The organism is Amycolatopsis pretoriensis, from assembly GCF_900107925.1.
GTDB classification, from domain to species: Bacteria; Actinomycetota; Actinomycetes; order Mycobacteriales; family Pseudonocardiaceae; genus Amycolatopsis; species Amycolatopsis pretoriensis.
The window spans coordinates 1-57,671 of sequence record NZ_FNUJ01000004.1; the positions used below are offsets into that span (position 1 = coordinate 1).

45 protein-coding genes and 1 pseudogene (1 of these 46 running past the window's edge) are annotated in these 57,671 nt (G+C 71.7%); 19 read left to right on the plus strand and 27 right to left on the minus strand.

Annotated elements, in window-relative coordinates; all coding sequences use genetic code 11:
* The 7 genes from BLV96_RS50710 to BLV96_RS17525 all read right to left on the minus strand — a co-directional run.
* Nucleotides 1–134: FAD-dependent oxidoreductase (locus tag BLV96_RS50710; protein ID WP_143050991.1), on the minus strand; the 134-nt coding region annotated here is incomplete at its 3' end.
* A 76-nt stretch (nucleotides 135–210) separates the two neighbouring features.
* Nucleotides 211–990: a hypothetical protein gene (locus BLV96_RS17495; protein ID WP_086679040.1), complete on the minus strand. Its 780-nt coding sequence runs from the start codon at nucleotides 988–990 to the stop codon at nucleotides 211–213.
* Entirely contained in the window at nucleotides 987–1,610 is a 624-nt protein-coding gene (sigM, locus tag BLV96_RS17500) for an RNA polymerase sigma factor SigM (RefSeq protein WP_086679039.1), read from the minus strand. The genes BLV96_RS17495 and sigM overlap by 4 nt, the downstream gene beginning before the upstream one ends.
* 31 nt (nucleotides 1,611–1,641) lie before the next feature.
* Nucleotides 1,642–3,231, minus strand: coding sequence for a protein kinase family protein (locus BLV96_RS17505; RefSeq protein ID WP_086679038.1), 1,590 nt, complete (start codon nucleotides 3,229–3,231; stop codon nucleotides 1,642–1,644).
* An 81-nt stretch (nucleotides 3,232–3,312) separates the two neighbouring features.
* Nucleotides 3,313–5,034: a murein biosynthesis integral membrane protein MurJ gene (murJ, locus tag BLV96_RS17510; protein WP_244180379.1), complete on the minus strand. Its 1,722-nt coding sequence runs from the start codon at nucleotides 5,032–5,034 to the stop codon at nucleotides 3,313–3,315.
* 1,000 nt (nucleotides 5,035–6,034) lie between these two features.
* A complete protein-coding gene (locus tag BLV96_RS17520) occupies nucleotides 6,035–8,188 on the minus strand; it encodes a DUF6049 family protein (RefSeq protein ID WP_091389278.1) in 2,154 nt (717 codons plus the stop codon).
* The gene (locus tag BLV96_RS17525) at nucleotides 8,185–8,739 is read right to left on the minus strand and encodes an NUDIX hydrolase (RefSeq protein ID WP_167379636.1); all 555 of its coding nucleotides are present in this window, start codon (nucleotides 8,737–8,739) and stop codon (nucleotides 8,185–8,187) included. Before BLV96_RS17525 ends, BLV96_RS17520 begins: the two co-directional genes overlap by 4 nt.
* Before the next feature lie 99 nt (nucleotides 8,740–8,838).
* Here BLV96_RS17525 and BLV96_RS17530 point away from each other — a divergent pair, with 99 nt between their 5' ends.
* The 3 genes from BLV96_RS17530 to BLV96_RS17540 all read left to right on the plus strand — a co-directional run bounded on the left by BLV96_RS17530 (nucleotide 8,839) and on the right by BLV96_RS17540 (nucleotide 12,567).
* On the plus strand, nucleotides 8,839–10,281 hold the full coding sequence (locus tag BLV96_RS17530; RefSeq protein WP_086681046.1) for a CCA tRNA nucleotidyltransferase: 1,443 nt from the start codon (nucleotides 8,839–8,841) through the stop codon (nucleotides 10,279–10,281).
* A 102-nt stretch (nucleotides 10,282–10,383) separates the two neighbouring features.
* The gene (locus tag BLV96_RS17535) at nucleotides 10,384–11,712 is read left to right on the plus strand and encodes a sensor histidine kinase (RefSeq protein ID WP_086681047.1); all 1,329 of its coding nucleotides are present in this window, start codon (nucleotides 10,384–10,386) and stop codon (nucleotides 11,710–11,712) included.
* Nucleotides 11,713–11,724: 12 nt separating this feature from the next.
* Complete coding sequence (locus BLV96_RS17540; protein WP_086681049.1) at nucleotides 11,725–12,567, plus strand: class I SAM-dependent methyltransferase; 843 nt, start codon at nucleotides 11,725–11,727, stop codon at nucleotides 12,565–12,567.
* Here BLV96_RS17540 and BLV96_RS17545 read toward each other — a convergent pair.
* The 10 genes and pseudogenes from BLV96_RS17545 to BLV96_RS17595 all read right to left on the minus strand — a co-directional run bounded on the left by BLV96_RS17545 (nucleotide 12,554) and on the right by BLV96_RS17595 (nucleotide 31,191).
* Entirely contained in the window at nucleotides 12,554–14,461 is a 1,908-nt protein-coding gene (locus tag BLV96_RS17545; RefSeq protein ID WP_086681051.1) for a TNT domain-containing protein, read from the minus strand. The genes BLV96_RS17540 and BLV96_RS17545 overlap by 14 nt on opposite strands.
* A gap of 36 nt (nucleotides 14,462–14,497) precedes the next feature.
* The gene (locus BLV96_RS50715; protein ID WP_086681053.1) at nucleotides 14,498–17,317 is read right to left on the minus strand and encodes an ADP-ribosylglycohydrolase family protein; all 2,820 of its coding nucleotides are present in this window, start codon (nucleotides 17,315–17,317) and stop codon (nucleotides 14,498–14,500) included.
* A 16-nt stretch (nucleotides 17,318–17,333) separates the two neighbouring features.
* On the minus strand, nucleotides 17,334–19,577 hold the full coding sequence (locus BLV96_RS17555; RefSeq protein ID WP_086681055.1) for an ADP-ribosylglycohydrolase family protein: 2,244 nt from the start codon (nucleotides 19,575–19,577) through the stop codon (nucleotides 17,334–17,336).
* On the minus strand, nucleotides 19,578–20,993 hold the full coding sequence (locus tag BLV96_RS17560; protein ID WP_091389282.1) for a glycohydrolase toxin TNT-related protein: 1,416 nt from the start codon (nucleotides 20,991–20,993) through the stop codon (nucleotides 19,578–19,580). It abuts the gene before it with no gap.
* Complete coding sequence (locus tag BLV96_RS17565; protein ID WP_086681760.1) at nucleotides 20,990–21,424, minus strand: hypothetical protein; 435 nt, start codon at nucleotides 21,422–21,424, stop codon at nucleotides 20,990–20,992. The genes BLV96_RS17560 and BLV96_RS17565 overlap by 4 nt, the downstream gene beginning before the upstream one ends.
* Entirely contained in the window at nucleotides 21,424–25,707 is a 4,284-nt protein-coding gene (locus BLV96_RS17570; protein ID WP_244180283.1) for a toxin glutamine deamidase domain-containing protein, read from the minus strand. Before BLV96_RS17570 ends, BLV96_RS17565 begins: the two co-directional genes overlap by 1 nt.
* Nucleotides 25,708–28,500: 2,793 nt before the next feature.
* Nucleotides 28,501–28,884: pseudogene (locus tag BLV96_RS51645) on the minus strand (WXG100 family type VII secretion target); the annotation flags it as partial.
* 9 nt (nucleotides 28,885–28,893) lie between these two features.
* Entirely contained in the window at nucleotides 28,894–29,217 is a 324-nt protein-coding gene (locus tag BLV96_RS17585) for a WXG100 family type VII secretion target (RefSeq protein WP_091389290.1), read from the minus strand.
* Nucleotides 29,217–29,756, minus strand: a complete 540-nt coding sequence (locus BLV96_RS17590) for a YbaB/EbfC family nucleoid-associated protein (RefSeq protein WP_091389410.1) — start codon at nucleotides 29,754–29,756, stop codon at nucleotides 29,217–29,219. The genes BLV96_RS17585 and BLV96_RS17590 overlap by 1 nt, the downstream gene beginning before the upstream one ends.
* A gap of 142 nt (nucleotides 29,757–29,898) precedes the next feature.
* Nucleotides 29,899–31,191: an MFS transporter gene (locus BLV96_RS17595; protein ID WP_167379638.1), complete on the minus strand. Its 1,293-nt coding sequence runs from the start codon at nucleotides 31,189–31,191 to the stop codon at nucleotides 29,899–29,901.
* A gap of 204 nt (nucleotides 31,192–31,395) precedes the next feature.
* Here BLV96_RS17595 and BLV96_RS17600 point away from each other — a divergent pair, with 204 nt between their 5' ends.
* A complete protein-coding gene (locus BLV96_RS17600; RefSeq protein WP_167379639.1) occupies nucleotides 31,396–31,977 on the plus strand; it encodes a YqgE/AlgH family protein in 582 nt (193 codons plus the stop codon).
* Here BLV96_RS17600 and BLV96_RS17605 read toward each other — a convergent pair.
* Nucleotides 31,974–32,393, minus strand: coding sequence for an SdpI family protein (locus BLV96_RS17605; RefSeq protein WP_086685294.1), 420 nt, complete (start codon nucleotides 32,391–32,393; stop codon nucleotides 31,974–31,976). The two genes, BLV96_RS17600 and BLV96_RS17605, sit on opposite strands and share 4 nt — an antisense overlap.
* A gap of 65 nt (nucleotides 32,394–32,458) precedes the next feature.
* Between BLV96_RS17605 and BLV96_RS17610 the strand changes: the two genes are divergently transcribed.
* From BLV96_RS17610 to BLV96_RS17620, 3 genes are all read left to right on the plus strand, one after another.
* Entirely contained in the window at nucleotides 32,459–33,619 is a 1,161-nt protein-coding gene (locus BLV96_RS17610; RefSeq protein WP_091389293.1) for an esterase-like activity of phytase family protein, read from the plus strand.
* Between the two features lie 157 nt (nucleotides 33,620–33,776).
* Nucleotides 33,777–36,617: a leucine--tRNA ligase gene (leuS, locus tag BLV96_RS17615; protein ID WP_091389296.1), complete on the plus strand. Its 2,841-nt coding sequence runs from the start codon at nucleotides 33,777–33,779 to the stop codon at nucleotides 36,615–36,617.
* Nucleotides 36,618–36,707: 90 nt separating this feature from the next.
* Nucleotides 36,708–37,445 carry an SDR family oxidoreductase gene (locus BLV96_RS17620; protein ID WP_091389299.1) on the plus strand — a complete coding sequence of 246 codons (738 nt, stop codon included), beginning with the start codon at nucleotides 36,708–36,710 and terminating at the stop codon, nucleotides 37,443–37,445.
* Here the strand turns inward: BLV96_RS17620 and BLV96_RS17625 are convergent.
* The 5 genes from BLV96_RS17625 to BLV96_RS17645 form a co-directional block, all read right to left on the minus strand.
* The gene (locus BLV96_RS17625) at nucleotides 37,442–38,179 is read right to left on the minus strand and encodes a TetR/AcrR family transcriptional regulator (protein ID WP_091389302.1); all 738 of its coding nucleotides are present in this window, start codon (nucleotides 38,177–38,179) and stop codon (nucleotides 37,442–37,444) included. The genes BLV96_RS17620 and BLV96_RS17625 overlap by 4 nt on opposite strands.
* Before the next feature lie 72 nt (nucleotides 38,180–38,251).
* The gene (locus tag BLV96_RS17630; protein ID WP_244180285.1) at nucleotides 38,252–38,860 is read right to left on the minus strand and encodes a DUF3558 domain-containing protein; all 609 of its coding nucleotides are present in this window, start codon (nucleotides 38,858–38,860) and stop codon (nucleotides 38,252–38,254) included.
* Nucleotides 38,857–39,255 (minus strand): hypothetical protein, encoded by a 399-nt coding sequence (locus tag BLV96_RS17635; RefSeq protein WP_086685169.1) that lies wholly within the window; start codon nucleotides 39,253–39,255, stop codon nucleotides 38,857–38,859. The genes BLV96_RS17630 and BLV96_RS17635 overlap by 4 nt, the downstream gene beginning before the upstream one ends.
* Nucleotides 39,252–39,995, minus strand: coding sequence for an ESX secretion-associated protein EspG (locus BLV96_RS17640; RefSeq protein ID WP_091389305.1), 744 nt, complete (start codon nucleotides 39,993–39,995; stop codon nucleotides 39,252–39,254). The genes BLV96_RS17635 and BLV96_RS17640 overlap by 4 nt, the downstream gene beginning before the upstream one ends.
* Complete coding sequence (locus tag BLV96_RS17645; protein WP_091389308.1) at nucleotides 39,992–41,380, minus strand: hypothetical protein; 1,389 nt, start codon at nucleotides 41,378–41,380, stop codon at nucleotides 39,992–39,994. The genes BLV96_RS17640 and BLV96_RS17645 overlap by 4 nt, the downstream gene beginning before the upstream one ends.
* 224 nt (nucleotides 41,381–41,604) lie before the next feature.
* Between BLV96_RS17645 and BLV96_RS17650 the strand changes: the two genes are divergently transcribed.
* The 9 genes from BLV96_RS17650 (at nucleotide 41,605) to BLV96_RS17690 (ending at nucleotide 50,468) form a co-directional block, all read left to right on the plus strand.
* Nucleotides 41,605–42,120 (plus strand): YbaB/EbfC family nucleoid-associated protein, encoded by a 516-nt coding sequence (locus BLV96_RS17650; protein ID WP_091389311.1) that lies wholly within the window; start codon nucleotides 41,605–41,607, stop codon nucleotides 42,118–42,120.
* 26 nt (nucleotides 42,121–42,146) lie between these two features.
* Complete coding sequence (locus tag BLV96_RS17655) at nucleotides 42,147–42,470, plus strand: hypothetical protein (protein ID WP_091389312.1); 324 nt, start codon at nucleotides 42,147–42,149, stop codon at nucleotides 42,468–42,470.
* Nucleotides 42,463–43,446 carry a hypothetical protein gene (locus BLV96_RS17660; RefSeq protein ID WP_143050993.1) on the plus strand — a complete coding sequence of 328 codons (984 nt, stop codon included), beginning with the start codon at nucleotides 42,463–42,465 and terminating at the stop codon, nucleotides 43,444–43,446. The genes BLV96_RS17655 and BLV96_RS17660 overlap by 8 nt, the downstream gene beginning before the upstream one ends.
* 103 nt (nucleotides 43,447–43,549) lie before the next feature.
* On the plus strand, nucleotides 43,550–44,509 hold the full coding sequence (locus BLV96_RS17665; protein WP_086675398.1) for a hypothetical protein: 960 nt from the start codon (nucleotides 43,550–43,552) through the stop codon (nucleotides 44,507–44,509).
* Nucleotides 44,506–45,150: a hypothetical protein gene (locus tag BLV96_RS17670; RefSeq protein ID WP_086675399.1), complete on the plus strand. Its 645-nt coding sequence runs from the start codon at nucleotides 44,506–44,508 to the stop codon at nucleotides 45,148–45,150. Before BLV96_RS17665 ends, BLV96_RS17670 begins: the two co-directional genes overlap by 4 nt.
* Nucleotides 45,151–45,476: 326 nt before the next feature.
* On the plus strand, nucleotides 45,477–46,346 hold the full coding sequence (locus BLV96_RS17675) for a ribokinase (RefSeq protein WP_086675400.1): 870 nt from the start codon (nucleotides 45,477–45,479) through the stop codon (nucleotides 46,344–46,346).
* 28 nt (nucleotides 46,347–46,374) lie between these two features.
* Nucleotides 46,375–47,112, plus strand: coding sequence for a hypothetical protein (locus BLV96_RS17680; protein WP_086675401.1), 738 nt, complete (start codon nucleotides 46,375–46,377; stop codon nucleotides 47,110–47,112).
* The gene (gene ptsP, locus BLV96_RS17685) at nucleotides 47,105–48,733 is read left to right on the plus strand and encodes a phosphoenolpyruvate--protein phosphotransferase (protein ID WP_086675402.1); all 1,629 of its coding nucleotides are present in this window, start codon (nucleotides 47,105–47,107) and stop codon (nucleotides 48,731–48,733) included. Before BLV96_RS17680 ends, ptsP begins: the two co-directional genes overlap by 8 nt.
* 328 nt (nucleotides 48,734–49,061) lie before the next feature.
* Nucleotides 49,062–50,468, plus strand: coding sequence for an MFS transporter (locus BLV96_RS17690; RefSeq protein WP_086675403.1), 1,407 nt, complete (start codon nucleotides 49,062–49,064; stop codon nucleotides 50,466–50,468).
* A 73-nt stretch (nucleotides 50,469–50,541) separates the two neighbouring features.
* Here the strand turns inward: BLV96_RS17690 and BLV96_RS17695 are convergent, their stop codons facing one another.
* Entirely contained in the window at nucleotides 50,542–51,204 is a 663-nt protein-coding gene (locus BLV96_RS17695) for a DUF1707 SHOCT-like domain-containing protein (RefSeq protein ID WP_167379640.1), read from the minus strand.
* Here BLV96_RS17695 and BLV96_RS17700 point away from each other — a divergent pair.
* The gene (locus BLV96_RS17700) at nucleotides 51,109–52,326 is read left to right on the plus strand and encodes a hypothetical protein (protein ID WP_244180287.1); all 1,218 of its coding nucleotides are present in this window, start codon (nucleotides 51,109–51,111) and stop codon (nucleotides 52,324–52,326) included. The two genes, BLV96_RS17695 and BLV96_RS17700, sit on opposite strands and share 96 nt — an antisense overlap.
* On the opposite strand, the gene BLV96_RS17705 is transcribed toward BLV96_RS17700, so the two are convergent.
* Genes BLV96_RS17705 through BLV96_RS17715 form a run of 3 tightly spaced genes read right to left on the minus strand, consistent with a single transcriptional unit; the run spans nucleotide 52,327 to nucleotide 55,357 of the window.
* Nucleotides 52,327–52,986, minus strand: coding sequence for a response regulator (locus tag BLV96_RS17705; RefSeq protein ID WP_086675405.1), 660 nt, complete (start codon nucleotides 52,984–52,986; stop codon nucleotides 52,327–52,329).
* On the minus strand, nucleotides 52,983–54,083 hold the full coding sequence (gene macS / locus BLV96_RS17710) for a MacS family sensor histidine kinase (protein ID WP_244180289.1): 1,101 nt from the start codon (nucleotides 54,081–54,083) through the stop codon (nucleotides 52,983–52,985). The genes BLV96_RS17705 and macS overlap by 4 nt, the downstream gene beginning before the upstream one ends.
* Before the next feature lie 32 nt (nucleotides 54,084–54,115).
* Entirely contained in the window at nucleotides 54,116–55,357 is a 1,242-nt protein-coding gene (locus tag BLV96_RS17715) for an AI-2E family transporter (protein WP_086675407.1), read from the minus strand.
* A 236-nt stretch (nucleotides 55,358–55,593) separates the two neighbouring features.
* On the opposite strand from BLV96_RS17715, the gene BLV96_RS17720 reads away from it, so the two are divergent.
* A complete protein-coding gene (locus BLV96_RS17720; protein ID WP_341866092.1) occupies nucleotides 55,594–56,505 on the plus strand; it encodes a hypothetical protein in 912 nt (303 codons plus the stop codon).
* 210 nt (nucleotides 56,506–56,715) lie between these two features.
* A protein-coding gene (locus BLV96_RS17725; RefSeq protein WP_244180291.1) for a beta strand repeat-containing protein crosses the window boundary here: on the plus strand, nucleotides 56,716–57,671 show its beginning. 2,317 nt of this gene lie beyond the right edge of the window; 956 of the gene's 3,273 nt are visible here — the first part of the coding sequence; the start codon lies at nucleotides 56,716–56,718; its stop codon lies beyond the right edge, outside the window.

Sequence of the window (57,671 nt, forward strand, 5' to 3'; positions counted from 1 at the left end):
ATCAGCGCGCCGCCGAACTGCGTGCCCTCGAACACCAGCGGTTCCAGCTGGGCTCGTGCCGCGTAAACGGCAGCGGTGTATCCGGCAGGACCCGATCCGACGACGATCAGGTTCCTGATTTCTTCGGCAGCCACCCGTGACCTCCGCTCGTAGTGACCTGTACCAGGCTCAACACGATCGTAGGTGGCGGTGTTCCCAGGGTGACAGGCGCTACTTCTCCCCGACGACCTTGTCGAACAGGACGGCCGGATTACCCGGTCCGCAGTCCGCACCGAAGGCCACCAATCGGAACTGGGCGAGCTTGCCGGTGGTCAGGATGATCATGACTCCGGCCTTGCCGCCGACGTTCACCGGGCGAATGCCCTCCGGCCGCACCTTCGGGTCGAGCCCGGCGGCCGCGATGCACGCGTCCAGGCGGTCTTCGTTCTGCAGCGGGCCGAAGTCGCGGACGCCGACGGCCTTGCCGACCAGGGCCTGCGCGCCGCTGCCGTCACTGCCGACCGACGGGCCGGTGGGGGCCGGGGCCGCCACGTTCGGCGTGCCGCTCTGCTGCGCGGTGTTCGGGATCGCGATGGTCACGGCGACGACCGCCGCCGCGGCCGCGGTCAGGACGCCGGCGGCCCAGCCGAGCCGCTTGTTCCGCCGCCGCCGGGCCGCCGCGAGGTCCACCACCTGGGCGTCCTGCGGTGCCGCAGCTGCCTGCTGGGCCTTCGGAAACCTGGCCGCTGCTTCGGCGGCCAAGGCCGCGTCGAGACGGGCCGCGAACTCCGCGGGCATCGGCGGTGCGGGTGCGTCGGCGAACGAGGCCAAGTCGGCCTGCGTCGCGTCGAGGGCGGCCAGGATCTCCCGGGCCTCCGGGTCGGCGTTCACCAGCGGCCACAGCTCGGCCGCCCGCGCGTCCTCCAGCACACCGGCGTGGAGGTCGGCGAGCACGTCGACAGACCAGGGCGGACCGACGGTCCCCCCGATCCCCCGGCTTTCGTCCGTCATCGTCCCTCCCCGCTACCCGGCTGGCGCCCGGCCCGTTTGCTTTCGTGAGTTGGGACGTTCGCAATCGCATCGGGGTTCCGCAGGTGTCCGAGAACCTTCGCGAGTTTTCCACGGCCGCGCGCACACCTGCTCTTCACGGTGCCTTCGGCGATGCCGAGCATCTTCGCCGTCTCCGCGACGGAGTAGCCCTCGACGTCGACGAGCACGATCGGCGCGCGCTGGTCCTCCGGCAGCTGGTCGAGGGCCTCGCGCACGAGCAGGCTCGTCTCGCGCTCGGCCATCGAGTCGCGCGGGGTGGCCGGCTCGTTGAAGCCGGTCTCCGGCAGCGGCACCGTCGGCCGGGCCTGGCGGCGGCGGATCCGGTCGAGGCAGGCGTTCACCACGATCCGGTGCAGCCACGTCGTGACCTGCGACTCCGCGCGGAACTTGTCGGCGGCCCGGAACGCCGAGATGAAGGCGTCCTGCAAGGCGTCGGCGGCCTCCTCCGGGTCGCGGACCGTGCGCAGGGCGACCGCCCACATGCGGTCGCGATGTCGCTGGACGAGTTCGCTGAACGCATGGGGGTCCCCCGCGGCGTGAGCCGCTATCAGATCCGCATCCGTGGGAGCTGCAGCTGTCACCCGCAAGAGCCTACTGACCCTGTCGGGTGCGTCACCCCGCAGGCAGGAACGCCAGGTCGGCGATCTCCGTCTGGAACTTCCCGTCGTCGCCACCCAGCTGGGTGATCCAGACGATGAAGTACTCGCCCTGCGTCGGCTGGGCCAGCGGGATCGTCGTCTCGCCGTCCTTCAGGTCGCCGTTGCCGACGACCTTCGTGTCGTCGAAGTTCGGGTTCTTCTCGGTCGCCGAGCGGATCTCGACCTTGGTGCCCGGCGTGCCGCCCTCGACCTTCACCTGGCTGAGGTTGATCGGGTCCTTGAAGGTGACGACCAGGCCCACACCCGGCTTGATCGTGGGGAACTGCTGCTTGTACTGCTCGGTCCGCCACTGCGTTTCGGGCTTGCCGTCGATCGCGTACTTCGCCCGCGCGGTGTTGTCGCCCTTGCCGTCGGGGTTGTAGACGGCCGCGGCCTGCGGATCCACGGCGGCACCCACGGTCGGCGACGGCGGCGGAGCCGGGGCCGACGACGAGGGCGGCTGCCCGGCGGACTGGCTCGACGCCGGCGGCGCGGCGACGTTGATCGTCGGCCCGCTCGCCTTCGAGTCGCCCTGGAAGACGTTGATCAGCATCAGCCCGCCCCAGGCGAGGATGACGACCGTCGCGACCACCAGCACGGTGACGCCGAGCGCGAGCTTGCGCCGCCGGGCGACGTCCTTGACCGGCTTCTTCGTCGTCCAGACGGTGCCTTCGCCCTCGGCCGGGTCACCGCCGACGGCCTTGATCAGCTGGGTGCGCTCTTCCTCCTCGGCCACCTGGTCGAGCATCCGGAGGATGGCCGCGCTGGTGCGGATGCCGCCGTTGCCGCCGTCCTCGATCGTGCGGACGGCGAGCGACGACAGGTCGGCCGGGACCGTCGGCACCAGCTGGCGCGGCGGGACGATCCGCCCCTGCGGCGACAGCGGCGCCGGCTGGATCGCGGGCGGGCCGCCGGGCAGCGCCCAGCGCCCGGTCAGCAGCAGGTAGAGGACCGCGCCGAGCGCCTTGACGTCGTCGCGCAGCGTCGCCTCCGGCAGCGGGCCGGGGAACGCGAGCTTCAGCGCGCCGTTCGGCGTCAGCCGCAGCCGCTGCGGGTGGTCGAGCCCGAGAACGAGCCCGTTCTGGTGAGCTTGTTCGACGGCTTCGGCCAGCGCCTGCACCATCCGCGCGGCCGCGGCGGGGGCCACCGGCCGCTGCGCGACGAGGTCGACCAGGTCGCTGCCCTTGGTCCACTCGGCGACGACGACGCCGAGCAGGCCTTCGCTGGAGGTGATGCCGCTGCCGAGCGCGAGCACGTCGAGCACGCGGGCGACGCCGCCGTGGCCGAACTTGGACGCGTGCGTGGCGCGTTCGAGAGTTCGCCGGGCCAGCCGGGCGGCTTCGGGGTCGGCCGGGTCACCGACCAGCAGGGTCAGCGCGACATCCCGCTTCAGCTGCCCGTCCCGGGCGCGCCAGAGGTGCGCGTCGCCCCGCTCGTCCACGCCGAACTGCGCGAGGAGGCGGTAGCGGCCGTCGCCGACCACACGCCCGGGGGCCAGCGATCCGACCTGGGCCTTGCCCACGTGGTTCGCACCCCCCGCCTGTTCGCTCCGCCTCGTGTCCACCCTCACTCGCTCCCGCTCGATCCCGATGTCGAGGGTACCCAGAATACGACGCACGAGTCGTCGCCTTCCGTACCGGAATCGTTACCCCCGCTTGATCAACCGGGTGAACCTCGACGTGGCCGGTTTCAGCTCCTCCACCTTCAGCGCCATGAGCACGCCGAACGACACGACGATGCCCACGATGCCCTGCAGGAAGAGTTTGACCCAGGCGCCCAGCTTGGGCCCGAAGGAGTCCGGCACGACCTGGCCCACCAGCCACGCCGCGCCGACGCCGAGGGCGCTCGCGACGACCGTGAAGAGGATCACGCCGATCACCCGCTTGCTGCGCAGGTTGCCCAGCGTCACCCAGAGCCACACCTGGCCGAGGATCGCGCCGACGACGAACGTCAGCGCGTTGACCATCATGACGCCGAGCACGACGTTGTCCGGCGACAGCAGCACCGGGCACAGGTACAGCAGCGGCACCTTGACCAGCGTCATCACGATCATGATGAGCGTCGGCGTGCGCGCGTCCTTCATGGCGTAGAAGACACGCATCTGCAGCATGACCAGCGCGTACGGCAGCAGCGCGAACGCCGAGATCGCGAGCGCGTCGCCGAGGCGCTCGGCGGTGTCGATCGTGCCCTTGCCGAAGGTGAACAGCGCGATGCCGATCGAGCCGCCGACCACGGTCATCACCGCGGAGATCGGGACGAGCATCACCGTCGAGATCCGGGACGCGTACGAGAGGTCGCCGATCAGCTTCTTGTGGTCGCCGTCGGCGGCCGCGCGGCTCATCCGCGGCATGATCGCGGTCAGCAGCGAGACGCCGATGACGCCGTACGGCAGCTGGAAGAGCAGCCAGGCGTTGCTGTACGCGGTCACACCACCGGGTGAACCGCTGGTCAGCACGCGCGTGTTGATCGTGTAGCCGATCTGGCTGACGGCGACGTAGCCGAGGATCCAGAGCGCGAGGCCGCCGAACTCCTTCATCTGCTTGTCGATGCCCCAGCGCCACTTGAACCGGAAGCCGGACCGCAGCAGCGGCGGCACCAGCAGCACGGCCTGGGCGATGATGCCGCCGGTGACGCCGATGCCGAGCGTCAGCACCTTCGGGTCGGTGATCGACACGTGCGCGGTGTCGATGTCGCCGGGCATGATCCAGACGACGAGGATCGTGAAGATCACGACCAGGTTGTTGATCACCGGCGCCCACGCGGTGGGCCCGAAGATCTGCTTGGCGTTCAGCACCGCCGAGAGCAGCGCGAAGACGCCGTAGAAGAAGATCTCGGGCAGCAGCAGGTAGGCGAACGCCGTGGTCAGGTCCGGGCTCGCCTTGCCGGAGCCGTCGACGTACAGGCTGGTGAACGCCGGGGCCGCGATCACCGCGACCACCGTGCCGACCAGCAGCAGCGTGAACGCCACCGTGATGAGCCGCTGGGTGTAGGCGGCGCCGCCGTCGGGGTCGTCCTGCGAGCGCACCAGCAGCGGCACCACCACGCTGGCGAGCACGCCACCCATCAGCAGCTCGAAGATGATGTTCGGCATCGTGTTGGCGACGTTGAACGAGTCGTTCGCGATGCCCTGGCCGATCGCGGCGACCAGCAGCAGCTTCCACAGGAAGCCGGTGATCCGGCTGATCAGCGACGCGATCGCCATCCGGCCGGACGCCTTCGCCAGCGACGGCGCCTTGGCCGGTGCCTCGACCTCTTCGCCGGGCCTCGGCTTGACCAGCGGTCCCTTGAGCGCCGGCATGACCTGGGTGGCCAGCGCGTCGTACGGGCGCATGACGTCCGGGTCGGCGACCGGCCAGCGCGAGTTCATCGGGACGCCGGCGGTGCGCGGGATGAACCGCGTCGCCTCCGGGTCGGGCGGGCGCTGGGCCTCCTCCTGCCACGGCCGGACCGGCGCCGGACGCCGGGAGCCGCGGCCGCGCGGGGGCACGGGGATGCCGGGCGGCGGGGTGCCGGGGGCCGGGGTGCCCGGCGGCGGGGTCACCGGCGGGGCGGGCTGGGGCAGCCGGCCCTGGGCCGAGGGCGGGCCCTGCGGCCCGGGTCCTTGCGGTCCGGGAGGCGGCGGCACGGGCTGGACGCGCGTGGGTGCCGGGCCGCCGGCGCGGGGCGGCTGCCCGCCGCGCTGCGGAGGCGGGCCTTGCGCGGGCGGCGGGCCCGGGGGTGGGACGCGCCGGGGGCGCTGCGGCTCGCGGGGCGGGGCCTCGTCGTGGACCGGCCAGGCGTCGCTCGGGGGCACGTCGTCGCGGACCGGCTGGCCGTCGCGGAGCGGCCGCTGCTCGCGGACCACGCCGTCGTCGCGGACGGGCCGGCCGTCACGCGGCGGACCGTCTACCGGCCGGCCGTCGCGCGGAGGTGCGTCGTCGCGGGCCGGGCGGCGGGGTGGCTGGCCGTCCTCACGGGCCGGCCGCCGGGGCGGGGCGTCGTCGCGAGCGGGCCGCCGCGGGCCCCCGTCGTCGCGGGCCGGGCGGGGTGGGCCGTCTTCGCGGACCGGGCGGCGGTCGCGGACCGTCGCGTCGTCCGGCGGTGGCATCTGGCGCGTCTGCCCGTTGCGGGGCGGCTGCCTGCGCCCGCGCTCCTGAGGTGGCGGAGGCGGCTGCTGGCGGCGGACCGGGCGCGGGGGGCCGTCACCCCGTTGCGGGGGCTGAGCGCCTTCGCGCCGAGGACGACTCGCACGCTCGGGTGGTAAGCCCGGCTCTCTCTCCAACGCGTGCCCAATCCTCGGTGCTTTTCTCCGGTGCCGCGGCCGGGTGCCGCGCACGTGCGGACCAAGGGTAATCGGGAACCGCCCGGAACACGCGAACCCCGACGGATCAGTCCACGACGCCGCGACCCGACCGGGCGTCCTTCACCCGCCGGTAGATCCGCCGCGAAGCGAGCAGAAGCAGGGCCACACCTGCGGCGACGGTCGCGATGATGGTGATCGCGCCGTACTCCGTCGAGGTCAGCTCGAAGCGCGCGGATGACCCGAGCGGGGTACCGGTCGGCGTGCTCAACGACACATCGACGCTGAACCGGCCGGCCCGCAGCGCCTCCACGGGGAGGAAGTACTGCCGGCCGCCGCCCGCGGGGAACGACACCTCCTGGGCGTCGTCCGTGCGCAGGCCGATGGTGTTGTCGAGGGTGAACCGCGCGTTGATCCCGACCGGCAGGTCGTTCACGACGTACACCGGCAGCGGCGAGTTGCCGGACGCCAGCGCGATCGTCTGCCGCGGCTGCTGGACGCTCACCCGGTCGCTGATGGCCGCGATCTCGGCCTGCGCGTTCGCGGTCGCCGCGTCGGCGGGCAGACCCCGCCAGCCGGTGGAGGCGCCACGCAGCTCGGCCAGCCGGACCGGCGCGACGACGTCTTCCGGTTTCACCCGTTTGGTGGGGTCGGGTTGCATCGCCGACGCCATCCCGGTGGCCTGCCCGTCGAGCTTCGCCAGCGTCGAGACGAGGGCGGGGTCCGGGTTCGAACCGGAGTCCCGGCCGTCGCCGACCGCGCCGGTGGTCTGCGGGTCGGCGTCGAGCAGGGACGGGAGTGACGCCGCCGTGACGACGCCGGCGTTGAGGAAGTCGCCGACCTGCTGCAGGTACGCCGTGAGCTCGGCGGCCGGGGCGTCCCAGCGCCGCGGCGGGGCGACCAGCAGGTGGTCCGGGTGCTCCTGTCCGGCCGGGACGCCGAGGCCCGCGCGGAAGGCGAGCGCGCCGAGGCCGTTCTGGCTCGAGATCGCGCGCTCGGTGTTCGCGGGCACGGTGACCGAGTCTGGCACGCTCGGCACGCCCGACATCGCCGCGGAGATCAGCGAGTCGGTCGGCTGGGCCCGCACGGCCCCGCCCTGCACGGTGACGCCGCCGCCGGAGCCGGCCGGGGCCAGTTTCGCCGCGTCGGTCAGCACGGTCTTGACGCCGGCCTGGGTCAGCGCCGTGAGCACGGCCTCGTTGAGCGTGCCGTCCGGCCAGAGCACGCCGGTCTGCGGCGTGACGCCCGCCAGCTGCTGGATGGTGGCCGCCGACGCGGCCGCCTGCGCGACCAGGATCGGGTCGCCGGGGCGGATCCGGGAGACGGTGTTCAGGTCGGCGTCGGCGTAGGGCAGCGCCACCACGCACCGGCCGGTCAGCAGGGTGCGCAGGGAGGTGAGCCACGTCTTCGCGGTCTGCGCGCCCTTGCCGGGGACGTTCCCGGCGTCGGTGTGCACCTGGTAGCCGCGGCTCATCACGTCGACGGTGGTCAGCAGGTCCGGGTCGAGCGCGAAGCACATCGACTTGGCGAGGTTCGTGTCGCCGTGCACGGCCGTCGACGCCGACGTCACCAGCGCGTTCAGCCGGCCGTCGGGGCCGATCTCGTCGGCCAGCCGGTCGTCGCGCAGGACCAGCGGCTGGCCGTACGGCGCCGCGTAGACGTCCGGGACGCTGCTGGTCACCGGCCAGAGCAGGGTCATGCTCGGCGCGCCCGCCGACGAGTGGCCCGTCGCCTTGCCCGGCCGGGACAGCACCGGCATCAGCATGCTGACCGCGCCCAGCCGGGCCGGTCCGCCGAACTCCGGGGTGCCGTTGACGTTCACCAGCAGCGGGTAGACGCCGGGGCTGCCGAACTGCGCGGCCTTCGTGCCGGTCAGGTTCACCGTGATGTTCAGCGGCGCGCTCTGCCCGGGTTCCAGGACGTCCGCGACCGAGGTGAACTCGGTCAGCGGGCTGTCCTTGATGACGGCGCCCGACAGCACGTCGTTGATCCCGCGCGAAGTCGTCGCCCGGTCTCCGACCTGCAGCCGGACCTGCGGCCGGGTGACCTTGCGGTCACCGGTGTTGGTCACCGTGCCGGCGACGGTCAGCGTCGTCGACGACGTCGTGATCACGCGCGGGTTCAGCTGCGTCAGGTCGACGCGCAGGCGGGCGCCTTCCTCCGCCTGGGCCACCGTGGCTCCGGTGAGGGCGGGGACGGCCAGGAAGAGGACGGAAAGGAAGGCTGCGGCGAACCGCTTCACTCGGGGGCTCCCTCAGGGGCGTGCTCGTCTCGTCCGTGGACGTCCGGGCGCGCGAAAAGTTCCTCGATCAGCGGGCCTGCTTTCCGGACGAGCTTGCGCTCGTCGGAGTAGGCCAGCTTGGTCTCCAGCTCGGCCAGCGGGACCCAGGCCACCTCGGTGACCTCGACGTCCTCGTCGGACAGTTCGCCGCCGAGCGCTTCGAGCAGGAAGTGGTGGACGGTCTTGTGGATGCGCCGCCGCTCGGCCACGAACCAGTAGTCGATGGTGCCCAGCGGCCGCAGGACCCGCGCGGAGATGCCGGTTTCCTCCTTCACCTCGCGCACGGCCGTCTGTTCCACTGTTTCACCGTCCTCGATGTGGCCCTTGGGCAGCGACCACAGCAGTCTGCCGTGCCGGTCGAGCCGGCCGATCAGCACCGCCTGTTCGCGCTCGGCGTCCACCACGAGACCGCCGGCCGAGGTTTCGTCGACCGTGGTCAGGCGCCTGCCGCGTTGACGCCTCCGCCGCCTCCGCGGCTTCGAGGCGCCGGGGCGGCCGGCTGATCCAGACATGCTGCGATGCTAGAGCAAACGGTTGCCCCGGTAGGCTGGCTCTCCGTGTCCTGTCCGGTGGTGCCTGTAGTAATCGCACCCGAACCCAGTGGGATTTTCGTGAACGACGTGGTCGCCAAGGAGAACGCGGTGGTGGAGCTGATGCGGCTCTCCCCCCTGGCGGACGAGCTGGCCGAGAGGTTCGCCCGGGCCGGGCACCGCCTGTACCTCGTCGGCGGGAGCGTGCGCGACGCGCTGCTCGGCCGGCGCTCCGGTGATCTCGACTTCACGACGGACGCGCGCCCGGACCGGGTGCTGAAGATCGTCAGCGACTGGGGCGACGCGGTCTGGGACGTCGGGATCGCGTTCGGCACGGTCGGCGTGACCAAGAAGGGCATGCAGCTCGAGATCACGACGTTCCGCGCGGACAGCTACGACCGCGTCGGCCGCAACCCCGAGGTCACCTTCGGCGACAGCATCGAGGGCGACCTGCTCCGGCGCGACTTCACGGTCAACGCGATGGCCGTCGAGCTGGCGTCCAAGACGTTCATCGACCCGCACGACGGGCTGAGCGCGCTGCGGGAGAAGGTGCTCGACACGCCGGCGACGCCGCAGGAGTCGTTCGCCGACGACCCGCTGCGCATGCTGCGCGCCGCCCGGTTCGCCGCCCAGCTGGGCTTCACCGCCGCGCCGCGCGTGGTCGACGCGATGGCGTCGATGGCCGGCGAGATCGACCGGATCACCGCCGAGCGCGTCCAGGCCGAGCTGTCGAAGCTGCTGCTCGCGGACGACCCGCGGCCGGGGCTGGAGCTGCTCGTGGACACCGGGCTGGCCGACCGGGTGCTGCCCGAGGTGCCCGGGATGCGGCTGGCGATCGACGAGCACCACCAGCACAAGGACGTCTACCAGCACTCGCTGACCGTGCTCGCCCAGGCGATCGAGCTGGAGAAGACGCACGAGCCGACGTCGGAGCCGGACCTCATCCTGCGGCTCGCGGCGCTGCTGCACGACGCCGGCAAGCCCGCGACGCGGGAGTTCCAGCCGGGCGGCGGGGTGAGCTTCCACCACCACGAGGTGGTCGGGGCGCGGATGGCCCGCAAACGTTTGCGGGCGCTGAAGTTCTCCAAGGAGATCATCGACGACGTCTCCCAGCTCGTGTTCCTCCACCTGCGGTTCCACGGCTACGGCAAGGGTGAGTGGACGGACTCGGCGGTCCGCCGGTACGTCACCGACGCCGGCCCCCTGCTGGCCCGGTTGCACAAGCTCGTCCGCGCCGACTGCACCACGCGCAACCGCCGCAAGGCGGCCGCGCTGCAGGCGACCTACGACGACCTCGAGGCCCGCATCGCCGCGCTCAAGGCCAAGGAGGACCTCGACCGCGTGCGGCCGGACCTCAACGGCGAGCAGATCATGGAGCTGCTGGGCATCAAGCCGGGGCCGGACGTCGGCAAGGCGTGGAAGTTCCTCAAGGAGCTGCGCCTCGACCGCGGGCCGCTGGAGCACGACGACGCCGTGGCGGAGCTGAAGAAGTGGGCGGCGGAGCAGGGAATCGGAAATTCGTGACCGGTTTACTGTGAATTCCGTGGAACGCTGGACCTGACCATCGCGGATCGGTGATACTCCCTAACCTCGGTTCACCGACGTGACCAGGGGGTTGTCCGGCCGATGTCCACGGAAGCGCCGGACCCGCCCAAACCGGGCAGCTTCTTCGTGGCGCTCCTGCGGCAGGGCGCGCCTGCGATCGCGACGGCCACCAGCGAGCTCTCGGACGAGATCGGCGATCCCACCCCGATCCACGCGCTGAAGCGGATCTCGAAGATCGGCGGCCCGATCGACCCGAGCCGGCGTGACGGGCTGCTGCTGCGCGCCACCCGGTACGTCGTGCTCATCCCGCTGGCCTTCCGGCTGCTCGCCGTGCCCGGCCAGTTCGGCGTCTTCGCCTTCCGCCACGGCACGACCGGGCTGCTGCCGGTCGGGGTGTTCACCCTGCTCTCCGTCGCGGTCAACCTGATCGGCTTCCGCTGGATGTTCCGCTCGGCGCCGTACCGCGGCGGGGACGCGGGCAAGCTGCTGGCCGCCGACCTCGTCTTCACCGTGCTTTCGCCGGTGGTCCTCGCGCTGACCGTGCCGGGCGAGGCGTACTTCGACGCGCTGGCGGTCAGCAGCCTCCACCTCTTCGGCGAGGCCGGCCTGCTGACGCTCGCCCTCGGCGTGCCCAGCGGGCTGGTGTTCGGGCTGCTCAGCTTCCCGCTGCGGATGCTGGCCAACTGGCTCAACACCGGCCAGTTCCACGTCGGCGCCGCGTTCTCGACGTACTCGGCGCTGCTCGCCGAGCTGTTCCTGGCCACCGCCGCGCTGGTGCTGACCGGGCTCGGCACCCGGCTGGCGCTGGCCTACGGCACCCGCAACGGCCGGCTCGCCGAGCGGGCCCAGCAGCACCGGATGCTGCACGACACCGTGCTGCAGACCCTCGAAGCCATGGCGCTGTCCGACACGTCGAAGCCCGAAGAACGGCTGGTCGAGATCCAGCGGCTCGCCCGCGCGCAGGCGATGGAAATCCGGCACATGATCGAGACGGCGAAGTCGGAGCAGGCCGAGGCCGGCGCCCGGCCGCTGGGCGAGAAGCTCGCCGCGCTCGCCGCCGAGATGGCGCGCGACGGGCTGCGCGCCCAGCTCGTGGTGGCCGAACTCGACGACGACACGCTGTCGGAGGTCCGGCAGATCGCCATCCGCGACGCCGTGCGCGAGGCGATGCGGAACACGATGAAGCACTCCGGCACCGACCGGGTCGTGGTGCGCGTCGAGGAGCGCGAAGGCGGCATCGCGGTGATCACCCGCGACCACGGCAGCGGCTTCAGCGCGGCCGACCACCCGGCCGGGTTCGGCATCAGCGAGTCGATCACCGCGCGCCTGGCCGAGGTCGGCGGGACGTCCCGGGTCGAGTCGGGACTCGCCGGGGGCGGCACGCGCGTGACGCTGTGGGTGCCGTTCTGATATCTCGTGGACATGACCTCGATCGAGCTGCTCGCCGACGCCCTCGCCGCCCACCGCTCCGGTGACCGCGACCAGGCCGCCGAACTCGCCCGCCGCGCGGGCTCCCCGCTGGCCGACGAACTGCGGATCCACCTGGCCGGCGACGGCGCGGCGGCGGTGTACGACCAGCCGGAGGCGTTCACGGCGTTCATCCGCGGCGGCGGCAACGTCGAGCTGTACCGGCGGCTGAGCGAGGAGCTGGCCGCGCGGTACGACCGAGCGAAACCCGAATCGCTGCTCGACCTCGGCTGCGGAGACGGCCTGGCGGTCGTGCCCGCGCTGGAACGGGCCACGCACGTGCCGAGCCGGATCGACCTCGTCGAACCGTCGGCCGCGCTGCTCGACGGCGTCCGCGAGCGCGTGCCGGCGGCGACCTGCTGGCAGGCCACCGCGCAGGAGTTCCTGGCCCGCGACGACCTCGGCTGGGACCTCACCGAGTCGACGTTCGCCCTGCAGTCCATCGAGCCGGAGCAACGCGCCGAAGTGCTGCGCGCGCTGCAGCCACGGACCGGGACGCTGGTGCTCGCCGAGTTCGACGTCCCCGAGTACGTCGAAGGCTCGCCGGAGCACCTGCGCTCGCTGGTCGCGCGCTACGAGCGTGGCGTCGCCGAGTACGGCTCGGACGCCTCGCTGGTCGCGCAGGGGTTCCTGCTGCCCGTCCTGCTCGGGATCGTCTCCGGGCAGGAACGGACGAACTGGGAGCACCCGGCCGCGGTTTGGGCCGAGCAGCTGAGGACGGCGGGCTTCGCGCAGGTCGACGTCGAACCGCTCGCCGACTACTGGTGGTCGCCCGCCGTCCTGATCACTGCCTGCTGAGCGCGCCCGTCTCCAGGTGCTGGGCGAGCGGCCGCGGCAGCAGGTAGGCGACCGCGCCGCCCGGCATCCCGCTCCACGGCGCCGTCACGCCGGTCAGCACCCGCAGCGAGCGCTGCACGCGGTAGAGCCGCTTCTCGCGTTCGCGTTCGAACGCCAGCGCCGTCTCGACGAACCGCGAGCCGTCGGCGTGCACCAGGTTGCCGGTCTCGTTGCCGAACCGGACGACCGTCGTGCCCGGCGCGAGCGTGATCAGGCGCTTGCCGCGGTAGAAGTTCAACGGCGGTTCGCCGCGCATCGGCAGGATCGGCCAGTCGGCGGGCTGGTCGGACTCCTCCGCCGGGCGCGGCGGCTGCATCAGCAGCACGCCGAGCAGGAACCGGGCCGCGTCGGCGAGCGAGCCGAATGCCACCGGCTCGTCGGCCGGCGGCCGCGAGACCTCCCAGCCGTTCTCCGCGCGCCGCAGCGTCCAGACGTCGTCGGCGGGGACCTCGTTGGCGCCGATCCGGTAGGCGGACGACGGCACGCCGTGCTCGTGGAGCCGCTGCTGGAGCAGCTCCAGCGTCTCCGCGCCCTTGAGCGTCCGCACCTGCTCGCCGCGCGCGACGCGGGTGAGCGCGCGCTCGTCCGGCAGGTCCGCGTCCGTCTGCGGCGGCCGCGGCTGGCCGAGGACCTCCGCCTCCGCCGTCGCGCGGACGAGCTCGCCGACGAACGGCGGCCGGAAGCTCATCGCACGCGCGTGCTCGACCAGCTCCGGCTCCGGCGGCACCCCGTACTTGCGCAGGTAGTGCGGCACGGCGGCGGGCCAGATCCAGGTGCCGTCGGTGTGGAACGCGTTCGGCACGTCCGGCTTCGCGCCCGGCGCCCCGAAGATGTCCGGCAGCGGCGCGGGCCGGTGCAGCGCGACCGGCGCCCGGAACAGGTAGTCGAGCAGGCCGCGGACCTGGTCCGCCGGCACCGGCGGCCGGTTGACCACCGGGCGCTCGCCTTCGGCGTGCGAATCGGCGGTTCGGGCCAGCCGGAACGTGACGTCGAGCGGCAGGCCGGCCTTCGCGGTCAGCCACGCCGGGACGTGCTTCGGCGTCCGCGGGAAGGTCGCCAGCTCCAGCTCGTAGGCCGCGGTCGACGGGCGCCCGCCGTCGTTGGGCGGCACCCGCCAGTCCGGCTCGCGGTCGGCGTCGAAGTCGAAGTCGAACTGCGACTCGGCGTCGAGCGTGAAGGTGCCCTGGAACCAGGTGCCGGTCTCGGGCTGGAACATCGCGGCCCGCAGCCTGGCGAAGAGCCCGCCGAGCCTGGGCACCGCCGGCAGTGAGACCGACACCGGGCCGTCCTCGTCGCCGACCGCCCGGACCTCGATCTCCGAGTAGTCCCCGACCTGCCGGAACTGCGCGCCGACGCGGGCCCAGCCGCCCGGCACCGTGTGCAGCAGCGTCCGGCCGATCGCGCGCAGCAGCGCGTTCTGGTCTTCGGTGCCCGGCTGCGGCCGCGCCTCCGGCGTCTCGGTGAAGTCCAGCCGCGTCTGCCACAACGCGGTGACCTGCTTGGCGGGCACCGTGACCGAGAAGTCGGTCAAGCCCAGCTGTGCCGCGCGGGCGGCGTCGTCGCGGACCCAGCGCAGCGTCAGCTCCGGCCGCGCGCCCGGCGCGACCTCGAAGACCTCGTCGTCGTAGGCGGCGAAGGTGCGCAGCGTGAACGTCGACGGCACCTCGCTCGCCGGCACGACCTTGGCGGGCCGGTCGTCGAACTCCTTGTCGAAGCCCTCCGGCGCCTCTTCTTCCGGCAGCACCGACAGCAGCACGGTGCCGTCGGTCGTCGAACGCTGCGCCCGGAACGTCCCCTCGCCCCACGTCGCGTACAGGCCGTCCGGGCGTTCGGCCACCTCTACCCGGTAACGCACGTTTCGTCCTCCCCTGACCCCAGTGACAACCGAAACTTAGTCGACCGGGTACCGCGCGAACCACCGGTCGTCACCCGGGGCGTCCGGGCCGAACTCGGTGAGCGCGTCGTCCGCCAGGCCGACGATGACGTCGCGGAGCTCCAGCTGCTCCAGCCAGCTGCTCCGCAGGGCTTCTTCGCCGTACATCGCGCCGACGAGGTTGCCGCAGACCGAGCCGGTCGAGTCGCTGTCCCCGCTGTGGTTGACCGCCGCGAGCAACGCCGTGTCGGCGTCCGTGGTGGTCAGCGCGACGTACACGGACATCGACAGCGCGGTCTCGCCGACGTTGCCCTGCCCGAGCGTCTCCAGCTTCTCCGGCGTCGGCGGGCCCTGCTCCGCCAGCGCCAACGCGGCGTCGAGGGCCGCGCTCTGCTCTTCGTGCCCCGAGTGCTTCACGAGTTCGTCGCGCGCGAGCGCGAGGGCGTCGAGCAGCGGTTTCCCGTGCAGCAGCCCGTGGACGAGCACCGCGAAGCAGCCCGAAGACAAATACCCGCTCGGGTGACCGTGGGTCAGCGCCGCGCTCTCGGCGCCGAGCCGGAACACCTCGGCGAGGTCGTCGGACCACAGCGCGACCGGGGCCGCGCGCATGACGCCGCCGCAGCCCTTCGAGTTGTTGACGGGCCGTTCGATGCTGCCCCGGACGCCCGCGCGGCCGTAAGCCTCCAGCTCACCGAAGCAGGTCAGCCCCGGCGCGCGGCGGCTGAACAGCTCCTGGTGCGTGATCAGCCAGCCGTCCGGCGCCTCGACCGTGGACTGCGGCCCGCGCGCCCGGTCCCACGCGACGCCCTGCGTGTGCAGCCAGCGCTGGTAGGCCATCTGCAGCGAGTGGACGACGTCCGCGGACCCGGTCCGGCGCCGCTGGGCGTGCGCCCGGATCAGCGCTTCGAGGGTGAAGAGTGTCATCTGCGTGTCGTCGGTGATCCGGCCGACGCCGCCGTACGCGGGGATGAAGTCGGTGATGCCGGCCGGCCCGGCGATCTCGCGGATCCGGTCGATCGAGTCGAACTCGGTCTTCGCGCCCAGCGCGTCGCCGATCGCCCCGGCCAGCAGGCTCCCCCGCAGTCGTGAGCGCAAGTCGGGTCCCTTCGGTTTCGGGGTGAACCGGCCACTCGGGTACCGGCGCTCCCAGCGGGCGTGCTCCGCGGTCTCCGTCTGGAGGCCGTTGCGGTTGAAGTACCAGAAGACGTCGCTGGCGACGTCCTCGAGGAGCCCGAGGTCGGGCAGCGCCGTGACCCGGGGCAGGCCGGGCACGCCGACCCGGGCGCCGACCAGCGCGCCCGCGATGGCGCCGGCGACCGGGCCGGACCGCGCGGCGAGCGTGATGGCCGCTTCGGGGTCGTGGCCGCGCTTGGCTGCGGCGAACAACGCCCGGCCCAGCACCGACCGCACGCCGCGGCCGTCGCCGATGCTTTCCAGCTGCGTGACGTCGTCGGCGTCGCGGTCCTCGCGCAGCGCGAGCACCTGCGTGGCGAGGTCGCCACCGATCTCCCGCAACCGCAGGTGGACGGGCAGCGCGAACGCGTCCCGGGTGAGCAGGGCCTGGAACAGCGCGATGAGCAGGTCGACGCCCTCGGGGACGTCACCACCGGCCAGCTCGCGGGCCACGTCATTCGCGTACTGCTCGGCGTCGACGCCGTCGATGGCGACCGCGCTCGCCGGTGTCGCGGCCAGCGCCGTCGCCAGCAACGTCGAGACGTCGTCCGGAGCGAGACCCGCGTGCCGCGTCGCGACCGCGAGCCAGCCGACCGGGTCGGGAAAGGGCAGCGGGGAAGGCACTTCGCCGGTCGGCACCGGCGGCAATCCGCGCAACACGATGTCGGTGTGGAACAGAAGGTGGCGCGTCAGCCCGCCGAGCGTGCCGGGGACACCGCTTCCCAGCGCGTCTCCGATGGCGAAGCCGACGTACGCGCCGACGAGCCGGTGCCACGCGAAACGCGCGGCCGGCGTGCCGAAGGCTGAGAACTTCCCGAACGTCCACGGCACCGGACGCGGCCGAGCGTCCTCGCCGACGTGCGCGATCAGGCCGTTCGCGCCCAGGTCGGCGGGCCATTCCGGGGCCTGGCCCGCGCGCCGCCGGACGCCGTTGCGGTACTGCCAGGCGAACCCGCGCAGGTACCGGACGCACTCCTCCGGCGTCAGCTCGAAGTGGTGGTCACGCGCGTGGTCGACGGCGTACCGCAGGTGCCGTTCCAGCAGGTCCGGGGGCTCGACGTCGAACTCCGCGACCAGCCCGGGCAGCGCCTCGGCGACCTCGGGGCCGGCTTCCGGCGCGGGTTCGTCGACCTTCGTCCGCTCGCCCGGATCGATGTCACCCAGTTCGGCGGCGCTCAGGCTGCGGACCATGCCGGTGCCGGGGTCGAGCGTCAGGCCGGTCGAGGGCAGGTCGGCCAGCAGGTCGCGGACGGTCACCCGCCACCGGTCCGGGTACCGGCCGGGCACCTTCGCCGACGAGCTGTAGGCGATGACCTCCCGGCCGCCGGACACCGGGCGGACCAGGGGTTCGCCGTTCTGGACCGGGACCAGCACTTCGCAGTCCAAAAGCGCGCGGGCGAACTCGGCGCGGCTGATCCAGTTCGCGCCCAGGTAGTTCAGCAGCTTCCCCGCGTCGGATGTCGGCACCGGGAAACCGCGCCAGACCGGGCCCGGCGTGTACTGCTCGTTGGCGCGGCGCGGGCCGGTCGGCTCCCCGAACAGCGTGTACCGCGCCCAGCCCCGGATGGCGCGCACCGGGAGGCCGAGGCCGGGAAACGCCTTCTCGTCGAACTCCGGGTCGACGTCGGGCTTCCACTCGACGAAGCCGTCGTCGCTTTCAGTCATGCTCCCCATCCTCGGGCTACCGCCGCGGGTACCGCTCGATCCACTCGTCGCCGAGCGCGCTCAGCGCCGAGTGGCGGTCGAAGTGCCAGTAGGCGTCCGAAGCGACGTTCTCCACCAGGTACCGCAGCTCCAGCTGGTCGACCCACTTCTGCGGCAGCCCCGGGATCCCGGTGCGCGCACCGAGCAGGGCGCCGGCGATGGCGCCGGTGAGCGCGCTGCGGCCGGAGTGGTTGACGGCGCGAAGCAGCGCCTGCTCCGGGTAGTTCTCGAAGCCCGACAACGCGGCGAAGGCGCGGCCGAGGACCGAGAGCGTCGTCTTGCCGTCGCCGATCAGCTCGGGCATCCGCAGGTCGGGCAGCCCGTGCTCGCCGAAGAACGGCACGGACTCGGCGACCATCTCCTTGATGTCCGTCCACTCCGGACCCTGCTGGTACTGGCTGTCCGGGTTGAGCACCTCGCGGCTGAGGTTCCAGATCGGGAAGCTGAACGCGTCCTTGGTCAGCGCGTGCTCGAACAGCCAGGTCAGGTACGTCGCGGCGGCCAGGTCGGGCTCGGTCGGGTGGGTGACGCCGGCGAGGTCGCGCACGGCCTGACGCGCGCCGCCGGAGAGGCCGCTGCCGGGTCCGGCCATGGTCAGCGCCGCGGGCAACGCCGGGATGAGCGCGGCCGGGCCGGTCATCGGCGGCGCGCCCCCCGCTTCGGTCGCGAGCTGGTGGTAGGAGTTCAGCTCGGCGTCGTCGGCGTCGCGGCGGGCGTGCAGGTCGGCGACCTGGACGAGCCAGCCGTCGGCGTTCTCCATCGGCGCGCCCTGAGTGCGCAGCCAGCGCTGCAGCGCCCCGCGGACGACGCCGGGGAAGAGCTGCTCGGCCTCGCGCGATTCCGGCTGCTCGCGGTGCGGGCTGCGGATGGCGGCCTCGGTGTAGAAGAGCAGCCGCTGCGTCAGCGAGCCGATCCGGCCCGGCTGGTCGAACGCCGGCACCAGGTCGGTGACGCCTTCGATGCCGTACTTCGCGTGGATGTCGTGCAGCATCATCCGGTCGACGGCCGCGCCGAGGGCCTCCCCGAGCGCGAAGCCGACGTACGCGCCTGTGACGCGCTGCCAGCCGTAGCGGAAGCCGTCGAGGTTGCGCTCGAAGTACTTGCCGAACGTGTCCAGCCGCGGGGTCGTGCGCCCGGCGTTGTCGTACGTCGGGGCCAGGCCGTTCGCGCGCAGGTCGTTGGGCTTGCTGCGCGGCGGCTCCGGCATCTGCAGCCGCTTCAGCCATGACTCGCCGAGCACGGTCTTCGCGCACTCCTCGGCGGTCAGCTCGTACCCGCGTCGACGGGCCTTTTCAGCGGCGGCGAGCGGCGGCTTGACCGGGTCCGGCAGCCCCATCCGCGACGCCGTGTCCTTGGCGACGCGGATCAGGTCCTCCTCGGCCTCCGGGCAGCGGCCGTGCACGTCGATGCGCGGCTCGTGCCGCGGGAACCGCTGGACGATCTCGGCGAGCTCGCCGCTGGAGACGTCCTCGATCGTCGTCGGGCCGCCGTTGATCACCAGGTTCGGCGGGTGCTCGAACTCGGCGAGCGTCGCGACGTCGACCTTCCACCAGCCGTGCTCACGCGAGGGCAGGTGCCGGGTCGAGCTGAACACCTTGAGCTCGTTGCGCTCCTCGGCGAAGTAGAACCGGTCGGTCTTGCCGGTCTCCAGGTCGAGCGGGACGAACACCTCGCACCGGATCAGCCCGATGAGCAGCAGCTCCCGGGTCAGCCAGCCGACGCTGCCGAACGACAGCAGCGTCTCGAGGGTGTTCTCCGGCTTCGGGTAGCCGCGGCGGATCGGCCCGGCCTTGTACTCGGGGTTTTCGCGCTCTTCGCCGGTCTGGTTGCCGTCGGCGTCGACCTTCACCCAGCCCGCGACGGCCTGCAGCGGCACGCCCAGCTCGCCGAGCCCGGCCTTCACGTACTCGGGGTCGACGACCTCGCGCCAGTTCTCCTGGCCGGGGAACGCCACCGGCACCGACAGCCCGCCGGGGTGCGGGTGCGCCTGGCGCAGCTCGCCGTCCGGCTCGCGGACGACGACCGACGGCGGCGGGAAGATCTCCTTCTCCGGCCGGCCCTCGTCGAGGAACGCGATGGTGTTGTAGGGCACCGACCAGCCCTCGGGGATGCGCAGCACCTTCTCGGTGTCCACCCGCAAGCCCGCGGGACCGGAGACGTCCGGGCCGTGCACCGCGCGCAGCCACTGGCCGACCTTGGCAATCGCTTCCGCCGCTTCCACCTACTCGATCCTCTCCAGGCTTCCGTCGGACTCGTGCTCGGCGATCGTCTTCGGCAGCACGAAGGCCACCGCGCCACCCGGCAGGTTCGCCCACGGAACCGTGATGCCGGTGATCACGTGCAGCGGGCGTCTCAGCCGGTAGCTCCGCCGTTCCCGCTCACGTTCGAGTGGCAGCGACGTCGTGGCGAACCGTACCTCCCCGTGGTGGACCAGGTTGCCGGGTTCCTCGCCGAAGCGCAGGACGACCGTACCCGCCACCAGCCGGGTGATGCGCTTGTTGCGGAGCAGGGTGAGGGGAGGCTCACCCGGCGCCGGGTGGACCGGCCAGTCGTCGAGCTCCCGGGCCGTCTCCAACGGGGTTTCGTGGCCGGCGGTCATCCGGGCGGGGTGCAGCAGCAACGCGCCGAGCAGCTGCTGGGCGGCGTCTTCGAGCCGGTCGAAGTACTTCGGCTCGCGCGGCTTCCCGCCGGCGTACGCGGCGACCTCCCAGCCGTCCGGGGTGAAGTTGAGGCACCACGTGCCGTCGGCCCGGCCGCCGACGCGGTAGGCCTCCGGCCAGACGCCGTGCTCGCCGAGCCGCTGCACCAGCACGATCAGCAGCTCTTCGTCGGCGAGCTTCGGGTTCGGCGTCGTCTCCAGCTCCGCGGCGACGTCCCCGTTCGTCGTCTTGACGTCGGCGCGGCTCGGCTTCGGCCGCGGCTCGCCCCGCAGGTCGGCCGCGGCGGTCCGGCGCACCAGCGGCTCGACGTACGGCGGCTGGAAGTGGTGCCGCCGGATGTGCGCCACGAGGTCCGGTTCCGGCGGAACGCCGGCTTCGGCCAGCCGGTCGGCCACCGACGACGGCCAGATCCAGGCGCCGTCGGTGTGGAAGCGCACGTCGTCGTCTTCGTGCACGACGGCTTCGCGTTCGAGGTACTGCAGCACGAGCGGCACCTCGGTGTCGGTCAGCGGCGGCCGTTCGACGTCCGGGCCGCCGACGTCCGCGTGCCGGAACACCACACCCAGCGGTAGCTGCGCGCGCAGCCGCCACCAGTCCGGGATGTGCTCGTCGGCGCGCGGGAACGCGGCGAGCTCGTCGGGGTAGGCGGTGGCGGGCGGCGGGTCCGTCCACACCGGATCGTCGTCGAGCGCGAAGTCGAAGTCGAAGGTGCCGTCCGGGTTGAGCGTGAACCGAGCCTGCAGCCACGTGCCGCGGCCCTCGGCGGCCATCCCCTTGCGCAGCTCGGAGAACAGCTCGGCGACGGCGTCGGACGTCGCCGTGTTGTGGCCCTGGAGTTCGCGGTGCGCCCCGACCTGCCGGAAGTCGACGGCGGCCGGTCCGGCGGCGTCGGTCCGGAGGTCGCGGACGAGCTTTCCCAGCTGCACCAAGAGGGTGCGCTGGTCTTCGGGCGAAAGTCGATGTTCCACGTGAATCATTTCTCGAACACCGAGGTGAAGGTGAAGGTCGGGGCTTCGCCGGCGTCGCGGCGGGCGAACTCGTCCTCCCACATCTTGAAGGTGCGCCGGTACAGCGAGTCGATCAGCGCACGCTCTTCCTTGGTAATTCTGCGGCTGTCCTCTTCGGTGGCTGCCCAGATCGCGTCGATCGTCTGGTAAAGGGCGAAGATCGGCCCGTCACCGCGGAGGTAGTGGTGCCGCTCCTCCTCGGTCCGGATGACGAACCGTTCCCACGTGAGTTTCACGATCTCGGCTTCATGGCCGAGGAGCACGTCCGGGACGTGGTCCGGCTGTTCCTCGAAGGCGCCGGTCTGCCAGTTCAGGATCCGACCGGTCAACCCGCCGTCGGGCGTGCTGTCGACCACGTACGTGTGGGCGTAGTACTCGAAGTAGGACGGCGTCTGGACCATTAGAGACTCCCCTGCAGCGCGTCCCAGAACAGCTCTCGTTCGCGCTTGATCAGCCCGTCGATCAGGGCTTGTTCCTCGGTGGTGAACTTCGCCCGGCCTTCGGCCTTCCGGAGTGCCTTGAGATCGCGCCGGACCTCGTAGAGCGAGTGCTCGTACGCCGAAACATCGTCGAGTGCCTTGACGTGCAGCCGCAACTCGGCGACGTGGCCGTCGATGCGCACGCTCATCTGCAGATCGCGGTAACCCGCCTCGGCGGGGTTCGCGAACCGGTCCTCGAACTTCACGATGTCCAGCTCGGGGTGTGCGGCTACGCGTTCGAGCGCGGCGTACGCGTCCTGCACCCGCTCGAACTGGATCATCGCGCCGGCCAGGTCGATCAGCTGGGACGCGTCACCTTCGTAGCCGGCGATCTTGTCCATCGCACGACCGATCGACTTGGGACCGGGCCGGAAACCCGGGGTTCCCCCGGTTTCCTCGGCCAGCGGCGGCAGAGTCCGCTCGAGAACCGCCTGTGCGCGGGCCGCCTCTTCGTAGCGGTGCCCGAGGTATTCGCGCGTGTAGGCCTCGTCGCCACGCATCGCGGGATCGAACGGGGCCTGCAGCCGATCGGTCGGCCGGTGCCGCCTCGCGTCATCGGTCACCTCGTCGGCGACCTGCTGCTGTTCCGCGGTGAGCGGGGTCGGCTCCGCGTCCGGCCCAACCGGGTCGGCGTCCGGGTCCGGGTGGTGCACCTCGTGCACGGCGTCGGCCAGGATCGGGATGGCCTCGTCGTGCACCAGCAGGCTGGCGATCGTCTCCGGCTTGCGCAGCAGCGAGCGCGTCAGGAACTCGTTGGCCGGGTCGTGGAGGAGTTCGACTAGCTCCGGGTGCTCGGCCAGCCGCGTCCGGACGAACTCGCCGACCGGCCCGAGGTTCTGCGGGTTCCCCTCGTGGTCCTTGACGACGAGGTCGGTGGTGGCGCTGTCGAGTGCTTCGGCGACCCGCGGCTGGGCGAGGAGGTCGTCGAGCCGGCTTTGCGGGGCACTCCCGTAGCCGCCGTGGTCACCTTCGATGTGCTCGGTCTGGACGTGTTCCGTACCGGGCGTGCCGACGTGCAGCAGCTTGATGTCCTTCGGCGGCTGCGGCAGGTGCATGAGGTCGCCGGACTGCGGGTCGATGAACGCGACGCCTTCGCGGGTGTGCACGACCATCGCGACGTGCCCGTACTCGGCGCCGTTCGAGCCCTCGTACTTCACCGCGACGACGGCGTGGTGGTCGACGGGCAGGTCCCGCATCTCGCGGATGACGTCGTCGTAGCTGCCGCGCGCGGAGAACGTCTCGCCGAAGCGGCCCTCGATGTGCTCGAGCGTGCCGCGCGTGCCCATCTCGTGGAAGGGGATCGGCTCGGCCGTCGCGCTGCCGCCGTGCAGCCGGTCCCAGTACGCGCCGGGGCCGCGGGTGCAGTTGGACAGGTAGCCGTTCTCGAGCGCGCCCGGCTCGTGGAAGCCCGGGTTGACCTCGCGCAGGTGCGGGTGGCGGTCCTGGACGTAGGCCGCGCGCTCGCTCGGCGTCGTCCCGCCGGCGTGGATGGCCGGTTCGGCGGGTGGGTTCGTCGAGCGGGCGATCCGCGAGTAGTCCGGTCCGGGTTCGGGGACGGGCAGCGGTTCGGCGGGGGTGTCGACGGCGTCGTGGACCGTCGGGTGCTCGGGCGGCGGTGCGACGTGGTCGGGCTCGTTGAGGCCGCCGAGGCGTTCCATCAGCGAGGCCTGCCGGCGCCGTTCGAACTCGGCGGCGTTGTGGTCGTTCTCGGCGCGGCGCTCGGCCATCTTCCGCTGCGCGGCCTCGGGGTCGAGGTAGCGCGGGTGGCCGGGGCCGATCTCCTCGGCCTCGATGACCCACTTGCGGCGGCCGTCGGGCGTGATTTCGAGACGCCGTTCGTGCACGAGCAACTGCGTCCCGGGCGGCGACAGCGACTCGCGCTCGGACGGGTTTTCGGCGAGCTTCGAGATGTCGCGGAGGTTGTCCGAGCGGACGTGCAGCTCGACGTCGTCGCCGAACTTGCTGGTCGAGAACTCGTCGGTCTTGATGGAAGCGCTGGAGAACGCGGGCTCGACGACCACGTCCCCCGGGTGGTACGGCCCGGCGACGAGCTCGGCGAGCCGCGGGTCGCCCCCGACGTCGAAGGCGCGGACGGACTCGCCGGACGTGCGCGGAACCTGGTTGAGGCCGTCGGTGATGGCGCGGGCGTTGGCCTGCGCGAGGTCGAAGCCGGGGTGGCCGGGGCCGCGGCGGAGGGCCTCGTTGACGTTGTAGGCGTACTCGCCTCGGGTGTAGCCGTGCACCGCGACGGCGGCGTCGTCGGTCAGCGGCAGCCTGGCGGCGTCCCGGCGAGCCAGCGCGCGGTCGTGGATGTCCTGGTAGATGCCCTCGTCGCCGACCGCGCGGCGGATGCTCTCGTGGTCGGCCGGCGTCCCGCGGTGCTCGCCGTCGAAGAGGTAGCCCTCGTCGTGCGGCAGGCGTTCCGTCGTCGGGCTCAGGCGGTCGCCGATGCTTTCCTGGCGGCCGAGGGGCAGTTCGCGGATGGCGGTGGCGTCGTGCGGCAGCTCGGCGAGCCGCCCGGTGACGGGATCGGCGAAGAGGACCCCGTGTTCGGTGTGCACGGCGGCGACCAGCTGTTCGTGTCCCCCGTGTTCGAAGGAGACGGCGGACCGCGCGCCGACGGGACGTTCGTGGAGGTCGCTCGCGACGTCGTCGAAGCTGTTTCGCGTGCGCCACGGCCCGTCGAGCGGTTCGCCGCGAGCCGGCCCGGCGACGAGGTCCTCACCGTTCATCCGCCGGTCGAAGGCGGTCATGGACTCGGCGGAGTTGGTCCGGAAGCCGTGTTCGCCCGGGATGTAGTGGTTGCGGGTGTTGACGGCGGCGAGCTCGGGAACGGCGTCGCGGATCAGGCGGGCGTGCTGCTGCGGCGTCTCGACGGATCCGGCGTGGAGAACGGGCGTCCCACCCGGCGTCAGCGGTTGGGCGAGCTGCGACCAGCCACCTTCGGGAGCAGTCGTGGCCGGCGCGGGCTTTTCCGCGGGTGGCGGCGCGTCTTCGTCGCCGCCGAGCAGCTTGAAGAGGTCGTTGGTCGGCCTGAGGTGGGGGTGTTCGGCGTAGAACTGCTCGAGTTCGGCGTCGGCTTCGCGCTGGAACCGTTCCTCGTCGGCGCGTTCCTGGGCCCGCCGCTCCTCGATGGCTTCGTGCGAGTCGTCGCGGAACCGCGGATCACCAGGCGCGACCTCTTCGGCGTGCACGATCCACTGCGGCTTGTCCCGGGCCCCGGGCTCGTTCTTGAAGTCCGGGTGCTCGGGATGCCCCGGCCCCATCTCGACGCGGGTGATTTCGAACTGCGACCCGGCCTTGAAGAGGACCTCGCGCTCGCGCCCGATGCTGGCCATCGACTCGACGTCCCGGCCGGTCTTGGACTCGATCCGCATCTCGACCTCACCGGCGAAGGTGCTTCGCGGGTGCTCCGAGTCGACCTTCGACGAGCTGAGGAAGGAGGGCTCGGTGATGTGCGCGCCTTCGTGGAACCGCCCGAGGAAGGCTTGGAGCCGCGAGGGATCACCGTGGAAGTCAACGCGCCGCGAGACGGTCCCGACGTGCGGCGGAAGCTCGTTGAGCCCGGAGACGAGCGCGCCGGCTTGCGGAGCGAGGTCGAGCAGTTCGGGACCACCGAACCGCAGAGCGTGGTTGAGCGGCCCGACCATTTCCTGGCGCGTGTAGGCGTGCACGGCGAAGGCGCCATCTTCGGACATGCCGGGGTGGAACTCGTCCCGCTTGGCGAGCGCCTCGCGGCGGACCTGTTCGTGCCGCCACTCGCCGGTTTCCGGGCTTTGCCGCCCGGAGTCCATGAAAGTGTCCTCGATCCGCTTGGTTCCGGCGGGATCGTCGGTGCGGAAGGCGGGGTCGTCGAGGTAGGGCTCGTGGGGGGTTTGGCCGGGTTGGCCGTATTGGTCGTCGGAGTGAGGCTGCTCGGGCTCGCCGTGGTGTTCGGCGGGTTCCTGGGCACCGTGCTGCTGCTCGGCGGCGGGCTGTTGCTCTGCAGGCCGTTCGGGCTCGGCGGTTTGCTCGGTGCCAGGGCGCGGTTCGGCGTGCTGCTCGGCAGCGGAGTGCTGTTCCGCGGGCCGCTCGTGCTCGGTACCGGGCTGCCGCTCGGCCGCGGGTCGCTGCTCAGCCGTCTGTCCAGGCGCATGCTCACCGGCGCGCTCCACCGCCGGCTCACGCTCTCCCGCAGCGGCCGGCCGGCCCTGCTCACCAGCCACCGGCCGGTCCTGAACGGGCGGCTCAACAGACCGCGGCGGATCAAACGGACTCTGCGTCGCGCGGCCAGGATGCTCCACCGGCGGCTCGAACCGCTGAGGCGGCCGAGCGAACCCCAACCGCGGATCAACCGGCGGCCGCCCACCCGGAGGCGGCGACGCAGGCGGCCGAGGACCCGGCCCCTGAGGCCCCCGAGTCTGATTCGGATGCCCAGCCGGCCGCTGCCCACCAGACACCGGCCCGCCAACAGGCGGCCGCTGCGCCGGCATCCGCCGAGGATCCTGCGCAAACCCCCCACCTTGCGGCGACGCGGAGTACCCACCCTGCGGCGGCCGCTGACCATGCATCGGCTGCCCGCCATGCGGAGCTTGCCCACCATGAACCGGACCATCCTGAGGCGCTTGCCCGCCGGGCGCGTGCCCACCGGCCGGCGCCTGCCCACCCTGCGGCAGCCCGCGATGCGGCGGCTGCCCACCATGCGGTGGCCGGCCCCCCGGCGCCGGCCCGCCCGGTGGCATTCCGCCATGTGGTGCTTGGCCACCTCGAGGCTGCCCGCCTTGCGAGAGGCCGTTGTTCGGCGGTTGGCCGCCCAGCGTCGGCCCACCTTGCGGATGCCCACCGTGTGGCGCTTGGCTGCCGTGGGACAGTCCGTTCTGCGGCTGCCCGCCTTGCGAGAAGCCGCTGGTCGACGGCTGGCCACCTTGTGCGGGCCCACCGTGGGGCGTTCCGCCGTGTGGTGTTTGGCCACTGCGAGGCTGCCCGCCCTGCGGCAGGCCGTTGTTCGGCGGCTGGCCACCCCGCGCCGGCCCGCCGTGCGGCGGTTGGTTGCCGTGGGGCAGTCCGTTCTGCGGCTGCCCACCGTGCGGCAGACCGCCGTTCGGTGGCTGGCCGCCTTGTGCCGGCCCGCCCGGTGGCATTCCGTTGTGCGGAGCTTGGCCACCCTGTAGCTGCCCACCGTGCCGCGGCTGACCGATCTGCCCACCGTGAGGCGGCTGGCCACCCTGCGGCGCCGGACCGCCGTGCGGCTGACCGCCGCGGAACGGCTGGCCGCCCTGCTGGGCCCGGCCGTCCCTCGACGGGCCGCCGGGCGATTGCGCTCCCTGACGGCCGCCCATCTGCTGGGGCGGCACCCGTCGCGGTTGGTCGAGCGGTTGCTGCCCGCCCGTGCGAGGTCCTGCGGCGGGCATTCCTGCTGGTGGTGGCGGTGCGAACCCGCCCGCAGGCGGAGCCTGCGGCCCCGACGGTCCGTTCTGGAACGGTGCCGGTCCCCCGTCCGCCGCGAACGGCTGGCTCGTGCCCCCGGTGAAGCCCGCCGCTCCGACGTTGTCCGTGGGGCGTCCGCCCGTCTGGCGTTCCGGGCCAAAGCCCGGCGGGGCCATGCCGTAGCCGCCGTTCGACGGTCCGCCCATCGGCCGGCTCGGTGCCGGACCCTCGGCTGCCGCCCGCGCCTCGGGCTGCTGCTGGACCTGTTCCGAACTCGAGCGTGGCCCGTTGGACTCGGTGGACCGCGGCTCGACCGTCTGATGCTCCGGCCCCCGGCTCGGCGCGCTCTCCACCCGCGACGCCGAAGCCTCGCTGCGCGCTTGCGGCGGCTCTTCACCCCGAGACTCAGGCGCAGCCGGCGACTCCCGCCGCGGTTCCGCACCCCGCGACTCCGGTTCCGGAGAAGCCTCTCGCCGAGGTTCCTCACTCCGCGACTCGGCCGCGGAGGTCTCTCGCGGCGCCTCGGGCTCAGATGAACGCTCGCTCCGCGACTCAGGCGCCGAAGACGCCTCCTGCCGCGACTCCGGCGCAGAGGAACTCTCGCCCCGCGGCTCCGGCTCAGACGAGCCCTCACCCCGCGACTCCGGTTCCGGAGAAGCCTCTCGCCGAGGTTCCTCACTCCGCGACTCGCCCGCGGAGATCTCTCGCCGCGACTCGGGTTCAGAGGAGCTTCGCGCCTCGGGCTCGGATGAACGCTCGCTCCGCGACTCAGGCGCCGAAGACGGCTCCCGCCGCGACTCCGGCGCAGAGGAACCTTCCCCACGTGACTCAGGCGCCGAAGCCGACTCCCGCCGCGACTCCGGCTCGGACGAGCTTTCCCCACGCGATCCTGGCTCGGAGGAACTCTCGCCCCGCGACTCCGGCGCAGAGGAGCCCTCCTCACGCGCCTCGGGCTCAGAAGAACCCTCACCTCGCGACTCAGACTCCGAACCCCCACCGGCATCCCGAGGAATGTTCGCCTCGTGAACCGAGTGCATCTGCTCCTTGGCGCCCCCGACAGCCCCGCCCGCAGCCCCACTGGAAGCCCCGGTCAGCAATTGCTCCGGCGTCAAAGACCCCAAATCCCCAGTAACCGCCGCCTGCCCAACGGTCTGAGCAACCCCCTCAACCGCCCCCCGAGCCCCCGCCCGCAGAGCCGCATCCGCGACCTGCCCGCCGGCAGAATGCGAAAGCCCCTCGGTGGCCCCCCGCCCGATCGACCCCGAAGCGGCACCAACCACGCCGCCGACAGCACCGGAAATCGCCGCGTCCGAGGTCTTCGACCAGTCCCAGCTCTGCCGATCCCCCTTGGCCATCTGCAGACCCTGGATGCCCGCGTCCATCCCCAGGTTGATGGCCTCGTTCTTGAGGACCTCCATGCCGATCTTCTTCAGGCCCTGCTTGAGCAGCTTCTCCAGCAGCTCCTTCGCGATCTGCTTGAACCCCTGCTGCGCCAGCTTCTCGAGCAGCTGCCGGAACAGCATCTGCACGGTCATCCGCGTCGCGACCTGGGCCGGCGCGATGCCCGCCGTCGAGCCGCCGAACGTCACCGCTGCCGCCGCGATCATCGCCGCTATCTGGGCCGCCAGGACGATCAGCGAAATGATGATCATGTACTTCGTGTACTCGACGTCCAACGCCGTCTGGTCACACGAATCGCCCAGGGCCTTGGCCGCGTCCGCCAGCTGCTTGAAGTACGCCTCGTCGCCCTCGACGAACTTCTTCCACTGCTCCACGAACGCGTCCGCGCCGTCGCCCGTCCAGTTGTCGCGAACTCCTGACGCCGCCTGATTACCCGTCTCGGAAACCGGTCCGATCGCCGACGACGCCGTGTGCCACGCGTCGCGCAACGCCCGCAGCTTGGTCTCGTCGCCCTCCGGCCAGCTCTCGCCGACCACGATCGGCAGCAGCCACTTGACCGCGTCGGGCATCTCCATACCCACGGGTCATTGCCCCTTGCTGAGCTGCGAAGTCACGTCGTCTTCAGTGCCTGACAGCGCCTTCATCGACTTCGCGACGTTCTGCTGCACGCCCCGCAACCCCTGCACGAGGTTGGTGAAGCCCTCAACCGCCCCCTGCGAACCGGGCACGTAGTCCTTCGCGAACTCCTTGCCCGAATCGTCGCCGCCCCAGCACTCGCCTTGTGCGTCGAGGGCGCCTTGCAACGTCTTCAGCGCGCTGTCCAGCGCGTCCGCCGCCGTGGTGAAACCGTTCGAAGCGCGCAGGACGGCGTCGGGTTCCGCGGTGAACCCGGAGCCCCCTTCGGGCATCAGTCGCCCCTCGTCATCCAGGACGACGGCGGCTCCTCGTCCTCGTCACGCGGCGGGCGGACGCGCTTGGGAGCCGGCTTGGGTGCGGGCACGGGCGGCGGCACGGCCTCGTTGCGCAGGATCGAGCCACCTTCTTCGAACGGCGCAGGTGCGGGCGCGGGCGCCGGCGTCTCGACGAACTCGGGGATCTGCGGCACCAGCCCGGCCAGCGACGGCGCGCCTTCGACGAGGTCCGCGAGGTCGGGCAGGCCTTCGGTGATCGGCGCCATCAAGTCGGCGATCTTCTGCTTGACCTGCAGGGTTCCCTGACGCACTACGGTCTGGACGGTGTTCGCGAGCTGCGCGGGTGTCGTGCGTTCGAACGCGGTCGGCGCGATCTCGAGCTTCGCGAGGTTGCCGCCGGCGTCGATCGTGGCGCGGACCAGGCCGTCGGGGGAACTCACCTGCGCGGTGGTCTGGGCCGCCGCGGACTGGGCGTCCCGCAGCTGTGCCGTCTGCCGCTCGAAGTTCTCCAGGAGCGTGTCCACCTGGTCCTTCATCGCGGCATTGCGTGCTTCGAGCCGTGCACGGTCGTCGCCCGCGGTGGTCACAGGTGCCCCCGGTGTCCCTCGAACCTACTAATGACTTGCCGTCACCCTAATGCCAATGGAGCAGTCATCGTGACCGGTTCGGGTGTTTGCCTCAGCGAATCGCGCGGCGTCGCGCCAGCACGTACCCGGCGCCGCCGACCAGGTAGCAGACGGTCGCCGCGATCAACAGGCCCGACGAACGGCCGTCGTCCGGGACGACGAGCGCGCCCAGCGATACCGCCGCCACCTGGGTGATGTTGAACAGCGTGTCGTACAGCGCGAAGACCCGGCCGCGGGCTTCGTCGGCGACGTCGAGCTGGATCGACGAATCGACGCACAGCTTCAGCACCTGGCCCGCGCCGGTGATGACGAACGACGCGAGCAGCGCCAGCGGCAGCACCATCGGCAGGCCCAGCGCGGACTGCGCGATCGCGGCGAGCAGCAGCGAACCGAGTACCGCGCGCAGCCGTCCGAACCTCCGGAGGAGCCGCGCGGTCAGCAAGCCGGCGATCAGGATGCCGGCCCCGGCGAGCGCGGCCATCTGCCCGAGCCCGGGCAGGCCGGCGCGGAAGAGCCCGTGGTCGGTGAAGTAGTTCCGCATCAACAGGACCGTGACCAGCAGCGACACCCCGAACGACGCCCGGTGCGCGAACAGCGCGATGAACCCGGCCGTGACGCTGGGGGCCCGCCACGCGTGCCGGGCACCGTCGGCCAGCCCGCGGGCGACGGCCAGCACGGGGTTCGTCGGCTCGTCGACGACCGTCGGCCCGAGCACCCCGCGCGCGAAACCGCGGGCGATGAACGCCGAGACGAGGGTGCCGAGCACCGCGAACGCCGTGGCCTCGGCCGATCCGACGTCGTTGCTGCCGAACACCGCTCTCAGGCCGATCGCGCAGCCGCCGCCGATGACCGCCATGAACGAGCCGAGCGTCGTGGCGAACGCGTTCGCCGTCACGACGCTCTCTTCTTCGACGACGTGCGGCAGCGACGCCGATAGCCCGGAGCCGATGAAGCGCGAGATCCCCTCCGCGGCCAGGGCCAGCGAAAACAGGCCGAGACCACCGAATCCGAATCCGACGGCGGCGGCCGCGGCGACGATCGCCAGCCCGCGCAGGAGGTTCGCGAAGATCAGCACGCGCCGGCGGTCCCAGCGGTCCAGCAACGCACCCGCGAAGGGGCCGACGACGGAGTACGGCAGGAGCAGCGCGGCGAACCCGCCCGCGATGGCCAGCGGATCGGCGGCGCGCTCGGGGTTGAACAGCACGGCTCCGGCGAGGCCGGCGCGGAAGACGCCGTCGCCCCAGCTGGCGGCGAAGCGCGTGAAGAGCAGCCGGCGGAAGTCGGGGTCCTTGAGCAGCTCGCGCGGCCCTCGTCGCGTTGTCGCCGTCCGCTCGCTGATCGTCACGAAGCCAGGGTAAAGGGTGGCCGACGCACTAAGGTCGCCTCTCGGCGGCTATGCGCAGTGTGGCTCCAGCCGGACTGGTATTCCACAAAGGCGGTTCTTCAGTGAGCCCGGGGGACACGGAGTGCGCCGGCCACATGTTTCAAACGAGGCTGCTGGGGCGATTGTTCCCGAGCCGAAGTAATTCGCCGGGCCAAGGGTGGGATCATGGGTCGCGTGCCAGCGGACGCCGAGGTTGAACCGGGAACGCTCCTGGTCGCCGCCCCCACGATGGTCGACCCCAACTTCAAGCGGACCGTCGTGTTCGTCATCGATCACCGCGACGAGGGCACCCTCGGTGTCGTCCTGAACCGGCCGAGCGACGTCGCCGTGCACGACGTGCTGCCGAACTGGGGCGGGCACGTCGCCGAGCCGCAGGCCGTGTTCGTCGGCGGGCCGGTCGAGAAGAAGACCGCGCTCTGCCTGGCCGCGCTGCGCACCGGCGAGACGGCGGCGAGCGTGCCTGGCGTGATCGCGGTACGCGGGCCGGTCGCGCTGGTCGACCTGGACACCGACCCCGAGGTGCTGGTGCCGAAGGTCCGCGGCGTGCGCGTCTTCGCCGGGTACGCGGGCTGGGACTCCGGTCAGCTGGCCGGCGAGATCGAGCGCGACGACTGGGTCATCGTGCCCGCGCTGCCGAGCGACATCCTGGCCTCACCGAGCGGCGACCTGTGGAGCCAGGTGCTGCGCCGCCAGGGCATCCCGCTCGCGCTGCTGGCCACCCACCCGGGCGACCTCCAGCGGAACTAGGCGTCTTCCTTCTTGAAGACGCCGCAGCCACCGGCGCCGCACGCGCAGCCGCTGCACCCGGCAGGCGCCGCCGGAGCCGGCGCGGGCACGGTCAGCGCCGCCCGGTTGCCGAGCACGCCCCCGCCCATGACCAGCACCAGCATCGCGAGCACGCCCGCGAGCGCGGCCGAGACGAGACCGGCGGTCGTCGGCATGGCGAGCCCCGCGAGCCCGGTGAGCACGGAGATCGCGCCCCCGGCCATCGTCGGCAGCCCCGCGACGCGGTTGGCCAGCTTGAACGCCTCTTCGCTGCGCAGCGCGGCTTGCGTGCGCACCCCGGTGCCGCCCTCGCGCGTCAAGCGCTCGCGGAACCCGAGGAACCCACCAAAACCGACGAGCAGACCCAGCACGACCGGAACCAGCGCGATAGCGAACACGGGTCAAGGATAAGCGTGACGTCCCGGCAACCTGCCGGATACCCTGGTCGACTGTGCTACAGGCCATGTCACCGCGTGTACTGCCCACCGTCCTGACCGCTGCCCTGATCGGGGGAATCCTCGCCGCGACGCCGGCGAGTGCCACCGAGAGTCACCAGCGCCCCGTCCGGCTGCTCGGCGAGCAGATCGTCCCGAACTCCCTGCAGTTCCAGGGCACGACGGTCGGCGGCCTGTCCAGCATCGACTACGACCCGCGGACCGGCGGTTACGCGCTGATCTGCGACGACCGGTCCGCGATCAACCCCGCCCGCTTCTACACGGCGACCTTCCCGGTGTCCGCGCACGGCGTCGGCCCGGTCACCCTCACCGGCACGAAGCCGCTGCTGCGTCCCGACGGCACGCCGTACCCGCCGCTCACCCAGAACGACCCGGCGAAGCCGCAGAACGAGCAGACGATCGATCCCGAAGAGCTGCGCGTCGACCCGTGGACCGGCGACTACTACTGGTCGCAGGAGGGCGAGCGGACGGCGACGACGTTGATCGACCCGTCGATCCGCGAGGCGCGCCGCGACGGAAAATACGTCCGCGACCTGCCGATCCCCGCGAACGAGAAGATGACGCCGACCACCGGGCCGCGGCAGAACCTCGTCCTCGAGGGCATCACGTTCGCGGGCTTCGGCGCGCTGATCGCCAGCGACGTCGAAGGCCCGCTGCTGCAGGACGGCCCGGAGTCGACCCGCACGACCGGCGGCGTCTCCCGGATCACGCTGCAGGGCCGCTACGGCCCGGTGCTGGCGCAGTACGCCTACCCGCAGGAGCCGATTTTCGCGTCACCGGTACCCGATGGCGCGTTCGCGACCACCGGCGTCTCCTCGATGCTGGCCGTCGACCAGGCCGACCCGACGAAGTTCCTGATGATGGAGCGCTCGTTCGTCACCGGCGTCGGCAACAAGGTACGCGTCTACGAGATCGACACGAAGGGCGCGACGAACGTCCTGAACGTCAAGTCCCTGGCCGAGGCCAAGAACGTCAAGCCGGTGAAGAAGCGGTTCCTCTTCGACGCGGCCGACCTCGGGTTGTCTACTGTGGACAACCTGGAGGGCATGACCTGGGGCCCGAAGCTGCCGAACGGCGAGCGCAGCTTGATCTTGGTCAGCGACAACAACTTCTCCGCCACCCAGGTCACCCAGTTCGTCGCACTGGCGGTCCCCTCCGAACGGCTTTGACCAGCAAGTTACGATGTGTACATGAACACGGCTCGGCTGCTCCTTAGCCTGCCGCGCTGACCGGGCCCGGCTCGGCCGGCGCGGCGACCCCTCATGCCCTGGTGGCTGAGGGGTCGAGTTGTTTCTGGAGTAGGTCGATACGCGAAGGATGACGGCGATGACTGAGGCGACAGGGACCGACGTCCCGGCGCACCGCTACACGGCCGCGCTGGCGGGTCAGATCGAGCAGCGCTGGCAGGACCACTGGGCCGACCAGGGCACCTTCCACGCGCCGAACCCCGTCGGGCCGCTCGCCGTCGAGGGGCAGCCGGTGCCCAGCGACAAGCTGTTCGTCCAGGACATGTTCCCGTACCCGTCGGGCTCCGGCCTGCACGTCGGGCACCCGCTGGGCTTCATCAGCACCGACGTCTTCGCCCGGTACCACCGGATGATCGGGCGCAACGTGCTGCACACGATGGGCTTCGACGCGTTCGGCCTGCCGGCCGAGCAGTACGCGGTCCAGACCGGGCAGCACCCGCGCAAGACGACCGAGGAGAACATCCGGACCTACCTGCGTCAGATCCGGCGCCTGGGCCTGGGCCACGACGAACGCCGTCGCATCTCCACGATCGACCCCGAGTACTACCGCTGGACCCAGTGGATCTTCCTGCGGATCTTCAACTCCTGGTACGACACCGATGCGGGCAAGGCGCGGCCGATCGCCGAGCTGGAAGCCGCGTTCGCCGACGGCTCGCGTGCGGTGCCGGGCGGCAAGGACTGGGCGTCGCTGAGCGCGGCCGAGCGCAAGACGGTCATCGACGACCACCGGCTGGTGTACATCTCCGAAGCGCCGGTCAACTGGTGCCCGGGCTTGGGCACGGTGCTGTCGAACGAAGAGGTCACCGCCGACGGCCGCAGCGAGCGCGGCAACTTCCCCGTCTTCCGCCGCAACCTGCGGCAGTGGATGATGCGGATCACCGCGTACGCCGACCGGCTGGTCGACGACCTGGACCTGCTGGACTGGCCGGAGAAGGTCAAGTCCATGCAGCGGAACTGGATCGGACGCTCGCACGGCGCACGGGTCACGTTCAAGTCCGGTGACGACGGCATCGAGGTCTTCACGACCCGGCCGGACACGCTGTTCGGCGCCACCTACATGGTGCTGGCGCCGGAACACCCGCTGGTCGACAAGCTGACGACCTCCGCGTGGCCCGCCGATGTCGATTCTCGCTGGACCGGTGGCGCGGCGACGCCCGCCGAGGCGATCAAGGAGTACCGCGTCGCGGCGTCGCGGAAGTCCGAGCTGGACCGGCAGGAGAACAAGGAGAAGACCGGCGTCTTCACCGGCGCGTACGCGACGAACCCGGTGAACGACAAGCAGATCCCGATCTTCGTCGCCGACTACGTGCTGATGGGTTACGGCACCGGCGCGATCATGGCCGTGCCCGGCCAGGACGTCCGCGACTGGGAGTTCGCCGAGAAGTTCGGGCTGGACATCGTCCGGACCGTGCAGCCCTCGGAGGGCTTCGACGGCAAGGCGTTCACCGGTGACGGCCCCGCGATCAATTCGGGCTTCCTGGACGGCATGGACGTCGCCGAAGCCAAGAAGACGATCATCGACTGGCTGGCCGAAAAGGGCGCCGGCACCGGAACCGTGCAGTACAAGCTGCGCGACTGGCTGTTCTCGCGGCAGCGCTACTGGGGCGAGCCGTTCCCGGTGGTCTACGACGAGGCCGGTGAAGTCCACGCCGTGCCCGAGTCGATGCTGCCGATCGAGCTGCCCGAGGTCGCCGACTACTCACCGGTGACGTTCGACCCGGAGGACCGCGACTCGATGCCGTCGTCGCCGCTGGCGCGCGCGACGGACTGGGTCGAGGTCGAGCTGGACCTGGGCGACGGCGTCAAGAAGTACCGCCGGGACATCAACACGATGCCGAACTGGGCGGGTTCCTGCTGGTACCAGCTGCGCTACCTGGACCCGACGAACAGCGAAACGTTCTGCGCGCCGGAAAACGAGCAGTACTGGATGGGCCCGCGCCCGGGCGAGTACGGCGCGGACGACACGGGCGGCGTCGACCTGTACGTCGGCGGCGTCGAGCACGCGGTGCTGCACCTGCTGTACTCGCGGTTCTGGCACAAGGTGCTGTTCGACCTGGGGCACGTGACGTCCAAGGAGCCGTACCGGAAGCTGTTCAACCAGGGCTACATCGAGGCGTACGCGTACACGGACGCGCGCGGCGTCTACGTCCCGGCCGAGCAGGTCGTGGAGCGCGACGGGAAGTACTTCTTCAACGACGAAGAGGTCACCCAGGAGTACGGCAAGATGGGCAAGAGCCTGAAGAACGTCGTCACGCCGGACGAGATGGCCGAGAACTACGGCGCCGACACGTTCCGGTTCTACGAGATGGCGATGGGCCCGCTGGCCATGTCGCGCCCGTGGGCGACGAAGGACGTCGTGGGCGCGCACCGGTTCCTGCAGCGGCTGTGGCGCCTGGTCGTCGACGAGACGTCCGGCGAGCTGCGAGTGTCCACTGAGGACGCTTCGGAGGCGGACCGCAAGGCGCTGCACCGCACCATTTCCGGCGTCCGCGAGGACTACGCGGAGATGCGGTTCAACACGGCCGGCGCGAAGCTGATCGAGCTGAACAACCACGTCACGAAGGTGTACGGCGCGGCCGCGTCGACGCCGCGCGAGCTGGCCGAGCCGCTGGTGCTGATGCTGGCGCCGCTGGCCCCGCACCTGGCGGAGGAGCTGTGGCACCGGCTGGGCCACGCGGACTCGCTGGTGCAGGGGCCGTTCCCGGTGGTGGACGAGAAGTACCTGGTCGAGGACTCCGTCGAGTACCCGATCCAGGTCAACGGCAAGGTCCGCTCGAGGGTCACGGTTTCGGCTTCCGCGTCTTCCGATGAGGTTCAGGCTGCGGCGCTGGCTGACGAGAAGGTCGCGGCCATGGTCGGCGGCGGCTCGCCGCGCAAGGTGATCGTGGTGCCGGGCCGGCTGGTCAACATCGTCCTGTAGCGCGCTGTCCGAAAGCTGCCGGTGGTTTCCCCGGGTTCTCGATTTGATTGAGCAGTCAACGAAAACGGCTCGATCGAAGGAGAACCGGGGATGACCCTCGACGGCAAGGTGGCGCTGGTGACGGGCGGTAGCCGCGGCATCGGCGCGGCCACGGCACTGCGGCTCGCCGAGGACGGCGCCGACGTCGCGCTGACGTACGTGAAAAACGGGGCGCGGGCGGCCGAGGTGGTCGACCGGATCAAGAACCTCGGCCGGCGCGCGCTGGCGATCCAAGCGGATTCGGCGGACGCCGCGGCGGTTTCGGCCGCCGTTTCGGCTGTGGTGGCGGAGTTCGGCCGGCTGGACGTGCTGGTGAACAACGCGGGCGTCGGCTTCGTGGGCGCGTTCGACGAAACCTCGCTGGAAGACGTCGACCGCGTGCTGGCGGTGAACGTCCGCGGCGTGTTCGCGGCGACGCAGGCCGCGGCTGGCGTGTTGTCGGACGGCGGCCGCGTGATCACGATCGGCAGCTGCGTCACGGACCGCGTGCCCGGCCCGGGCATGGCGCTGTACGCGACGAGCAAGGCGGCGATGGTGGGCCTGACCAAGGCGTTGGCGCGCGAACTGGGGTCGCGCGGCATCACGGTCAACCTGGTCCACCCGGGCCCGACGGACACGGACATGAACCCGGCCGACGGGCCGTACGCGGCCGACCAGCGCGCTCTCACGGCGTTCGACCGCTACGGGAACCCGGCCGAAGTGGCCGCGGCGGTGGCGTACCTGGCGTCACCCGGCGCCGAGTACGTGACGGCGGCGGTGCTGTCGGTGGACGGCGGCCACGCGGCCTAACCGGAGTAGAGCCCGATCTCCCGGGCGAGGTCGATGAGCATCGCCTCGAACAGGACGTCCGGCTTGGACATGGGGATCGGGTAGTTGCCGAAGACCTCGAGCGTGACGTGCCCGTAGAGCCGGGCCCAGAACTGGATCATCAGGTACGTCACGCCGAGGTCGAGCTTCTCCACCGGAACGTCGTGGTCGGACTCGGAGAGCACGGCGCTCAGCGACTCCTGGAAGGTCGTGAAGTCGTCCCGAAGCTCATCGGGCACGCTGCTGGCGGACGGCAGCACGATGTCGGTCCGCGCGAGCACCCGCCCGGCGGCGGCGAGGAAGATCCGCCCGAACGGCTCGTCGACCCGGCTCAGCGCACTCCCGGCCGCCGAGCCCACACCCCCGGTCGGGGACGCGAAGACGAGCGTGAATTCCTTCGTGTGGGTGAGCGCCCAGCGCCGGAAACCCTTGCAGATGGCGAACAGCTGCAGCATGCCGTCATCGGGCAGCTCGGCGATCTCTTCGGCGAGGTCGTCCGCCAGATCGGCGCAGACGTCCAGCCGCAGGTTCTCGACGAGATCGTCCCGCGATTCGTAGTACCGGTAGAGAGCGGGCGCGGTGATCCCCAGCTCCCGCGCGATGGCGCGCAGAGTGACCGCCTCCGGCCCCTGCTCGACGAGCAGTTTCCGGGCGGTCCGCCGGATGTCCTGTTCGGTAGCCGCACGCGCGCGACCCCTCCGCGTGGGGTGGCTCATCCGAACAGTCTAGGTGCTTACTACGACAAGTCTTGCATTAACGCGATGTCAGCCGTAACGAAAAGGCGCAGCTCAGGCGCGCGCCTTGAGGTTGGTCAACACCGCGTCAGCCACTTCGGGCGCAGCGTCGAAGCAGTCCTTGCCTTCGGCCGCGGACTTGTCGCCGAGCGTCAACCCTGTCGAAAACGCCAGCTTGTCCGTCACGCCGACGACGATGACGCAAGCACGCTTGTCCTCGGTGTTCGTGTAGGCAACGGCCGGAAATCCTTGGATCGCGTCGAGCGGTTGCCAGCGCGCGGCCTGGGGCTGCACGTTCTGGTAGGCCAGCCCGATTCCCTGGTCGGACTTCGTCTGGTAGGCGACCGTGATGCCCGCTCCCGACCCGGAAGCACTGCTCCACTGGCACATCGGGCCGAGCTGGGTGTCGCTGGGCTTGGTCGGAGTCGACTGCCCGAGGAAGTGCGTGACCTGGCTGCTGGTGAGAGCGCTGTCGCACGGACTGCCGTCGAGTGCGGTCGCCGGGAGGGGACTCGGCACGGTCGGCACGTCGCCGGCGGCCGAAGTGGTGCTCGAAGTTGCGCTCGTGGTGGTGGCCGGGGCTTTGGGAGTGCCGGTGCACGCGGATACCAGCAAGCCTCCGGCCGTGATCGCGGCCATGATCGTGATGGATCGCTTCGTCATTCGAGAGCCCCGCTCGTCTTGTTCGTGTCGCTCGCCGCCTGCTGGTCGGCCGCCTCGACCATCCCGAGTGCCTTCTGCAGGCGCGTGATCAGCTCGGACAGATAGTTGTACTGGTAGTCGAGATGGCCCTGGTAGTAACGCCCGGACTCGTTGACGCCGTTCGGACCGACGACAGCAGCCGTGCTGGCCGGCTCCTGGGCGGGCGGTGTCGCCTGCGACAGCACCTGCGCGGCGTCGCGCTGCTGCTGAATCGAAATTCGCACGTCCATCGCCTTCTTGAGCATCGCCCGCATCTCCGAGCTGCTCATCGCGAACCCTTGCCCACCGGCCTGCGGTGCCGCACCGGTCAGGTCCGTCGCCCAGAAGCTGACCCCGCTGAAGATCGAGCCCGTCATCGTCCTCCCCCTAACCCGTTCAGGGTCGCGTACAGCGCATCCGTCAGCGCACCCCGGGTCCCCGGCTGGAAGCTGACCATCCGCTCGCGCCCCGGGTACACGTACGTCAGCACCCGCCCGGCCCCAGCCACGTCCACTGCCGTGATCGGCGCGCTGCGAGAACCCCGGTTCACGGCGTAGCACTGGTGCAACCCCGTCCGCCGCGCCGCCATCAGCCGACGCGCCCACGGCAGCGGATCCCGCCCCCGGTCGAGGGTCGGGTCGTCGAGGTCGTAAGACTCCTCCACCGCCCGGCCGGAGAACCGCGCCTCCGGAATCGACACCGGCGAAATCCGCGCCGGCGGCACCGGCGGCAGCACGTCCACCAGCGACTCCGCGATCCGCGACGGCTCCACGACGTCGATCCGGACCGTGTCGTCCTTCCGGATGAGCCGGAGCGCGTCCGGCCCGGACGCGGACACGAGCACCGCGCCCGACTCGTCCGCTTCGATGTCGCCCAGCCACGCCGTGAACTGGTGCGCGCCCTTCGCCAGGACGCGCAGGACGTCGCGGAACTCCCGCGTCAACGTGCCACCCGCCGCGAGGCGCAGCGAGGCCAGGACGTCGAGGACCTGCGTGTCGAGCCGCTTGCGGGTCTCATCACCGAGCCACAGGTTGTCGGCGCCGAGGACCGCCGGCGGTGGGCCGTGCCGCTCCCACTCCCACGCGGTGAGCAGGGCGGCCTTGGGCAGGAAGATCACAGCCCGATCACCGGGGGCACCGTGCGCTCGTCGGGGCCGCCGAAGATGCTCTCCGGATCCGCCTCCACCAGGTACGACGCGCGCTGGTGCTCCGCGTCCTCCTCGCCTTTGCCGCCCTTGGCGCCCTGGCCCATGCCGCCCATCCCCGGCGAGCCCGGCTTGCCCGCCGCGCCGCCGCGGACTCCGCCGGCCGCGCCCGGACGTTCTTCGCCGGGGAGGCCGGCTCCGGTCGCCGAACCAGGGCCGCGCGCGCCCGATCCCGGGCCGCTGCCCGAGCCGCTGCCGCCGCTCGTGCCGGACGACGAGCCCAGCCCGAATCCGCCGCTACCAGGGCCGAAGCCCGGCCCGAACCCGCCTGAGGGGCCTGAGCCGGGGCCGAACCCACCCGGTCCCGTCCCCGGCGGCTGGTAGCCCGGCGGGTACTGCGTCGACGGCGGCACGTAGCTCTGCGCGCGAACGCTGTCGTCCACGCCGGACGTGTGCGAACCCGGCGGCGTGACCTGCCCAGGCGGCGTGACCTGGCCCGGAGGAGGAGGTGGCGGCGGCACGACCGGCGGGTGGACCGCCGGCGGCGGCTGGACCTGGGCCCCGATCGACCGGTCGTCGTCGCCACCGGTCGTCGTCCGCTTCCGAGGTGGTGGTTCGACGGGCTTCTTCGGGTCCTGCACCGTGAAGTCGCCGCCGGTGTACTCGCGGAGCTGGCCGTAGTCGATCGTCCGGGCCGCGGTGTTCGAGCTGGACTGCTGCGAGTACGCGTTGTACCGCTCGACGTTCTCCTGGGCCTTCTGGTTGTACTGGTTGATCTTGTCTTCGGTGTCGGTGTCCCACGGCGTCGCGACGTCCCAGGCGCTGCGCGTCGGCGGCTGGTCGGTGACGTCCGGGTGCAGCGAGTTCTTCATCTGGTGGAACTGGTCGATCTGCGTCTGGGCCAGCGTCGAGTTGCGGTCCAGCGTCGTGGACGCCGAGGTCGCCGACGCCGTCAGCGGCTGGAGCCGCTCGCGCGCCGCGTCCGACGCGCCGCCCGTCCACGCGGACTCGAGCCCCGAAGTCAGCTCGCGCGTGCCCTGCTCGAGCCGGCGCTGGTACTCCGACTGGTCGACGCCCGCCTGGTGCACCTTCTGCAGCGACTCGGTCCCGGGACCGGTCATCACGGCGTGCACCAGCTGACCGGGTGACAACCCGGCAGCCTGCGGGTTCGCCGCCCCGGTACCGGTCTGCGAGCCGACATAAGCGCCCGCGACCGCGCCGGGAATCCCGCCCGCGAGCAGGCCGACACCCGCGCCGGTCAAGACGTTGCCGAGCCGCTCACCACCCGACTGAACGGCGTGCGCGATCTCCGACCCGACGTGCTTGGCAGCGTCGAGCATGTCACCGAACAACCCCACCGAACCGCGCTCCCCTCGCGTTCGATCTCCCCTCTTGCGTCACGGACAATACCGCACCGGTTACCGGCTGTGCGAAGAACGGACCAGGTCAGGCGACCGGAACGTCGCGAACACCTGCCCGGCTGCCCGGACGGGTGGGGAAATCCCGAACCCTCCGGAAACTGTCGGACCGGTGTGCCACACTCGGTCGCCGTACGGCTACTGACGTGAACGGGGAGGTTCGCGTGTCGAACCCTGAGCAATTGCTGGCGAGCTTCGACGCCAAGATCGCCGAGGCCAAGCAGCGTGGCGACCGCATGCAAGCCGAGATGGCGACGGTCTCCGTGGCCGAGCGCAGCCAGGACGGCCAGATCGCGGTCAAGGTCAACCACCTCGGCAACCTCGTCAGCCTGGAGATCGGGCACGCGGTGCGCGACAAGGCGAACCTCGCCGACGAAATTCTGCGAACCGTCCAGCGCGCGCAGAGCAAGCTGGCCGGGGCCGTGCAGGCCGGGATGCCGTCGATCGCGGGCACCGACACCATGAACGAGCTGGTCCAGCAGCTCCACCGCGAATTCCCGGAGCCGGAGCCGCAGGGTTTCGTGGACGGCGGCCACGCGGCACCCGCGAACGAGGGGGCGCGTTTCATCGCCGAGGAAGAGCCGCCGGCGCAGCCGAAGCCGAAACCCGCGCCGCCGCGTCCCAAACCCGAACCGGGCGCCGACGACGACTACTTCAGCGACGGCGACTACCTGCGCTGACCAGGACGACGAGGGAGGGGAACACCGTGAACAACCCGCAGGCGGACATCCGGATCAAGCCGGAGCAGTTGCTGTCCCACGCGAAGAAGCTCGAACCGTTCGTCGACCGGTTCGCGAAGACGCTGGACGCGGCGGCCCAGGTCGTCGACCCGATGGCGTTCGGTCTCATCGGCCAGGCCTGCGGCCTCGGCGCGCTGTGCGGGGTCGCCCAGACGCTGGGGAGCGACTCCATCGGCCACGCGAAGAACGTGGCCCAAGAGCAGATCGACCGCGTGCGCACCTGGTCCCAGCACGTCGACTGGCGCGAGCAGGACGTCAAGGCGAGCTTGGAAGGCATCCACCTTGACTGAGAACGCGTTGGTGACGGCAGCCAAGAAGAAGGTCGACGAAGGGTCTTCGGCGCTCGAAGGCGCCGGGATGGCGCAGGACTTCTGGGACGCGGCGACGAAAGCGGCCGACGGTGACTGGACCGAAGGCCTGCTCAACCTCGGCTTCGGTGCCATGGGCGTGATGGACTTCCTCCGTGACCCGATCGCCGGCCTGGCCGGCATGGGACTCGGCTGGCTGATCGAGCACGTCGAGTTCCTGCGCGCCCCGCTCGACTGGGTGACCGGGAACCAGGAACAGCTCGACGTCATGCAGGAGACGTGGAGCGGCATCAGCGACGAGATCGACGCCATCGCCAAAGACCTCCTGGAGACGGTGAAGGCCGACAGCGCGGAGTGGCAGGGCCAAGGTGCGGACGCCTACCGCGCGTTCACCGCCGAACTCGGCGACATGTACTCCAGCGTCGCGGGTGGCGCGAAGGCCGTCTCCGTCCTGATCGACGTCTGCAAGAGCATCCTGAACGTCGTGCGCAGCGTGCTGCGGGACCTGCTCACCGAGTGCATCGGCAAGCTGATCAGCATCCTCATGCGGTATCCCGGCCCCGCCGCGCCGGCCGGCCTGGCCGGTGAAGGCACGGCCGAGATCGTCAGTTGCGGTACGCGGATGTCGGAGTGGCTCCAGAAGCTCATGCGGGCCTTCCAGAAGGGCATCAGCCAGTTCAACCACCTCAGCGGGCTCTTCCGAACCGTCGGCCAGAAGCTGCTCGCCGCACTGCGGGACGCGGCGCACGCGGCGCCGGGCGTCTTCAAGGACGGGCTGAAGGAGCTGCCCAAGGCGCTCGGTGAAGAAGCCGGCAAGGAAGCGGGCAAGAAGACCGCGGGCGCCTACGACGAAGCGGACAAGAACTACCGCGAGAACCACTACAACGAGAAGAAGCCCGCGGCCGCCGAACCGGTCTTCCAGCAGCAGGGTGGCCAGCGCATCTCCGGGTCGATCTGACGCCGTGGTGTCGACGACTCCCGGCGAGCCGGAAACGGCCGTGGTGCGGGTCCGGTTGCCGATCCACAACCCGCCGGCCGAACTGAGGACGGCCGTCGGGTGCATGGCGGTTTTCGGACTCGTGCTCGCGGTCGCGGCGGGCCTGCTGGCCTGGGTGCGTCGCGGCGATCCGGTCATGTACCTGGTCGCGCCCGCGCTCGGTCTGCTGGCCGTGCTGTGCTTCTGCGCCAAGCCGATCCTGGGGCGCTACATCCGCCGGCACGGCGGAATGGTGACGGCGCGGGTCGAGTTCGGCCCCGACGGGTTCCGGCAGCCGCTCGAAGACAAGACGACGCTCGTCCTGCCCTGGGACGACGTCCGGCGGTTCGTCTTCCGTGAAGGGCAGCCGGGCGGTCGGGTCGCGCTCGCCGTTTCCCTCGTCGACGACGAGGCGATCCGCAATCTCAACCCCGACTGCCGGCACAAGTCCGACGACGGCTTCATCTTGTCCTCGGCGTTGGCCTGGGAAGAAGCCGAAAAGGCCTTGGCGGCGATCGAGCGGTACCGCCCCGGCCTCGGGCGGTGGAACTCCAAGGACGTCCGGCGCGGCGGCTTCGGCGTGCCGAACCCGGTGCGGCGGCTGGTCAAACGCTGGAGTGCGGACCAGACGCGCACGCTCGTCCGCGCCGAGCAAAGTTCCGCCGGCCGATTGTTCTTCCTGTGGGCGGCGTGGCTGGCCGTCATCGCCGACTTCGTGGCGCCGGCCTTCTACGACATCCCTCCGGGCATCCCGCTGCCGGTCGCCCTGGCGACCTGGGTGTTGCTCTACCTGACGCGCTACCGGGGCGACTTCGGCGAATTCGCCGTGACCGCCGACGCGATCACGTGGCGTCCCAAGGAAGGCGACCCGGTCCGGGTGCGGCGCACCGACCTCGTCCGGCTGACCGCTGAGCCCTCTGCGAAGAAGGCCACGCGCCACTACGTCTCGGTCCACGCGATCCTCCGTCGCGGTGAGGATCGGCAGTTGGCGGCGCGAGTTTCGCCGGGCGCGGCCAAAAACGTGCTGCGGCTGGTGACCCCGTGAACGACAGCGTCGTCGTCTCGCGGACGGAGGGCCGGTACTGGATTCTCGCGGCGGTGCTGCTCCTCGTCGCCGGCGGATTCGTGTGGCTGGCCCTGGCTTCGACGCAGCGGGGCGCGGCCGTCGCGGGCTGGGTTTTCGGCGGTGCCTTCGGGCTGTTCGGGCTGAACCTGGTCCGGCGTTCGGTGCGCAAGCCAGTCCGGAACGAGCTGATCGTCAACGCGACCGGCGTCTCGCGGGTGATCGGCGGCGTCGTCTGGGCCCTGCGGTGGGACGAACTGGCCGCCGCGTCGGTCGTCGAGAGCGGGCAGAAGCGCGAGCGTCATCAGGTCGTGCTCAGCCCGGCTTGGAGCGATTTCGAAAGCCATCACCGGAGCCTGATCCGCATCGGCGGTGGTGACTTCCTGGTGGCTGGGATCGGGCTGTACGAGCGAGAAGTTCCGCGAGTGCGCGAGGCGCTGGCGAAGCACGTCGGCGTCCGGGTAGAGCGGGTCGCTCCGGTTCTCGCGCCATCACCGGTCACGGCCGCGGTGCCCGAGTGGATGCCGCCGCCGCTGCGGCTGCGGGAGGCGATGGCCGCTTACCAGCCGGACCGGTTCCGCGCCTTCACAGCCGAACTCGACGAGGCGACGGTGACCGCGTGACCGATCGCCGGGGGCCGCGCGTGAGGTTGGGGCGCCGCCGACGCCGATCACTCGGGGGGCTACGTGATCGGCGCCGGCGACATGATGCCCTCTCCGGCTTGCGCCGGCTGGGGCACCGTCATCACGTCTCGCGTGATGACGCACCTGGAGAGCGGGACCGGTCCGGGAAGTGACGGCCGGGGGACGGACATCCCCCGATCGAGTGACGGGCATCCGCTGCTCGCATGATTGTCGCACTCAACGCCGGATAAGTTACAAAAACCTTCACTTTCCTCTTCGGCACCCTTCCCGACCTGGTCGGACGGCTTTCGTGGGACAGTGCGGAGATGAACTCCGACGTGCTCGTTGTGGGATCCGCCAACGCCGACCTCGTCGTCGCCGTGGATCGGCGGCCGGCGGGTGGCGAGACTGTACTGGGTGGGGACACCGTCCTCGCACCCGGTGGCAAGGGAGCCAACACGGCCGTCGCGGCCGGGCGGCTCGGGGCGGACGTCGCGCTCCTCGGGGCCGTTGGCGACGATCCCTACGGGCGGCTGCTGCTCGACTCGCTGCGCGCCGCCGGGGTCGACACCGGGCTCGTCCGGACCAGCCAGCGGCCGACCGGCATCGCCTACATCACCGTCACCCCGGACGGCGAGAACTCCATCCTCGTCTCGCCCGGCGCCAATTCGAGCCTCGAACCCGGTGACGTCGACGCTGTCTACGACGGGGTCGAGATCATGGTCGCCTCGCTCGAGGTGCCGCTGCCGACCGTCGAACACGCCGTCGCGCGGGCCGCCGAAAAGGGTGTCAAAGTCCTGCTGAACCTGTCGCCGGCGGCCAAGCTCTCCCCCGAAACGCTCGCCAAGCTCGACGTCCTGCTGGTCAACGAGCACGAAGCCGCCTGGCTGACCGGGCCCGGCGCGGACTTCCGGAAGCTCCTCGACCTCGGGCCGAAGGCCGCCGTCGTCACGCTCGGGGCGGCGGGTGCGGTCGTCGTCGAACAGGACGCCACGGCCGAAGTGCGGTCGCCGCAGGTCGAGGCCGTCGACACCACCGGCGCCGGGGACGCCTTCGCGGGCGCGCTCGCCGCGTCGCTCGCCGACGGCGCGGACCTCGTCGCCGCGGCGAAACGCGCCGTGCGCGTCGCGGCCTTCAGCGTCACGCGGGCCGGCGCGCAGCCTTCCTACCCGACCGCCGCCGACCTGGGGGAATGATCGTCCGACGGCACGTGTTGCCCATCACATGGGCGATTCGTTCGGTTCGGCCTGGTGGCGCGGCTACGCCGCACAGCTGAGGGCGATCGCGGAGGCGCGGCGGCCCGACCACCTCGCGATCATGCCCCTCTCCGAGACCTTGCAGGCGCTCGGCAAGCAGACCGAGGTGGACGAAGGTGTCTACGACGTCCCGCTGGAAGGCGTCGTCGGGACGGTCGCCCGCGCCGGCGACTTCGACCGTGAGTTCCGGCCGCGCAACCGCGCGCTGCGCGACCGCTGGGAACGGCTGACGAACACGACCGCCGACCTCCCGCCGGTGCGGCTCGTACGCCTCTCCGACATGTTCTTCGTCGACGACGGCCACCACCGCGTCGCCATCGCCCGCGCCCGCGGGGCGACGACCATCCGCGCGCGGGTCCGCTGGATCAGCACCGTCGCCTGCGCGCTGCGCTGCCTGACGCTCGCCGACCTGCCGTCGAAGACCGCCGAGCGGATGTTCCTCGAGCGCGTTCCGCTGCCCGACGACGTCCGGCTCGGGCTCTGGCTCGACGACCCGGCCGACTGGTTCCGGCTCGCCGACTCGGCCGAGGCCTGGGGTTTCCGCCGTATGCTGGCCGGACGGCCGGTGCGCAGCCGCGGCGAACTGGCCGAAGCCTGGTGGCGCGAGGAGGTCCGGCCGGTGCTCGAACAGGTGCGTCAGCGAGGCTTGTGCCCGCCACCACGACATATCCAGACCTACTTGAGCTATGGTCTAGACCATGTCTGACTCTCTGTCCGGGGTCGCCGTCAGCCCCGGCCGTGCCAGTGGTCCCGTCGTCCGCGTCGCGGAGCCGCTCGGCGAGCCCGCCGCCACCCCGGCCCCGGCCGATCCCGCCGCCGAAGCCGCCCGGATCACGCCCGCCGCCGCGGTCGTCGCCGGGCGACTGGAGAAGCAGGCCGAGACGGCCACCGGCGAGGCCGCGACGATCCTCATCACCACCGCCGCGATGGCGGCCGACCCGGCGCTCGCGTCGCAGGCCGAAACGCTGGTGAAGACACAGGGGCTGCCCGCCGCGCGCGCCGTCTACCAGGCTGCCGAAGGCTTCGCCGAAGCGCTCGCCGCCGCGGGCGGGTACATGGCCGAACGCGTCCGCGACGTCCGCGACGTGCGCGACCGGCTGATCGCCGAGCTGCTCGGCATCGCGCCGCCGGGGGTGCCCGAGCTGGCGTCGCCGAGCGTGCTGGTCGCGCGCGACCTCGCCCCGGCCGACACCGCGGGCCTCGACCCGGCGAAGGTGCTCGCCCTGGTCACCGAAGAGGGCGGCCCGACGAGCCACACCGCGATCCTCGCGCGGGCGCTGGGCATCCCGGCCGTCGTCGCGGTGCGCGGCCTCCTGGCCCTGGACGCGCAAGCGCTTGCGGTCGACGGCGACGCGGGGACGGTCGAGGTCGCCGACCCGTCGGCGCCGGTCGTCACGGCGACGGTCGCGCAGCTCGCCGACTGGAACGGCACGGGCGAGACGTCCGACGGCCACCGCGTGAAGGTGTACGGCAACGTCGGCTCCCCGGCCGACGCGCAGGCCGCCGCCGACGCGGGCGCCGAGGGCGTCGGCCTCTTCCGCACCGAGTTCTGCTACCTGGACGCCTCGGACGAACCGTCGGTCGCCGAGCAGCGCGCCGCGTACACGGCGGTGCTGTCGCCGTTCCGCGGCAAGCCGGTCATCGTGCGGACGCTGGACGCGGGCGCCGACAAGCCGCTGGCGTTCCTCTCGCCGGAAGCCGAGCCGAACCCGGCGCTCGGCGTCCGCGGGCTGCGCGTGGCGTTCGACCGCCCCGAGGTGCTGGACCGCCAGCTCGAGGCGATCGCCGGCGCGGCGCAGGACTCCGGCGCCGAGGTCTCGGTGATGGCGCCGATGGTCGCCACGGTCGAGGAAGCCGCCTGGTTCGCCGAGCGCGTCCGCGCGGCGGGCATCGCGCGGGCGGGCGTGATGATCGAGATCCCGGCGGCGGCGCTGAGCGCCCGCGAGATCCTCGACGTCGTCGACTTCGTCTCGGTCGGCACCAACGACCTGGCCCAGTACACGTTCGCGGCCGACCGCCAGCTGGGCGCGGTCGCGAAGCTCAACGACCCGTGGCAGCCGGGGCTCCTGCGCCTGCTGAAGCTGATCGGCGACGCGGCCAAGGCGACGGGCAAGCCGGCGGGCGTGTGCGGCGAGGCGGCGGCGGACCCGCGGCTGGCGCTGGTCCTGACCGGCCTCGGCCTGACGAGCTTGTCGATGAACGCGCCGGCAGTGCGTTCGGTGGGCGCCAGCCTGGCATCGGCGACGCTCGCGGAGTGCGAGTCGCTGGCGGAGGCGGCGCTGGCGACCTCGGACCCGGCGGCGGCCCGCGCGGCGGCTCGCCCCTGACCGAAGGCGGCTGACCGAAGGCGGCTGACGGACGCGCGAGCGGCGGATTCCGGCCCGATCCGCCGCCCGATCCGCCGCCGCCCCCGGGGGTCCCCCCCACTTTCAGTCTATCGGTCGTGACCGACAGTGCCGGATTGTGCGAACCTGGATGTGCGGAGTTGTCCCCAATGCACGAGGGGTGTGGACAACCTGACTCAACACCGTGAAGGCCACCTCCGGCACGAGGTGGCCTTCACGGCTTTCCGGAGAAAATCCCGGCGGCTGTCGATTCCGGCCCGGCCCGCTCGACGAAGTGGTGAGAGCACCACCGAGCCGAGAGGACGCAGCCATGACCATCACCGCCGAAGCGCCGGCCGGAGCCCGAGCGGGCGCACCGGTCGAAACCGCCGGGCGCCGGGAGTGGATCGCGCTGGCCGTGCTGGCCCTGCCCACCCTGCTCGTCTCGCTCGACGTCTTCGTCCTCGTCCTCGCGCTGCCGAAGATCGCCGCCGGGTTGCACGCCGATGGCACCCAGCAGCTGTGGATCATGGACACCTACGGCTTCATGGTCGCCGGGTTCATGGTCACCATGGGGACCCTCGGGGACCGGATCGGGCGGCGGAAGCTGCTGCTCATCGGCGCCGCCGCCTTCAGGCTCGCCTCCGTCGGTGCCGCCTTCGCCACCAGTGCCGGGATGCTCATCGCCGCGCGGGCCGTGCTCGGGATCTCCGGTGCCACCCTCGCGCCCTCGACGCTCTCGCTCATCGGGACGCTCTTCAAGAACCCGCAGCAGCGCGCGCAGGCCATCGGGATCTGGGCCGGCTGCTTCACCGTCGGCGCCATCATCGGGCCGATGGTCGGCGGGCTGCTGCTAGAGCACTTCTGGTGGGGTTCGGTCTTCCTGCTCGGCGTCCCCGCGATGGTCCTGCTGCTGATCATCGGCCCGAAGCTGCTGCCCGAGTACCGCGACGAGCAGGCCGGCCGGCTCGACCTCCCCAGCGTCTTCCTCTCGCTCGCCGCGATCCTGCCCGCCGTCTACGGCGTCAAGGAGCTCGCCCGCGACGGCTTTCACCTGGTCCCGGCCACGGCACTGATCATCGGCCTGGCCGTCGGGTACGTCTTCTACAAGCGCCAACGCGCCCTGAAGGACCCGCTCGTCGACTTCAGCCTCTTCGCCGCGAAGGCCTTCCGCACCACGCTCGGCGGGATGCTGCTGTTCAGCATGCTCGGCGGCACCACGATGCTCTTCACCGCGCAGTTCCTGCAGGTCGCGCAGCACCTCTCGCCGGTCGGGGCCGCGTTCGGGCTGCTGCCCGGGATGGCCGCCTCCACCGTCAGCTTCCTCGCCGCGCCGCACCTCGCGCGCCGGGTCAAGACGAACGTCCTCATCGCCGGTGGGGTCGCCCTCGCCGCGGCCGGCATGGCGATCCTCGCCCTCGCCGACCCCGCGGCCGGGCCGGGGTGGCCCGCGTTCGGGTTCGCCGTGACGTCGCTGGGGGTCGGGCCGATGGTCGCGCTCGGGACCGATCTCGTCGTCGGGTCGGTTCCGGAGCGCAAGGCCGGTGCCGCCGCTTCGCTGGCCCAGACCGTCAACGAGTTCGGCTACGCCCTCGGCATCGCGACCGTCGGGACGCTGGGCAACGCCGTCGTCCACGCGCACGGCTTCGCCGCCGGCCTGCACGTCGTCGCCGGGCTCGCCGCCGTCGCGTTCGCCGCTCTCGTCTGGTTCGTCGCGCGCAACCTGCGGACCGCCTGAAAAGCGCGAAGGCCTCCCCGCCCGATGCCTGGGCGGGGAGGCCTTCTTGACGCCGGGGGCAGAGGGGCCCCGGCTAGCCGAACAACCCGCGCCGCGGGTGCCGGATGACCAGTGAACCGCCGTGGACCCGGCCGCTCAGCACGAACCGGGGGTTCCCCATGTGCCCGTTGCTGCGCGTCTTGTCCTCCAGCGACCCGAACTTGACGTCGGTGATCGAGTTGACGTCGACCGCCGCGTGCTCCGGGATGATGACCTCGACCGAACCCCACTTGGCGTCCAGCTCGATGTGCACCACCGGCGACTGGACCTGGGCCTCGGTGAAGTCGAGCTTCGTCGAGCCGTACTTGTTCCGCACGACCATCTCCGGCGGCACCACCCACGGCCCGCTGCGGACCAGCGACGAGTACTTCGCGTTCAGCTCGAACCGCCGGCCGGGCGAGAAGCCCGCCGTCGGCGAAGGTGCCGCGTACGACGGCGCAGCGGCCATCGCGGCCGCCGGGTGGTAAAGCCCGGCGAGGTCGGCCAGCACCGCGTTCAGCTCGCCGCGGGTCCGCGACGCCAGCGCGCGGTCGGTGCGCTCGGTGAACTCGTCCAGATCGATCATCCCGCGCCCGATCGCCTTCTGCAGGACCCCGACGACGTGCTCGCGCTCGTCGTCGGACACCCGGAGATCGCGCTCGCTCAACGGCTTGGTTTCGGTCACCGGTTCCGCCGCCGCGGTCTCTTCCTCGCCCATGCCCACGATGGTAGAACCGGATTTCACCAGGGAGATCGGGGGAAAACCCTGAACGGACCCGTATTCCGCGGCGCCGCGCTCGGCGCGGTCCTGATCCTGCTGTCCGGGTGCACGGGCGACCCGCCTCCGCCGCCACCGCCGAGCACCAGCGTCCCGGTCACCACGCCGACCGCCCTGCCGGAGGGACTCCAAGGCGTCCCGACGACCGGCGGCATCGGCATCACGGCCCTGCTCCCGACCACCGGCCCGACCCTGTTCGACGCCGACGGCGGCCCCGTCGCGACCCCGCCCGGCTACCCGGGGAACGACCTCGGGCTGAGCGTCGTGCGCGTCGGGAAGTCCGCCGTCCTGACCGCCTACCCGGCCGGCGCGACCAGCGACGACCCGTTCGAGATCCTCGTCTACACCGGCCCGTCGAGCCCGCCGCGGTCCCTCGGCCGCGCCTGGTCGGTGGCCCCGGCCGCCGACGGCGCGAGCGTGTGGGTCATCCGGCAGGACGCCCCCGACACCTGCCGGCTGCAGCGCGTGTCCCTGTCCGGCGGCGAGTTCGGCCACGGCCAGTCCGCCAGCTGCCGCACGCAGGTCCGCGTCGGCACCACGCGTGGCCTGCTGATCACCATCAACGCCGGCGCCGAGTCGACGGACGCCCTGATCGACCCGGAGTCCGGCCGCACGCTCCAGCAGGCGCCGCGCGTCTTCGGCGTCGCCGGTGACCGGATGCTGCTCGACGGACTGACCGAGCTCACCCTCGTCGACCTGCGGAACGGCAGCCGCAAGCAGCTCAGCCGGCCGGTCATCGCGCGGACGCCGACCGTGGTCCCGTCGCGCGACGGCAGCGTCTGGGCCGTCGACTTCGCCAACCCCGCCTACCGCGGCACGAGCACCCAGACCCGCGACCTCTGGCTGCTCTACCCGGACACGCTGACCTGGGAACACGCGGCGGCCATGCCGTTCATCACCGAGCACCTCAAGCGCGGCGGCGGGTTCGACTGGTCCGAAGACGGCGACCTCGTGCTCGCCGACGGCGTCCTCGCCGCGTGGCACCCCGGCGAACCCCAGTGGCGGCTGGGCAAGGCGGCGCTGCCGACGAGCCCCTGGTCGGGCTTCGCCGTGCTGCCGTAGCTACTCCTCGTCGAGGCCGTGCTCGATCGCGTACCGGGCGAGCTCGACGCGGTTGTGCAGCTGCAGCTTCCGCAGGGTCGACTGGACGTGGTTCTCCACCGTCCGGTGCGACAGCACGAGCCGCTCGGCGATCTGCCGCGCGGTCAGCCCCTTCGCGACCAGGCGCAGGACGTCGGTCTCGCGCTCGGTCAGGCGCGGCGGCTCCGCGCCTTCCGCCGGCGCGTCGGCCATCCGCCGGTACTCCCCGAGCACCAGCCCGGCCAGGCCCGCGGTGAACACCGGGTCGCCCGCCGCGGTCCGGTGCACGGCGTCCACGAGCTCCGCCGCCGAAGCCGACTTCACCAGGTAGCCGGACGCGCCGGCCTTCACCGCTTCCAGGACGTCCTTGTGCTCACCGCTCGCAGACAGCACCAGCACCTTCGTCGACGGCAGCGCCGACGTGATCTCGCGGGTCGCGTCCACCCCGGACGTACTGCCCAGGTTCAGGTCCATCAGCACGACGTCCGGCTGGACGGTCCGCGCGATGCGCAGCGCCGCGTCCGCGTCCGGTGCCGTCGCGCGGACGTCGAAGCCGTGCTCGGTCAGGTCGCGGGCCACCCCGTCGCGCCAGATCGGGTGGTCGTCGACCACCATCACGGAGATCCGCGGCTCGTCGCTCATCTCGCACCCCTCGTGCTCGGCACCCTGACCTCCCACTCCGTGCCCCGGCCGGGCCCGGTGTCGAGGGTCGCGCTCCCGCCGAGGTCGCGGACCCTCCCCCGGATGGATTCCACCACGCCGAGGTGGCCGGCCGCGGCCGCTCGCTCGAGAACGCCGTCCGGAATGCCCGGTCCGTCGTCGCGGACGCTGACCACGACCTCGCCGCCGAGGTCCTCCAGCAGCACCCACGCCTGTGCTTCGGGTCCCGCGTGCTTCTCGACGTTCGAGAGCGCTTCACGGGTGATGGCGACCAGTTCGCCGGTGACGTGGGCCGGCAGTTCGACGTCGTCCGCGGGGGTCGAGACCTGCACCGACGACGTCGCGAGCAGCTGCAACGCCGCGCGCAGGCTCGCCGTGCCGCGGTCGTTCGGCGCCAGAGGCTCGGTCGTCACCAGCGAGCGCAGCGCGATTTCCTGCTCACCCGCCAGTTTCGCCAGCTCGGCCGCTTCGCCGCCGACTTCGTTGCCGCGCTTGCGGACCCGGGCCAGCACCTGCAGCACGCTGTCGTGGATCGACCGCGCCAGCCGTTCCCGCTCGGCCGTCGCCGCTTCCTTGCGCAGCGCCTGCTCCAGCCGCGCCGCGGACCGGCGGCCCATCGTCGCGGCCATGCCGACCAGCAGGCCGGCCGCGGCGAGCAGGACGCCGTCGCGGGCGACGTCGAGGTCGAACTTCTCCCGGGCCAGCCCGGTCGCCACGCCGAGGACCAGCCCGGCCAGCACTCCGCCGCTCGCGCCGAAGCGCGCGCCCGCGGCGACCGGCGGCACGGCCGCCCACACCGTCGTGATGAGCGGGACGTTCAGCGCGAACTGCGCGTCGCTGAGCACCCACGGCGAAGTCAGCAGCAACGCGGTCGTGAGCACGAGGTCGAAGACGACCAGCGCCGGCGGCCGCGTCCGCTCGCGCAGGTAGAGGAAGCTGCTGACCACCGACCAGACGGCCATCACGCCGAGGATCGTCCAGGCCAGCCACTCGCGCTGGTAGTGCCCGCTCTGGACGATCACGGTGCCGCAGGCGAACGCCCAGGTGAGCAGGCGGAACGCGAGCACGCCACGCCACATGGGCGTGATCGGGTCCGGTGACCGCCCGGCGGTCACGGCTTGCGGTCGCGCTTCGGCGGCTTGGCCGTCGAGGAGTCGGCTTCCGCCTCGGAGACCGTCGCGATCTCGGCCTTCGGCCCGCCGGGTTCGGCGTCGTTCGGCTGCGCGGCCTGGTCCTTCAGGACGTCGACCTCGGCCGGGTCCGGGTTGGTCTCGTGCAGCAGCGACCGGACGCCGGCGTTGAGCACCGCCAGCAGCGGCACGGCCAGCAGCGCGCCGGCGATCCCGCCCGCGACCAGGCCCGCGGTGATGGCGAGCACCACGGCCAGCGGGTGCAGCTTCACCGCCCGCCCGAGCAGCAGCGGCTGCAGGATGTGGCTTTCCAGCTGCATCACGCCGATCACGATGGCCAGCACGATCACCGCGCCGATGAACCCGTTCGTCACCAGCGCGATCAGCACCGCGACCCCGCCGGTGATGACCGCGCCGATGATCGGGATGAACGCGCCGATGAACACCAGCGTCGCCAGCGGGATCACCAGCGGCACGCCCATGATCCACAGCCCGACGCCGATGCCGACGGCGTCGACGACGGCCACCGCGGCCGTCGCCCGCACGTAGCTGACCAGCGACGCGAACCCGCGGCGGCCGGCGACGTCGACGCGGTTGCGGACCCGGGCGGGCACCGCGCGCACGAGGAACGTCCAGATGCCGTCACCGCCGCTGAGGAAGAAGATCGTGATGAACAGCGTCAGCAGGAAGCCGGTGAGGATCTCGCCGACGGTGCTCGCCGTCGTCAGCGCGGTCGTCGTGATGGACGCCTGGTTGTTCTGGATGAACCCGATCGCCTGGTTGATGAAGTCCTGGATCTGCTCCTGGCGCAGGTGCGGCGGCCCGTTGAGCAGCCACTCCTTGATCTGGTTGAGGCTGTCGTTCAGCTGCTGCTGCAGCTGGGGCAGGCCGGAGGAGAACTGCGTGATGACGAACGTCAGCAGGCCGCCCAGCACCGCCAGCCCGGCGATCAGCACGATCGCCGTCGCCAGCCCGCGCGGGAACTTCACCGCCACCAGCTTCTGCACCGCGGGCGCGAGCAGCGCGGACAGCAGCAGGGCGATCGACAGCGGGATGATGACGACGGACAGGTAGCCGATCACCCAGACCACCGCGTACAGCGCGGCGACCACGACGATGAACCGCCACGCCAGCGCCGCGCTGATGCGCAGGCCCCGGGGGATCAGCCCGGTGATGTCCTCGTGCTCCGGCAGGAACGGGTCTTCGCGTCGCGCGTGGCTCACCGGCTCACCGTACTGGCAACACCGCCCGATTCGGCCGCTTTCCGCGGGCCGAGTCCGACACGCTCGGCTGCCAGGGGGGATCACCCGTTGTCAAGGCCGGTTGCACGCTGTGTTCTTCACACGATGGGGGCATCAAGTCGTGTCGAGGATGCGAGCCGCGTCGCGGATTTGATTAGGTCGGTTCCGCAACGGCAATCGCCGAACGATCACCCGGTTTCGAAGGAGACGCACCTGTGGTGGACCACGCGACGAACGAGGGGCAGGGCGCCAAGCGCGCCGGCCGCTTCGTCTCGCGTGCGCTGCTCGTGCTCGGTGGTGCCGTGGCCGGCACCGCCGCCGCGTGGCTCGTCTCCGGTGCGGTCGCCTCCGCGGACACCGTCGAGGTGGGCACCGCCCCGATCACCGAGGCCGCCACCGGCAGCGTCGGCGACGTGAACGCCGGCGCGACCGACGCGGCGAGCGACGTCTCCGGCTCGAACTGCCACCAGGACGCCACGGCGTGGAGCGACCCGTGCGCCCGCGTCCTCGGGCACGAGGTCTCCGACCGCGTCGGCGACTCGGTCTCGGACTTCGCCGAGGACGCCGTCGTCAGCCCGGCGCACCGCACCCTCGGCGCGGTCGAGCACATCGTCCGCAAGCCGCAGGACACCCGCGAGGTCCTGGAGCGGACCTTCACCCCCGAGCCGGCCCACGACGTGTGGCAGCTGCTCGACCCGGCCGGGCACGGCGACCTGGTGGCGCTCCCGGGGCTCTCCCCGGTCGAGCAGCAGCCGGTGACCACGACCGCCGGCCAGGCCACGGACCCGGTCGCCGTCTCGACCGTCCAGCTCCCCGCCGCACTGCGAGCCGCGCTCGCGATGCCGACGGGTTCCCAGCACGACGACGGCACCGGTGGCACGGGCGATACCCGTGACTCCCACCGCGACCTGCCGTCCCCGCTGACCCCGGCGCAGCTTCCGGTCGCGCCGTTCGTCCCCACCGCCCCGGGTGGCAGCACTGCCCCCGGTGGTCACCTCGACGGCCTCAACTTCGGTGTCCCGTTCTGGACGACCGAAGCCGTCGACTCCGCCGTCGCGGCCATGAGCCGCGCCGGCCTGCGCACCACGATGCGCACCCCGGGCGAGCAGCCCGGCGTCACTCCTGACTGAACACCTCCCTTCACGGGTAGCTGACGCGCCCGAGTCCGTCCGCAGCTGACGGCTCTTCCGCGTTCGCCGACATCCCGTGACACGGCGGTGCGCTTTGTCGCGCCCGCAGATAGTCCTTCCCCCTCTGGTGCGGCTCGGACGCCATCCCCCTTTCGACGAGCGCACCCCCATAAGCCCGCAAGGGAACCCGAAATAAAGGAGAAAAACCCCATGCAGACGTGGGCAAAGCGCGGACTCCAGACCGCACTTGTCACGGGTGGGTTGCTGATGCTGGGCACCGGCATCGCCTCGGCTGACGAGAACGTCAACCCCGACACCCCTGCCTCGCCGCTCGACCTGAACGTCACGGTTCCGATCCAGGAAGCCAACAACGCGGTCGGCACCCCCTTCGGCCAGCTGGACCTGCCCGCCGGGCAGACGGAGCTGAGCGCCAAGCCGGTCACGCAGGCCGCGAACCAGGCTGCCCAGCAGTTCGACGACGCGAGCCCGATCAACCAGAGCACCCTCGGCGGCAAGTTCACGCCGAGCCACAACAACCTCAAGGGCAACAAGGTCACCGGCGACGTCGTCGTCCCGATCCAGATCGTGGACAACGCGGTCGGGGTGCTCGGCGACGCGACCGTCCAGGGTGGCAACCACACCCAGACCTGGGACCACAACCAGGACATCGCGACGACCGGCAAGGACTCGAGCCTCGCGGGCAACGCGGTCGCCCTCGACTGGGCGCTCCCCGTCCAGATCGCCGGGAACGGCGGCGGTGTCGCCGGCGGCACCGGGCGGGTGACCGGTGGCTCGGCCAGCCAGAGCGCGACCGAGACCGGTGACGTCGACACCAGCGGCGACGGCTCCTCCCTCTCCGGCAACATCGTGGCCGGCCAGTTCGCCACCCCGGTGCAGGTGACCGGCAACGCGGCTTCGTACCTGCTCGGCAACGGGCAGAGCCACGGCTACACCGCCGACACCGTCGCGACCTCCGGCGGCTCGCTGCTCAGCTCCGGCGACCAGGCCAGCGGCTCCGGCAACGTGGTCGGCGCGCCGATCGCCCTGCCGGTCAAGTTCAACTGCAACTCGGGCGCCGTGTGGGGCTCGCTGTCGAACTCCGACGGCTGCACCACCTCGGCCGACGCCACCGCCGGGGACACCCGCCAGGGCAGCCTGGGCATCCC

Excerpts from the sequence above, each read along its gene's own strand:
- leuS (WP_091389296.1), top strand. The coding sequence starts at position 33,777 with ATGACTGAGGCGACAGGGACCGACGTCCCGGCGCACCGCTACACGGCC.
- BLV96_RS17560 (WP_091389282.1), bottom strand. The coding sequence starts at position 20,993 with ATGATTCACGTGGAACATCGACTTTCGCCCGAAGACCAGCGCACCCTC.
- BLV96_RS17630 (WP_244180285.1), bottom strand. The coding sequence starts at position 38,860 with ATGACGAAGCGATCCATCACGATCATGGCCGCGATCACGGCCGGAGGC.
- BLV96_RS17535 (WP_086681047.1), top strand. The coding sequence starts at position 10,384 with ATGTCCACGGAAGCGCCGGACCCGCCCAAACCGGGCAGCTTCTTCGTG.
- BLV96_RS17565 (WP_086681760.1), bottom strand. The coding sequence starts at position 21,424 with ATGGTCCAGACGCCGTCCTACTTCGAGTACTACGCCCACACGTACGTG.
- BLV96_RS17610 (WP_091389293.1), top strand. The coding sequence starts at position 32,459 with ATGTCACCGCGTGTACTGCCCACCGTCCTGACCGCTGCCCTGATCGGG.
- ptsP (WP_086675402.1), top strand. The coding sequence starts at position 47,105 with ATGTCTGACTCTCTGTCCGGGGTCGCCGTCAGCCCCGGCCGTGCCAGT.
- BLV96_RS17625 (WP_091389302.1), bottom strand. The coding sequence starts at position 38,179 with ATGAGCCACCCCACGCGGAGGGGTCGCGCGCGTGCGGCTACCGAACAG.
- BLV96_RS17675 (WP_086675400.1), top strand. The coding sequence starts at position 45,477 with ATGAACTCCGACGTGCTCGTTGTGGGATCCGCCAACGCCGACCTCGTC.
- BLV96_RS17590 (WP_091389410.1), bottom strand. The coding sequence starts at position 29,756 with ATGAAGGACCAGGTGGACACGCTCCTGGAGAACTTCGAGCGGCAGACG.
- BLV96_RS17680 (WP_086675401.1), top strand. The coding sequence starts at position 46,375 with ATGGGCGATTCGTTCGGTTCGGCCTGGTGGCGCGGCTACGCCGCACAG.
- BLV96_RS50715 (WP_086681053.1), bottom strand. The coding sequence starts at position 17,317 with ATGACTGAAAGCGACGACGGCTTCGTCGAGTGGAAGCCCGACGTCGAC.
- BLV96_RS17620 (WP_091389299.1), top strand. The coding sequence starts at position 36,708 with ATGACCCTCGACGGCAAGGTGGCGCTGGTGACGGGCGGTAGCCGCGGC.
- BLV96_RS17705 (WP_086675405.1), bottom strand. The coding sequence starts at position 52,986 with ATGAGCGACGAGCCGCGGATCTCCGTGATGGTGGTCGACGACCACCCG.
- murJ (WP_244180379.1), bottom strand. The coding sequence starts at position 5,034 with ATGAACTCGCGCTGGCCGGTCGCCGACCCGGACGTCATGCGCCCGTAC.
- macS (WP_244180289.1), bottom strand. The coding sequence starts at position 54,083 with ATGTGGCGTGGCGTGCTCGCGTTCCGCCTGCTCACCTGGGCGTTCGCC.
- BLV96_RS17585 (WP_091389290.1), bottom strand. The coding sequence starts at position 29,217 with ATGCCCGAAGGGGGCTCCGGGTTCACCGCGGAACCCGACGCCGTCCTG.
- BLV96_RS17525 (WP_167379636.1), bottom strand. The coding sequence starts at position 8,739 with ATGTCTGGATCAGCCGGCCGCCCCGGCGCCTCGAAGCCGCGGAGGCGG.
- BLV96_RS17600 (WP_167379639.1), top strand. The coding sequence starts at position 31,396 with ATGGGTCGCGTGCCAGCGGACGCCGAGGTTGAACCGGGAACGCTCCTG.
- BLV96_RS17695 (WP_167379640.1), bottom strand. The coding sequence starts at position 51,204 with ATGGGCGAGGAAGAGACCGCGGCGGCGGAACCGGTGACCGAAACCAAG.
- BLV96_RS17495 (WP_086679040.1), bottom strand. The coding sequence starts at position 990 with ATGACGGACGAAAGCCGGGGGATCGGGGGGACCGTCGGTCCGCCCTGG.
- BLV96_RS17540 (WP_086681049.1), top strand. The coding sequence starts at position 11,725 with ATGACCTCGATCGAGCTGCTCGCCGACGCCCTCGCCGCCCACCGCTCC.
- BLV96_RS17690 (WP_086675403.1), top strand. The coding sequence starts at position 49,062 with ATGACCATCACCGCCGAAGCGCCGGCCGGAGCCCGAGCGGGCGCACCG.
- BLV96_RS17635 (WP_086685169.1), bottom strand. The coding sequence starts at position 39,255 with ATGACGGGCTCGATCTTCAGCGGGGTCAGCTTCTGGGCGACGGACCTG.
- BLV96_RS17665 (WP_086675398.1), top strand. The coding sequence starts at position 43,550 with ATGGCGGTTTTCGGACTCGTGCTCGCGGTCGCGGCGGGCCTGCTGGCC.